General features: G+C 55.7%; 53 protein-coding genes and 7 tRNA genes (2 of these 60 running past the window's edge). 34 read left to right on the top strand and 26 right to left on the bottom strand.

The window, feature by feature from the left end; translation table 11 throughout:
* Positions 1 to 343, bottom strand: the 5' portion of a protein-coding gene (aat, locus tag HZS81_RS01375) for a leucyl/phenylalanyl-tRNA--protein transferase (RefSeq protein WP_179928752.1). It extends 455 nt beyond the left edge of the window; only the first 343 of its 798 coding nucleotides appear in the window; the start codon lies at positions 341 to 343; its stop codon lies off the left edge, out of view.
* Between the two features lie 154 nt (positions 344 to 497).
* Here aat and HZS81_RS01370 point away from each other — a divergent pair, with 154 nt between their 5' ends.
* Both HZS81_RS01370 and lolA read left to right on the top strand, forming a co-directional pair.
* Positions 498 to 3,563: a DNA translocase FtsK gene (locus HZS81_RS01370; RefSeq protein WP_179928751.1), complete on the top strand. Its 3,066-nt coding sequence runs from the start codon at positions 498 to 500 to the stop codon at positions 3,561 to 3,563.
* Positions 3,564 to 3,719: 156 nt separating this feature from the next.
* A complete protein-coding gene (lolA, locus tag HZS81_RS01365; protein ID WP_179929019.1) occupies positions 3,720 to 4,400 on the top strand; it encodes an outer membrane lipoprotein periplasmic chaperone LolA in 681 nt (226 codons plus the stop codon).
* Between the two features lie 20 nt (positions 4,401 to 4,420).
* Here the strand turns inward: lolA and HZS81_RS01360 are convergent, their stop codons facing one another.
* Complete coding sequence (locus tag HZS81_RS01360; RefSeq protein WP_179928750.1) at positions 4,421 to 5,758, bottom strand: replication-associated recombination protein A; 1,338 nt, start codon at positions 5,756 to 5,758, stop codon at positions 4,421 to 4,423.
* Between the two features lie 118 nt (positions 5,759 to 5,876).
* Here HZS81_RS01360 and HZS81_RS01355 point away from each other — a divergent pair, with 118 nt between their 5' ends.
* The 5 genes from HZS81_RS01355 to HZS81_RS01335 all read left to right on the top strand — a co-directional run bounded on the left by HZS81_RS01355 (position 5,877) and on the right by HZS81_RS01335 (position 14,645).
* Entirely contained in the window at positions 5,877 to 6,422 is a 546-nt protein-coding gene (locus tag HZS81_RS01355; protein WP_179928749.1) for a hemerythrin domain-containing protein, read from the top strand.
* An 89-nt stretch (positions 6,423 to 6,511) separates the two neighbouring features.
* Positions 6,512 to 7,333 carry a glutamate racemase gene (murI, locus tag HZS81_RS01350; protein WP_179928748.1) on the top strand — a complete coding sequence of 274 codons (822 nt, stop codon included), beginning with the start codon at positions 6,512 to 6,514 and terminating at the stop codon, positions 7,331 to 7,333.
* A gap of 63 nt (positions 7,334 to 7,396) precedes the next feature.
* Positions 7,397 to 8,500, top strand: coding sequence for a tRNA (uridine(54)-C5)-methyltransferase TrmA (gene trmA / locus HZS81_RS01345; RefSeq protein WP_179928747.1), 1,104 nt, complete (start codon positions 7,397 to 7,399; stop codon positions 8,498 to 8,500).
* Between the two features lie 192 nt (positions 8,501 to 8,692).
* Entirely contained in the window at positions 8,693 to 13,516 is a 4,824-nt protein-coding gene (locus HZS81_RS01340; RefSeq protein WP_179928746.1) for an NAD-glutamate dehydrogenase, read from the top strand.
* 94 nt (positions 13,517 to 13,610) lie between these two features.
* Complete coding sequence (locus tag HZS81_RS01335; RefSeq protein WP_179928745.1) at positions 13,611 to 14,645, top strand: quinone-dependent dihydroorotate dehydrogenase; 1,035 nt, start codon at positions 13,611 to 13,613, stop codon at positions 14,643 to 14,645.
* Between the two features lie 47 nt (positions 14,646 to 14,692).
* On the opposite strand, the gene rmf is transcribed toward HZS81_RS01335, so the two are convergent.
* Positions 14,693 to 14,902, bottom strand: a complete 210-nt coding sequence (rmf, locus tag HZS81_RS01330) for a ribosome modulation factor (RefSeq protein WP_179928744.1) — start codon at positions 14,900 to 14,902, stop codon at positions 14,693 to 14,695.
* 309 nt (positions 14,903 to 15,211) lie between these two features.
* Here rmf and rlmKL point away from each other — a divergent pair, with 309 nt between their 5' ends.
* A complete protein-coding gene (rlmKL, locus tag HZS81_RS01325) occupies positions 15,212 to 17,404 on the top strand; it encodes a bifunctional 23S rRNA (guanine(2069)-N(7))-methyltransferase RlmK/23S rRNA (guanine(2445)-N(2))-methyltransferase RlmL (RefSeq protein WP_179928743.1) in 2,193 nt (730 codons plus the stop codon).
* The gene (locus HZS81_RS01320; RefSeq protein ID WP_179928742.1) at positions 17,401 to 17,739 is read left to right on the top strand and encodes a glutaredoxin family protein; all 339 of its coding nucleotides are present in this window, start codon (positions 17,401 to 17,403) and stop codon (positions 17,737 to 17,739) included. Before rlmKL ends, HZS81_RS01320 begins: the two co-directional genes overlap by 4 nt.
* A gap of 19 nt (positions 17,740 to 17,758) precedes the next feature.
* Here HZS81_RS01320 and HZS81_RS01315 read toward each other — a convergent pair whose 3' ends face one another.
* Positions 17,759 to 18,040, bottom strand: a complete 282-nt coding sequence (locus HZS81_RS01315; protein WP_179928741.1) for a hypothetical protein — start codon at positions 18,038 to 18,040, stop codon at positions 17,759 to 17,761.
* A gap of 119 nt (positions 18,041 to 18,159) precedes the next feature.
* On the opposite strand from HZS81_RS01315, the gene pdxB reads away from it, so the two are divergent.
* Positions 18,160 to 19,317 (top strand): 4-phosphoerythronate dehydrogenase PdxB, encoded by a 1,158-nt coding sequence (pdxB, locus tag HZS81_RS01310; protein ID WP_179928740.1) that lies wholly within the window; start codon positions 18,160 to 18,162, stop codon positions 19,315 to 19,317.
* 42 nt (positions 19,318 to 19,359) lie between these two features.
* Here the strand turns inward: pdxB and htpX are convergent, their stop codons facing one another.
* From htpX to msrB, 4 genes are all read right to left on the bottom strand, one after another.
* A complete protein-coding gene (gene htpX, locus HZS81_RS01305) occupies positions 19,360 to 20,265 on the bottom strand; it encodes a protease HtpX (RefSeq protein WP_179928739.1) in 906 nt (301 codons plus the stop codon).
* 140 nt (positions 20,266 to 20,405) lie between these two features.
* Entirely contained in the window at positions 20,406 to 21,653 is a 1,248-nt protein-coding gene (locus tag HZS81_RS01300; protein WP_179928738.1) for a pyridoxal phosphate-dependent aminotransferase, read from the bottom strand.
* Positions 21,654 to 21,695: 42 nt separating this feature from the next.
* Positions 21,696 to 22,664 (bottom strand): ribosome biogenesis GTPase YlqF, encoded by a 969-nt coding sequence (gene ylqF / locus HZS81_RS01295; RefSeq protein ID WP_179928737.1) that lies wholly within the window; start codon positions 22,662 to 22,664, stop codon positions 21,696 to 21,698.
* 103 nt (positions 22,665 to 22,767) lie between these two features.
* Entirely contained in the window at positions 22,768 to 23,166 is a 399-nt protein-coding gene (gene msrB / locus HZS81_RS01290; protein ID WP_179928736.1) for a peptide-methionine (R)-S-oxide reductase MsrB, read from the bottom strand.
* Positions 23,167 to 23,386: 220 nt separating this feature from the next.
* Here msrB and HZS81_RS01285 point away from each other — a divergent pair.
* The 14 genes from HZS81_RS01285 to HZS81_RS01220 all read left to right on the top strand — a co-directional run bounded on the left by HZS81_RS01285 (position 23,387) and on the right by HZS81_RS01220 (position 29,543).
* Positions 23,387 to 23,462 (top strand) — tRNA-Glu (locus tag HZS81_RS01285).
* Between the two features lie 24 nt (positions 23,463 to 23,486).
* Positions 23,487 to 23,561 (top strand) — tRNA-Gly (locus HZS81_RS01280).
* Positions 23,562 to 23,567: 6 nt separating this feature from the next.
* Positions 23,568 to 23,643, top strand: a tRNA-Glu gene (locus HZS81_RS01275).
* Positions 23,644 to 23,669: 26 nt separating this feature from the next.
* Positions 23,670 to 23,744: transfer RNA gene (locus HZS81_RS01270), tRNA-Gly, on the top strand.
* Positions 23,745 to 23,760: 16 nt separating this feature from the next.
* Positions 23,761 to 23,836: transfer RNA gene (locus tag HZS81_RS01265), tRNA-Glu, on the top strand.
* A gap of 21 nt (positions 23,837 to 23,857) precedes the next feature.
* A tRNA-Gly gene (locus tag HZS81_RS01260) sits at positions 23,858 to 23,932 on the top strand.
* Positions 23,933 to 24,106: 174 nt separating this feature from the next.
* A complete protein-coding gene (locus HZS81_RS01255; protein ID WP_179928735.1) occupies positions 24,107 to 25,069 on the top strand; it encodes an ABC transporter ATP-binding protein in 963 nt (320 codons plus the stop codon).
* Positions 25,066 to 25,839 carry an ABC transporter permease gene (locus HZS81_RS01250; protein ID WP_179928734.1) on the top strand — a complete coding sequence of 258 codons (774 nt, stop codon included), beginning with the start codon at positions 25,066 to 25,068 and terminating at the stop codon, positions 25,837 to 25,839. Before HZS81_RS01255 ends, HZS81_RS01250 begins: the two co-directional genes overlap by 4 nt.
* A complete protein-coding gene (gene queF / locus HZS81_RS01245) occupies positions 25,836 to 26,672 on the top strand; it encodes an NADPH-dependent 7-cyano-7-deazaguanine reductase QueF (protein WP_179928733.1) in 837 nt (278 codons plus the stop codon). Before HZS81_RS01250 ends, queF begins: the two co-directional genes overlap by 4 nt.
* Before the next feature lie 47 nt (positions 26,673 to 26,719).
* Positions 26,720 to 27,280, top strand: a complete 561-nt coding sequence (locus HZS81_RS01240) for a nitroreductase family protein (protein ID WP_179928732.1) — start codon at positions 26,720 to 26,722, stop codon at positions 27,278 to 27,280.
* A 28-nt stretch (positions 27,281 to 27,308) separates the two neighbouring features.
* Positions 27,309 to 27,815 (top strand): YiiD C-terminal domain-containing protein, encoded by a 507-nt coding sequence (locus HZS81_RS01235; RefSeq protein ID WP_179928731.1) that lies wholly within the window; start codon positions 27,309 to 27,311, stop codon positions 27,813 to 27,815.
* Between the two features lie 85 nt (positions 27,816 to 27,900).
* Positions 27,901 to 27,988 (top strand) — tRNA-Ser (locus tag HZS81_RS01230).
* Between the two features lie 588 nt (positions 27,989 to 28,576).
* Positions 28,577 to 28,768: a hypothetical protein gene (locus HZS81_RS01225; RefSeq protein ID WP_179928730.1), complete on the top strand. Its 192-nt coding sequence runs from the start codon at positions 28,577 to 28,579 to the stop codon at positions 28,766 to 28,768.
* Positions 28,769 to 29,024: 256 nt separating this feature from the next.
* Entirely contained in the window at positions 29,025 to 29,543 is a 519-nt protein-coding gene (locus HZS81_RS01220; protein WP_179928729.1) for a PRC-barrel domain-containing protein, read from the top strand.
* A 31-nt stretch (positions 29,544 to 29,574) separates the two neighbouring features.
* Here the strand turns inward: HZS81_RS01220 and HZS81_RS01215 are convergent, their stop codons facing one another.
* Together HZS81_RS01215 and HZS81_RS01210 are read right to left on the bottom strand one after the other, a co-directional pair.
* Positions 29,575 to 30,750 carry a toxic anion resistance protein gene (locus HZS81_RS01215; protein ID WP_179928728.1) on the bottom strand — a complete coding sequence of 392 codons (1,176 nt, stop codon included), beginning with the start codon at positions 30,748 to 30,750 and terminating at the stop codon, positions 29,575 to 29,577.
* 89 nt (positions 30,751 to 30,839) lie between these two features.
* Positions 30,840 to 31,781, bottom strand: a complete 942-nt coding sequence (locus HZS81_RS01210) for a cobyrinic acid a,c-diamide synthase (RefSeq protein WP_179928727.1) — start codon at positions 31,779 to 31,781, stop codon at positions 30,840 to 30,842.
* 625 nt (positions 31,782 to 32,406) lie between these two features.
* Between HZS81_RS01210 and HZS81_RS01205 the strand changes: the two genes are divergently transcribed.
* The gene (locus HZS81_RS01205; protein WP_179928726.1) at positions 32,407 to 32,712 is read left to right on the top strand and encodes a hypothetical protein; all 306 of its coding nucleotides are present in this window, start codon (positions 32,407 to 32,409) and stop codon (positions 32,710 to 32,712) included.
* 19 nt (positions 32,713 to 32,731) lie between these two features.
* Here HZS81_RS01205 and HZS81_RS01200 read toward each other — a convergent pair whose 3' ends face one another.
* Genes HZS81_RS01200 through HZS81_RS01190 form a run of 3 tightly spaced genes read right to left on the bottom strand, consistent with a single transcriptional unit; the run spans position 32,732 to position 35,921 of the window.
* Complete coding sequence (locus HZS81_RS01200) at positions 32,732 to 34,135, bottom strand: ATP-binding protein (protein ID WP_179928725.1); 1,404 nt, start codon at positions 34,133 to 34,135, stop codon at positions 32,732 to 32,734.
* Positions 34,132 to 34,812, bottom strand: a complete 681-nt coding sequence (locus tag HZS81_RS01195) for a response regulator (protein WP_179928724.1) — start codon at positions 34,810 to 34,812, stop codon at positions 34,132 to 34,134. The genes HZS81_RS01200 and HZS81_RS01195 overlap by 4 nt, the downstream gene beginning before the upstream one ends.
* On the bottom strand, positions 34,794 to 35,921 hold the full coding sequence (locus tag HZS81_RS01190) for a glycosyltransferase family 9 protein (protein WP_179928723.1): 1,128 nt from the start codon (positions 35,919 to 35,921) through the stop codon (positions 34,794 to 34,796). Before HZS81_RS01190 ends, HZS81_RS01195 begins: the two co-directional genes overlap by 19 nt.
* Positions 35,922 to 36,179: 258 nt before the next feature.
* Here HZS81_RS01190 and HZS81_RS01185 point away from each other — a divergent pair, with 258 nt between their 5' ends.
* Positions 36,180 to 36,869: a VIT1/CCC1 transporter family protein gene (locus tag HZS81_RS01185; protein ID WP_179928722.1), complete on the top strand. Its 690-nt coding sequence runs from the start codon at positions 36,180 to 36,182 to the stop codon at positions 36,867 to 36,869.
* Positions 36,870 to 36,880: 11 nt separating this feature from the next.
* Here the strand turns inward: HZS81_RS01185 and HZS81_RS01180 are convergent, their stop codons facing one another.
* Together HZS81_RS01180 and HZS81_RS01175 are read right to left on the bottom strand one after the other, a co-directional pair.
* Positions 36,881 to 38,209: a sensor histidine kinase gene (locus HZS81_RS01180; RefSeq protein ID WP_179928721.1), complete on the bottom strand. Its 1,329-nt coding sequence runs from the start codon at positions 38,207 to 38,209 to the stop codon at positions 36,881 to 36,883.
* Positions 38,199 to 38,864 carry a response regulator gene (locus HZS81_RS01175; protein WP_179928720.1) on the bottom strand — a complete coding sequence of 222 codons (666 nt, stop codon included), beginning with the start codon at positions 38,862 to 38,864 and terminating at the stop codon, positions 38,199 to 38,201. The genes HZS81_RS01180 and HZS81_RS01175 overlap by 11 nt, the downstream gene beginning before the upstream one ends.
* A gap of 212 nt (positions 38,865 to 39,076) precedes the next feature.
* On the opposite strand from HZS81_RS01175, the gene HZS81_RS01170 reads away from it, so the two are divergent.
* From HZS81_RS01170 to HZS81_RS01160, 3 genes are read left to right on the top strand one after another with little or no spacing between them, the layout of a single operon-like run.
* Entirely contained in the window at positions 39,077 to 39,478 is a 402-nt protein-coding gene (locus HZS81_RS01170; RefSeq protein ID WP_179928719.1) for a PepSY domain-containing protein, read from the top strand.
* 28 nt (positions 39,479 to 39,506) lie between these two features.
* Positions 39,507 to 39,989 carry a DUF2271 domain-containing protein gene (locus tag HZS81_RS01165; protein WP_179928718.1) on the top strand — a complete coding sequence of 161 codons (483 nt, stop codon included), beginning with the start codon at positions 39,507 to 39,509 and terminating at the stop codon, positions 39,987 to 39,989.
* A gap of 24 nt (positions 39,990 to 40,013) precedes the next feature.
* Positions 40,014 to 42,236, top strand: coding sequence for a PepSY domain-containing protein (locus tag HZS81_RS01160; RefSeq protein WP_179928717.1), 2,223 nt, complete (start codon positions 40,014 to 40,016; stop codon positions 42,234 to 42,236).
* Positions 42,237 to 42,376: 140 nt separating this feature from the next.
* On the opposite strand, the gene HZS81_RS01155 is transcribed toward HZS81_RS01160, so the two are convergent.
* Complete coding sequence (locus HZS81_RS01155; protein ID WP_179928716.1) at positions 42,377 to 42,853, bottom strand: MerR family transcriptional regulator; 477 nt, start codon at positions 42,851 to 42,853, stop codon at positions 42,377 to 42,379.
* An 86-nt stretch (positions 42,854 to 42,939) separates the two neighbouring features.
* Between HZS81_RS01155 and HZS81_RS01150 the strand changes: the two genes are divergently transcribed.
* From HZS81_RS01150 to HZS81_RS01130, 5 genes are all read left to right on the top strand, one after another.
* Positions 42,940 to 45,090, top strand: coding sequence for a heavy metal translocating P-type ATPase (locus tag HZS81_RS01150; protein ID WP_179928715.1), 2,151 nt, complete (start codon positions 42,940 to 42,942; stop codon positions 45,088 to 45,090).
* Positions 45,091 to 45,294: 204 nt separating this feature from the next.
* Positions 45,295 to 46,287, top strand: coding sequence for a L,D-transpeptidase family protein (locus tag HZS81_RS01145; RefSeq protein WP_241697334.1), 993 nt, complete (start codon positions 45,295 to 45,297; stop codon positions 46,285 to 46,287).
* A gap of 233 nt (positions 46,288 to 46,520) precedes the next feature.
* Positions 46,521 to 47,306, top strand: coding sequence for a cytochrome c oxidase assembly protein (locus HZS81_RS01140; protein WP_338401800.1), 786 nt, complete (start codon positions 46,521 to 46,523; stop codon positions 47,304 to 47,306).
* The gene (locus tag HZS81_RS01135) at positions 47,284 to 47,748 is read left to right on the top strand and encodes a copper chaperone PCu(A)C (RefSeq protein WP_179928714.1); all 465 of its coding nucleotides are present in this window, start codon (positions 47,284 to 47,286) and stop codon (positions 47,746 to 47,748) included. Before HZS81_RS01140 ends, HZS81_RS01135 begins: the two co-directional genes overlap by 23 nt.
* An 11-nt stretch (positions 47,749 to 47,759) precedes the next feature.
* A complete protein-coding gene (locus HZS81_RS01130) occupies positions 47,760 to 48,338 on the top strand; it encodes an SCO family protein (protein WP_179928713.1) in 579 nt (192 codons plus the stop codon).
* A 27-nt stretch (positions 48,339 to 48,365) separates the two neighbouring features.
* Here HZS81_RS01130 and HZS81_RS01125 read toward each other — a convergent pair whose 3' ends face one another.
* The 10 genes from HZS81_RS01125 to HZS81_RS01080 form a co-directional block, all read right to left on the bottom strand.
* Positions 48,366 to 48,902 (bottom strand): cytochrome b/b6 domain-containing protein, encoded by a 537-nt coding sequence (locus tag HZS81_RS01125; RefSeq protein ID WP_179928712.1) that lies wholly within the window; start codon positions 48,900 to 48,902, stop codon positions 48,366 to 48,368.
* A gap of 13 nt (positions 48,903 to 48,915) precedes the next feature.
* Positions 48,916 to 49,197: a PepSY domain-containing protein gene (locus HZS81_RS01120; protein WP_179928711.1), complete on the bottom strand. Its 282-nt coding sequence runs from the start codon at positions 49,195 to 49,197 to the stop codon at positions 48,916 to 48,918.
* A 144-nt stretch (positions 49,198 to 49,341) separates the two neighbouring features.
* A complete protein-coding gene (locus tag HZS81_RS01115; RefSeq protein WP_194249242.1) occupies positions 49,342 to 50,199 on the bottom strand; it encodes a copper resistance D family protein in 858 nt (285 codons plus the stop codon).
* A 51-nt stretch (positions 50,200 to 50,250) separates the two neighbouring features.
* Positions 50,251 to 50,622, bottom strand: a complete 372-nt coding sequence (locus HZS81_RS01110) for a copper resistance CopC family protein (RefSeq protein WP_179928709.1) — start codon at positions 50,620 to 50,622, stop codon at positions 50,251 to 50,253.
* A gap of 43 nt (positions 50,623 to 50,665) precedes the next feature.
* The gene (locus tag HZS81_RS01105; protein ID WP_179928708.1) at positions 50,666 to 52,981 is read right to left on the bottom strand and encodes a heavy metal translocating P-type ATPase; all 2,316 of its coding nucleotides are present in this window, start codon (positions 52,979 to 52,981) and stop codon (positions 50,666 to 50,668) included.
* Positions 52,974 to 53,432 (bottom strand): ATPase, encoded by a 459-nt coding sequence (locus HZS81_RS01100; protein ID WP_179928707.1) that lies wholly within the window; start codon positions 53,430 to 53,432, stop codon positions 52,974 to 52,976. Before HZS81_RS01100 ends, HZS81_RS01105 begins: the two co-directional genes overlap by 8 nt.
* Before the next feature lie 27 nt (positions 53,433 to 53,459).
* A complete protein-coding gene (locus HZS81_RS01095; protein ID WP_179928706.1) occupies positions 53,460 to 54,800 on the bottom strand; it encodes an APC family permease in 1,341 nt (446 codons plus the stop codon).
* A 71-nt stretch (positions 54,801 to 54,871) separates the two neighbouring features.
* Complete coding sequence (locus HZS81_RS01090; protein WP_179928705.1) at positions 54,872 to 55,216, bottom strand: cation transporter; 345 nt, start codon at positions 55,214 to 55,216, stop codon at positions 54,872 to 54,874.
* A gap of 31 nt (positions 55,217 to 55,247) precedes the next feature.
* Positions 55,248 to 55,451: a DUF2933 domain-containing protein gene (locus HZS81_RS01085; protein ID WP_179928704.1), complete on the bottom strand. Its 204-nt coding sequence runs from the start codon at positions 55,449 to 55,451 to the stop codon at positions 55,248 to 55,250.
* 216 nt (positions 55,452 to 55,667) lie between these two features.
* Positions 55,668 to 56,153, bottom strand: partial view of a copper resistance protein B gene (locus tag HZS81_RS01080; RefSeq protein WP_179928703.1) — the 3' portion only. 285 nt of this gene lie beyond the right edge of the window; only the last 486 of its 771 coding nucleotides appear in the window; the start codon falls outside the window, past its right edge; its stop codon occupies positions 55,668 to 55,670.

Raw genomic sequence — 56,153 nt, 5'->3', positions numbered from 1 at the left:
GGGTAATCCATGTGCCGCTCTCATGGCGTCTAGGGGCGGCGCAGGCGTTAATTACCGTGTCAAACTGTTGGTCAAGCGTGACGCGAAAGCCACCATGGCGCAGGCGTTTGGTTAAACTACGACGCTGCTTAAACGCTTCAGGAAAAAGCACCATGCGCGGATTGGGGCTCCACCATAAAATAGGGTCGCCATCGCTATACCACGGGAAAATGCCTTGGCGGTAAGCGCTCACCAACCACGTAGGCGAGAGCTCGCCGCCCGCTGCTAGTAGGCCATCTGGCTCATCAAGGGCCATGCCGGTGTCAGGAAAGTGAGGGAAAGAAGCAGAAAGCCAAGGTAGCATGCGATGTTCCCATTACGAGACGATGCGAGAGAAGTCTGTGACGGCAGAAGGATGCTCGGTATGATGCAATCTCGCAAGTCAGGTACGCCGTGTTGTTTACATACTGTCTTTGAAAATTATATTTATTGTGAGTCGGTGCGAAAGGGAGAGACGCTTGAAAGTAAATAAAGCGGCCAGCAAGCGAGAAACGCAGCAAACACGCAAAACGGCCTCAGGTCGTGTTAGCCAAGCCAAAGATAAAGCACGTCGCGTTGGCCTACGCTTGCAAGGGGCGGTGCGCGAAGGTGTTGTGATCATGCTGCTTGCACTGTGCGTGTTTTTGCTTTTAGCACTGTTGAGTTACCACCCAGGTGATCCGGGTTGGTCATACCGCGGCCCGGAAGCCGTGATCGCTAACTGGATGGGGCAAGTGGGGGCGTGGCTTGCGGATGTTCTTTACTCGTTGCTGGGCGCCAGCGCGCTGTGGTGGCCGGGTATGCTGGGATTTGCCGCCTGGTGGTTAATACATTCGCGCCAGGTGCGTTTTGAGCTTGATGCGATAGCGATTGCCGTGCGCGCCGGCGGTCTGGTGTTACTGATATTTGGCACCACCATGTTAGGTGCGCTGCACTTTTATCACCCAGACAGTATTTTGCCGTATGCTTCTGGCGGCATTTTAGGTGAGGGATTGGTTGGCGCGCTGCGGCCTCTTGTCAGTAGCCAAGGCGTCGGGCTTGTCGCCGCGGCTCTTATTCTAAGTGGTTTCCCGCTCTTTAGTGGTATGTCGTGGCTGCAGGTGGCTGACGAAGTAGGGCGCGGTGCGCGAAAGGTTGGGCACTGGGGAAGAGCAGGGCTTACGCGATTGCGCGCTAGTTTTCAGCGTGCGCCGCGTAAAAAAGCTGAAGCGCCGCCCTCGCAAGAAAGCGACGCACCTAATGTAAGGCCGACACCTAAACCCTCACCCACACCAACCGCGGCACCAAAACGCCAAGAGCCGGGTCTTTCTTTTGACGATGAGCGGAATCCTAGCCCTCAAACAGTAGATATTCAAAAGGCTAACGCAACGCCAGCGGTTGAAGAGACGAAAATTCCCTGGGATGCGGCCACGCATTTCACCCGTAAAGCGAAAACTGCCACAGCGGCTGACGAAGGCGATAGAGCTTCAGCGGCGCCAGAAGTAGCGCTAGACGGTGTGCGTAAAGAGCCAACACTGTCGCCGGAACCGGAACCGGAACCGGAACCGGAACCGGAACCGGAACCGGAACCGGAACCGGAACCGGAACCGGAACCGGAACCGGAACCTATTCCCCCGCAAGAACCGGCGCCGGTTAGGCTTGCAGAGCCAGAGCCAGAGCCAGAGCCAGAGCCAGAGCCAGAGCCAGAGCCAGAGCCAGAGCCAGAGCCAGAGCCAGAGCCAGAGCCAGAGCCAGAGCCAGAGCCAGAGCCAGAGCCAGAGCCAGCGTCTACGGCATCTACGCCGCCACGTACAGGGCAGCGCGTGCCCGAAGTGGTGCCCGAGCCCTTGTGGGAAGAAGATGAGTGGGAAGATGACGATGAGCCCGAGTCGCTGCCACCTCGCTTTGCGACACCTGAACCAACGCCTGAACCAAGGCTTGAACCTGCTGTGGAGCGTGAATCAGCACCGGCACCACAGGGCAGCAACGAAACGCCTGCCCTTTGGACCGTAGAGCATCTGCAGAGTCAGCGCCCGGTGCTTGATAACATGCCAGAGCCAGAAGGTGATCTACCCAGCTTGCGGCTATTAACCTTGCCCGAGCCGCATCAGCCTAACTATAGCGATCAGCAGTTGGCGGACATGGCTGAACTGCTGGAAGTTCGGCTGCGTGAGTATGGCGTGAAAGCAGAGGTGGTCGACACATGGCCGGGGCCGGTGATTACACGTTTTGAAATAAAGCCAGCTGCTGGGGTGAAAGTTTCTAAAATCAGCAACCTGGCGAAGGATTTAGCGCGTTCGTTAATGGTGAAGAGCGTGCGCGTGGTGGAGGTGATTCCGGGGCGCCCAACGGTGGGTATCGAGATTCCCAATCCGCACCGGGCAATGATTCGCTTGCGCGAAGTGATCGACTCTGACCGTTACCAACAAGAAACCTCACCGCTAACCATGGCGCTAGGCCAAGACATTGGCGGTGGCCCGGTTGTGGCGAATCTTGGCAAGATGCCGCACCTTCTGGTGGCCGGTACTACCGGCTCGGGTAAATCGGTAGGCGTGAACGCAATGCTGATTTCCATGCTGCTAAAAGCCACGCCCGACAAGCTTAGGCTTATTATGGTCGACCCAAAAATGCTGGAGCTTTCGGTCTACGATGGGATTCCGCACCTGCTCGCACCCGTGGTCACCGATATGAAAGAGGCCGCCAATAGCCTGCGCTGGTGCGTGGCCGAGATGGAGCGGCGCTACAAGCTGATGGCAGCGATGGGAGTGCGCAATATCGCTGGCTTTAACGCCCGTTTGGATGAAGCCGAGCGCGCCGGTGCCCAGGTGGCGGATCCTCTATGGGAGCCGCAACCTTGGGAAATGCACCAAACACCCCCGGTGCTTGAGAAGCTTCCTTACATTGTGGTGGTAATCGACGAGTTTGCCGACATGTTCATGATCGTGGGCAAAAAGGTCGAAGAACTGATAGCCCGCCTAGCCCAAAAGGCCCGTGCAGCAGGGATTCACTTAATCCTGGCTACACAGCGCCCGTCGGTTGACGTGGTGACCGGCCTGATCAAGGCCAACATCCCGTCGCGGATGGCGTTTCAAGTGTCGTCACGTATTGACTCGCGTACGATTCTGGATCAAGGCGGCGCGGAAAGCCTGCTCGGTCACGGCGATATGCTCTATTTGCCAGCAGGGTCCGGTCCACCCAACCGTATTCACGGTGCTTTTGTCGATGACGACGAAGTTCATCGCGTGGTTGAGGATTGGAAACAACGCGGCGAGCCTGAATACATTGAAGAGATTTTAACCGGCGGCGTCTCGGCGGATGCACTGGCGGGCCTTGAAGCGGAAGGGGCGGATGGCGACGATGCTGAACAAGACGCGCTCTATGACGAAGCGGTGCAATTTGTAACGCAAACGCGTAAAGCCTCGATATCCGCCGTGCAGCGGCGCTTTAAAATTGGCTACAACCGCGCGGCAAGGCTGGTTGATGCGATGGAAAGTGCGGGCGTGGTCTCCTCTATGGGAACCAACGGTGCCCGCGAAGTGTTAGCGCCACCGCCGGTGGGGCATTAATCGTGTTGATCACTCATAAACGTGCAAACACCAAGGAAGCGCCGTTTAAGAGGAAACCTACTGACGAATCAAGCGTCTGATAGCACAACATGTATTGAGCCCGACAAGCGTTTGCTAGACGGGCGGCTAAGGGAGAACACCATGTTTAACAATGGCATGCGCGACAATGACGTTTATTCTGACCAAGTAACGGCTTCGAAGCCGACAAATACTTTCTCCCTGGCGCTCGCCGCCAGTGCGTTAGGCTTGGTTATGGCGCCAGCCGTTTGGGCCGATGAAGCAACCGAGCGCTTAACCGAGCGTCTCAATCCCTTGGAAAGCTATCACGCCACCTTCGAGCAGCGCATTTTGGATAGTGGTGGAGAACGGCTGCAAGAAGCTCATGGTGAAATGTGGCTCTCTCGACCTGGGCTTTTACGCTGGGAAGTGGAAGCCCCCTACGCGCAGACGGTGGTGTCTGATGGAGAAGACGTGTACCTGTACGACCCGGATCTTGAGCAAGTGACCGTACAAGGGGTCGATGACCGCGTTACCCACACCCCCGCGATGCTGCTATCAGGCAACGTCGAGGATTTAGCCGAGAGCTATGACGTCTTCTATGAAGAAGAGAGCGACGAGGAAGTGTTTACCCTGGTCCCGCTCTCGGCTGAGACCCTATTTGAAGAGTTAAGTCTGACCTTTAACGGCGAAACGCTCACTGAGCTTTGGATGACCGATAGTACCGGGCAGCGTACCGCGATTGCGTTTAGTGACATTCGCCAAAACGACGCCATCGATGAACAACGCTTCGTCTTTGACATCCCGGATAACGTCGATGTGATTCGTGAAGGACGTTAAAGGCGTCGAAACGCACATCGCTATTGCTCATTTTCTTGATCGGCTTCATGGTCGCGGTGTTCGCGCCAGGCCATGATGTCAGCAAAACGCTTCTCCTGGCCGAATTGGCTGGGCTGATAAAACCTCTCGTGTGCAAGACCTTCCGGCCAGCAATCGTGTGCGCTACCGGCGGGGTAACCATCGTCTTCATTATGCGCGTAGCGATAGCCACTGCCGTGGCCTAGGCTCTCCATTAGCTTGGTAGGCGCGTTGCGCAGGTAGGTAGGTACCTCAACCTGCGGTTGCTGGCGAACGAAACGCTGTGCTGCATTCCACGCCTGATCAATGCGGTTACTTTTGGGCGCGACGGCCAAGTGAATGGCTGCTTGGGCCAGCGCCCGTTGGCCTTCATAATCGCCTAAACGCAAATAAGCGTCCCAGGCGGCGATCACTAGCGGCAGCGCGCGCGGGTCGGCGTTACCCACGTCTTCTGACGCGATAGCCGTCAGCCGGCGCACCACGTCTAACGGGTCGCCGCCGCCTTGAATAAAGCGGGCCATATACAAAAGCGCGGCATCCGGGCGCGAAGAGCGCACCGATTTGTGAATCGCTGAGAGCAGGTCGTAATACGTATCCCCTTGCTTATCAAACGCGCTGGCCTGATGCCCGATGACGTCATCGAGTGCGCTGCGATGAAGCACTTCACGGCCGTTTTCCTGTTGGGTAAAGTCGCACGCCGTTTCTAATAAACCCAGCGCACGCCTTGCATCACCGGCGCTTGCGTGGGCAAGCACCGCGAGCACGCCCTCATCGACCTCAATCCCGCGCTGGCCCAGTCCGCGCTCGCGGTCATTAAGCGTTTGATGCAAGACCGCGATCAGTTCGTCTTCGCTTAGCGGCTTTAACACGTAAACCCGCGCGCGGGAGAGAAGTGCCGAGTTGACTTCAAACGAAGGGTTTTCGGTGGTTGCGCCAATCAGGGTTAAAAGCCCCGACTCGACGTGAGGCAAGAGCGCATCCTGCTGGCTTTTGTTGAGCCGGTGAATTTCATCCAAAAAGAGAATCACAGCGGTAGGGGCTAGCTGACGAGCGCGCTCAACCACCGCGCGAATCTCTTTTACCCCGGCCATCACGGCGCTGAGCGTTTCTAGGTGTGCGTTTGAGGCGTTCGCCAGAATTTCAGCCAGCGTTGTTTTGCCCACGCCGGGCGGGCCCCAGAGCATCATTGAGCGAACCACGCCGGACTCTGCCATGCGGCGTAAGGGCTTGCCTGGGCCCACAAGCGCTTGTTGCCCAACATAATCGTCAAGGGAAGTGGGGCGCATGCGAAACGCCAGTGGGGCGTCATCGGCGGGGGTAGAAGATGAAAACAGATCCATGCAGACTCCGTTGAACGATACAGCGTGCGTTGCTGTCGGTGGTAATAATCGCTGCGTCAAGCTACTGTTAGGCGAAAGCGATTACTTGGGCGTATGCGATAACAAAGGAGAAGGCACAATGTTACATCAACTGCGTCTAGATCATGCCAATATGGCGCGAATGCTGCACGTCCTGAAGCTCAAGCAAAAAACTTTAGAGAAGGGCGAGCGGCCTAACTTTCAGTTGATGCGTGAGGTAGTGGACCACATCCTCTCCTATATGGACGGCTTTGCGGCACCGCTTGAACGTGAGTTCGTCGAGTGTTTGCAACAGAAAGCGCCGGACCACGTGGGTACGGTGAAAGACATGCTCAACGAATATCGCGAATTAAAACCGCGGCTGGCAAAGCTCTCTACGGATATCGATATGGTCTTAATGGACAGTATCGTTCCAATGGATCGCTTTGCCGACGATTTGAAGCACTATCTGGAAGCGCACCGAGCCTACTTACGCCGAGAACGCGAGGTTTTGTTTCCGTTAGTAGAAGAGCATTTTAGTGAAGAAGATCTAGCGCTGTTGCGTCAAGCTCTACCCGTTGGCGCTGAGCAGGAGCTTGAACGCCTTCAGCAGGCCTACCCAGAGCTTTACGCGGAGTTGCGAGGTGCCAAAATCCCGTCGCTCTAGCGCTCTCACGCAGCATCCATAATCAACACCATCTCAGGGCGTGATACACTCACTGCCCTTTTTTAGGTTTTTAAGGGCAACCGCACAACATGGCTGGCCCCGTATTAATTTTTGACTCTGGCATGGGTGGGCTTTCTGTCGCGCGTGCGCTGCGCGAGCATTACCCCCAAGCCGCTTTTTGCTATGCCTGCGACAACGCGTGGTTACCCTACGGCGTGCGCGAAGATAGCACGTTAACAGCACGCATCGTTCGCGTTTGCCGCGCCGTTGTCAGCACCTGCCAGCCAAGCGTGCTGGTGGTGGCGTGCAATACGGCAAGCACCTTAGCGCTTGAACAGCTGCGCGCTGAACTGACCATTCCTGTCGTGGGTACCGTGCCGGCGATCAAGCCGGCAGCCGCCGTGAGTCAATCGCGCCATATTGGCCTATTGGCCACCACGGCAACGGTTCGGCGCCCTTATACCCAGCAGCTGATTGATAATTTTGCTCAAGATTGCCGTATTACCCGCGTGGCAGCGGATGCGCTGGTGATTGAGGCGGAAGCGTTGATTGGCGGCGCCAAACCTAACGCTAAACGCCTAGCAGCCGCGCTGGCACCGTTATGGCAGGCGGTGCACGCCGATGTGCCGCTGGACACGGTAGTGCTTGGCTGCACGCACTTTCCACTACTTAAACCCTGGCTTGAAGCCAGCGCGCCGGTGCCGCTCAATTGGGTAGATTCGGGGGATGCGATTGCTCGCCGCGTGGGGCAGGTGACAAATACGCTTGTATCGAACCACCACGATGGTCGCTGCTTTACCACCGCGCCCACCGCCTCACTACAGGCAGGGCTCGCGGCGTACGGTTTTTTTGCCCCACACTGCCTATCCCTTGATGATGTGTTCTCTGGTGATTTGCCTCTTGAGAACTAACGCTGTATCGCATTAGCCCCGCAACGATTTCTTAAACCTAGACGCTGATAACAGGAGCCCACTTTGGCGATTCCCGTGGTTGACCCCCAACGCTACGACGAGCAGCTTGCCAGCAAACGTGACGAACTGGAGCGTCTCTTCTCTGCGTTTTCTCTTCCGCCGTTGGAGGTATTTACCTCACCGCCTAGCCACTATCGCCAGCGCTGCGAATTTCGCATTTGGCATGAGGGCGACGATCTCTTCTACGCCATGTTTGAGGTTGACCCAGCAAACCCCAAGAACAAGCAGGTGGTGCGCTTAGACCAGTATCTGGTGGCCGGCGAGGCGATCAATGCCTTAATGCCAAAGCTGAAAGCTGCCTTTTTGGCAAGTCATGCGTTACGTCATCGGTTGTTTCAGGTTGAGTTCTTGACCACGCTCGCAGGGGAAGCGCTCGTGACGTTGATTTACCACCGCCCGTTGAACGATGCCTGGGAAAGCGAGGCGCGGGCGTTAGAACGCGAGCTTGGCATTATGATTATCGGCCGCTCACGCAAGGAGCGTCGAGTGCTTACCCGCGACCACGTGTGGGAGCAGCTGCACGTTGATGGCCATACCTTCCATTACCAGCAGGTCGAAAACAGCTTCACCCAACCCAACGCTGTGGTGTGCCAAAAGATGCTGGGCTGGGCGCGTGATGTCACCGCAGGCAGCCAATCCCGCGATTTGGTTGAGCTTTACTGTGGCAATGGCAACTTCACGGTGGCGCTTGCGGAAAACTTTCACCGTGTGCTCGCCACCGAAATTTCGCGCACTTCCGTGGCGAGTGCCAAGGTTAACTTTGAAGCCAATCACGTGAGCAATGCCCAGGTCGCGCGAATGTCCGCCGAGGAGTTTTCCCAAGCGTTAAATGGCGAGAAGGGCGGCCGGCGCGTAGCCGAAATGGCTCTCGAGACCTTTGATTTCTCAACGGTGTTGGTAGACCCGCCACGGGCCGGTTTGGATGAGGCCAGTTGCCGTCAGATTAGCGACTATGAGCGGATCGTCTATATTTCCTGTAATCCCAAGACGCTAGCTGAAAACTTGACCATACTGAATCAAACACACCGCATTGAGCGTTTCGCTCTGTTTGACCAGTTCCCGTTTACCGACCACTGTGAATGTGGCGTGATGTTGCAACGTCGATAGCGCTATATCAGTGCTACACGATATCAGTACCACGTGATGCATAAGCGGCATGAGCCATGAGCAAGACGGCAAATGGCTGGGGTCATGGGCATTGCTAGCGTAAGCTGGAGCGAAAGTCAGTGCTACGATGGCCTAACAGCCTATTGTGCTTCGTTTTTTGGCCGATGACGGCCTTGGTAGTCGAGGTGATGGATGCATTACATTGCAATTGAAGAGAGTCGGCAAGATCTACTCAAACAGCTACAAGAACGGCTACAAGCGCGCTTAGAACCTGAGAGAGCCGCCGTCATTGATGCGTTTGCACGGCAGTTTTATGCCACGGTGCCGGTGGAAGACTTGATTGATCGGCGCTTGGACGATCTTTATGGCGCGACGCTCTCGATTTGGCAGTTTTTGCAGCATCACGATCCCAATCAGCCGAAAGTCAGAGTCTTTAATCCGGATTTTGAAGAGCACGGCTGGCAATCGACGCACACGTTCGTCGCTGTGTTGCATGAAGACATGCCGTTTTTGGTCGACTCGGTACGCATTGAACTCAACCGTCGGGGCTTGACCGTACACGCGATTCAAAACGCCGTAATAGCGGTAGACCGTGATAGTGATCATCAGCTTCAACGCGTTACCGCGCCGCGCGATGAAAATGCGCCAACGTCGCGTGAATCGCTGATTGTGATAGAAGTCGACCGCCACACCGATCAGCAGGCGCTGACAGACATCGAGGTCAATCTGCTAGATGTACTGCGCGATGTGCGCACCTCTGTGGTTGACTACGAGCTCATGTGCGAGCGCACCCGCGAAACGATTCAAGAGTTGGAAAAGGCTTGCCCGCCGCAAATTGACCCGGACGACCATGAAGAGGCCATCGCATTTCTTGAGTGGCTGGTAAAAGACAATTTCACCTTTCTCGGTTATGACGAATACATTTTGCAAGAGGGTGAACTCAAGCGCGATTCTGACAGCGTTCTCGGGGTCTTCCGTCTTGATCAGCCGCGCTATAGCGAGCGAATTCGCTCCGAAGAAGGGATAGACGAAGATGGCGGTTACGTGCTCGTGCCGCAGCTTTTGTCCTTCGCCAAAAGTGCTCACCATTCCCGCGTTCATCGGCCGACGTATCCTGATTACATCACCGTGGACCGTTATGATGACGATGGCAATGTCATCGGCGAGCGGCGCTTTTTTGGCCTGTTTACGGCCACCGTCTATAACGAATCGCCGCGCAATATTCCGCTACTGCGGCGCAAGCTGAAAGCCGTGATGGACATTGCCGGGTTTAACCCCCAGGGGCATAACGGCAAGCAGCTGCTGCAAGTGCTAGAGGTGTATCCCCGCGACGACCTGTTTCAAATTGACACGGAATCGCTGGCAAGCACAGCCCTTGGAATTCTTAACATTCGTGAGCGCCGCCAGGTACGGCTGTTTGTGCGCTCCGATGTCAGTGGTAAGTTTTTCTCCTGCCTGATCTTTGTGCCGCGCGATGTTTTCTCGACGGATTTACGCCAGCGGATTCAGAAACTGCTCTGCGATGAGATGGATGCTCACTTTGGCGACTTTAATACCTACTTGTCTGAGTCGGTACTGGCACGTATTCAGCTGATTCTACGCTTTAATGGTGACCAACCAGGGCAGTTTGATATCAAACGCCTGGAAGACAAAATTGCGCTTCTCGCACGTAGCTGGCGCGATGAGCTGCACTCAGCCATGGTGGAAGGCTTTGGCGAAGAGCAGGCTAACCGGTTAATGGACCGCTTTTGCGAGGCATACTCCGCTAGCTACCGCGAAGATTTCAGCGCCCGAACGGCGGTGTTTGACGTCCAGCATCTGCTGGCGCTGGATAACGGTAATGATCTTGCCCTGTCGCTGTATCGCCCGCTTGAAGAGCAGGGAGGCGGTGTTAACTTAAAGTTATTCCATCGCGCCTCGCAGATTCCGCTCTCCGACGTGTTGCCGATGATGGAGAACTTAGGCCTACGTGTAATCGGAGAGCGTCCGTATGAAATCAACGCGCCCGAGCAGCGTTATTGGATTCACGATTTCGAGCTTGAGCACAGCGGGATCGATGTCAGTCTGAGCGATATGCGTGAGACGTTTACCGAAGCGTTTCAGCGCATTTGGGCGGGTGAAGCGGATAACGACGCCTTTAACCGGCTGATTATCGGCGCCAACCTTGACTGGCGTGAAGTCGCGATGCTGCGCGGTTATGCTCGTTACCTTAAGCAGATCCGCTTTGGTATGTCGCAGAACTACATCGCCTCGACCTTGGCAAATCACGCCGGTATTACCTGCGAGCTGGTCGAGCTCTTCCGCTTGCGCTTTGATCCCGAGCGCACCGAGCGGGATAAAAGCGACTGCCTCGCGCGCATCAACGCGCAGTTAGACGATGTATCGAGCTTAAATGACGATCAGCTTTTGCGCCGTTTTATGGAGCTGATTCAGGCTACGCTACGCACCAACTATTATCAGCTCAACGAGAATGGACGCTTCAAAGACTATATCTCTTACAAGCTGGAGCCTTCGAAGGTCACCGGCATGCCCAAGCCGCGCCCAGCGTTTGAGATTTTCGTCTGTTCTCCCCGTGTGGAAGGGGTTCACTTACGCGGCGGCAAAGTGGCGCGGGGTGGCCTGCGCTGGTCAGATCGCATGGAGGATTTCCGTACCGAAGTCCTGGGGTTGGTTAAAGCGCAGCAGGTAAAAAACGCCGTTATCGTGCCGGTCGGCGCCAAGGGCGGCTTCGTTTGCAAACGCATGCCGGAAAATGCTGACCGTGAAACCCTGCAAAAAGAAGGGATCGCCTGCTACAAGACCTTTATCCGCGCGCTACTAGATGTGACCGATAATCTTGACGGGGGCGATGTTATACCGCCGAAAAATGTTGTCCGTCACGATGACGACGATGCCTATTTGGTGGTGGCGGCCGATAAAGGCACCGCGACGTTCTCGGATATCGCTAATGAAATATCCTTGGAGTATGGCCACTGGCTAGGCGATGCATTCGCTTCCGGCGGTGCCAATGGTTATGACCATAAGAAGATGGGCATTACCGCGCGCGGCGCCTGGGAGTCGGTTAAGCGCCATTTCCGTAACCTCGGCCTGGATACTCAGCGAGAGGAATTCACGGTCGTGGGTATTGGCGATATGGGCGGCGATGTCTTCGGCAACGGGATGTTGCTGTCGGACAAGATCCAGCTGGTAGGGGCATTCAACCACCTGCATATCTTTGTTGACCCTACGCCGGATGCCGAGGCCACGTTTGCCGAGCGCAAGCGCCTCTTTGATATGCCGCGGTCCAGCTGGGAAGATTATGATCAATCCTTGATATCTGAAGGCGGCGGTATTTTCAGCCGTGGCGCCAAATCCATTGATATAACCCCGCAAATGCAGAAAGCCTTTGGCATCACGCAATCGCGGCTGGCGCCTAATGAGCTGATCCATGCGATGCTGCAAGCCAAGGTTGATTTGATCTGGAACGGGGGTATCGGCACCTACGTGAAAGGCTCGGATGAAACCGACGCTGACGTGGGCGATAAAGCGAACGATTCACTGCGTATTAACGGTAACGAGCTTAATTGCCGTGTGATCGGTGAGGGCGGCAACCTTGGCTTTACCCAGCGTGGACGTATGGAAGCCGCAGCCAAGGGGGTGTGTGCCTATACCGACTTTATCGATAACGCCGGCGGTGTGAACTGCTCAGATCATGAAGTCAATATCAAGATATTGATCGATGAAGTGGTCAAACGCGGGGATATGACCGAAAAACAGCGTAACCAACTGCTCGCTGAGATGACCGAGGAAGTAGCGGACTTGGTGATTCTGGATAACTATCGCCAGACCCAGGCGCTGGATCTTTCCGCGCTAATTTCACAGCAAGGGATCGGGCCGTATCGGCGCTTTATCACCGAGCTTGAGTCTGCCGGGCAGATTGATCGTGAGCTTGAATTTTTACCCGCGGATGACGTGCTTAAAGAGCGCACGGGCAGCAACCAAGGCATGAGGTTGCCAGAGCTTTCGGTGTTGATCTCTTACGCCAAAAGCACGTTGAAGGGCGATTTGATTACCTCTGATGTGCCCGATGACCCGTATATTCACCGTCATTTGGAGCGTCTCTTCCCGAATGTGTTGGTGGAACGCTACAAGCAGGAAATGTACGACCATCGCTTGAAGCGCGAAATCGTTGCCACCCAGGTAGCCAATGATTTGGTCGACCACATGGGTATCGTGTTTGTGCGCCGCTTGATCGACTCCACGGGCGCAGGGCGTGCGGATATTGCCCGCGCCTATATCGTCGCGCGCGATAGCTTTAACTTGCCGTCGCTATGGGCAGAGATCGAAGCGTTGGATAATCAGGTCTCAAGCAAGGTGCAGTACAGCATGATGCAGGACCTGATGCGTATGATTCGCCGTGCGACACGCTGGTTCTTGCGCCAGCATCTGGGGCTTTCGACCCAGGATACGGTGGAGTATTTCGCGCCGCGTTTAGCGCAGCTACAAGAGGGCATTGGTGAGCTATTAAGTGGTGAAGAGCTGGATACTTGGCGCGGGCGCCGTGATGGGCTACTGGAAGCAGGCGTGACTGATGCGCTGGCGTCAAGCGTAGCGGCAGCGCCGAGTCTGTATGCTGGCTTAGGTATTATCCAAGCAGCGCGCCTTACCAACGAAAAACCCCAGCGCGTGGCGGAAGTGTTTTACGAGATTGGCAGCTGCCTGGAACTGCCGTGGATGATTCAACAGGTCACCCGGCTTGACGTGCGTGACGCCTGGCAGGCGCAGGCGCGGGAAACCTTCCGTGATGATATCGACCGCCAGCAACTGGCACTCACGACCAGCGTGTTGAAGCTAGACGCGGGAAGCCGTACCCCTGAGGAACGGGTGGCGCAGTGGCTTGAACAGCACGACAAACTGCATGGCCGCTGGTGCCGCTTGATTGAGGAGGTACGTAGCGGTAGCGAAAGTGGCTTTGCGCTGTTTGCCGTGGCTGTGCGCGAGCTGGTCGACCTTGCTGAGAGCGACAGCGAAGCCTAACAGCCGACACAGTCAGCAATACGTGAAGGTGTGGTGTGCGCTATAATCGCACACCGCACCTTTTTATTGTCTGGATATTTTGCCCGGAGCCCGAATGTACGATCTTGCCCGCTCGTTGCTGTTTCGCCTTGATCCTGAAACCTCCCACGGTATGGCGCTTAGCGCCCTGGAGGTGCTTCACCGCGTTGGTGGCGTTAAGCATCTGGCAGGGCCGCGAGTAGATGACCCGGTGACGCTGATGGGGCTTGTGTTTCCCAATCGTGTTGGGCTCGCGGCTGGGCTGGATAAAAATGCGGAGCATCTTGATGCACTGGGAGCGCTGGGCTTTGGCTTTATCGAAGTGGGCACCGTGACACCCAAACCCCAGCCGGGCAATCCAAAACCGCGGCTTTTTCGCCTCGCTAACCACGAGGCAATCATCAACCGCTTCGGGTTCAACAACCAAGGGGTGGCACACTTAGTTGAACAAGTGAAAAAGCGCCATTTCGATGGCATCCTCGGCATCAATATCGGCAAAAATCTCACTACCGCCGTTGAAAATGCCCTGGATGACTATCTTGTTTGTCTGGAGGCTGTCCACCCGCTGGCGGATTACATCACCATCAATATCTCCTCACCTAACACACCGGGGCTTCGTACGCTGCAGTTTGGTGAGCAGCTCGATGCGTTGTTAGGGCCGATTCGTGAAAGGGCTTTCGCGCTGGATACAGAACGTGGCCGCAAGGTGCCATTGCTGGTAAAAATCGCCCCGGATATGGACACAGACGAGGTGGCGTTGGTGGCCAAAAGCATTGAGCACAATCACTTTGACGGTGTCATTGCGACCAATACCACCGTGGCACGTGATGCCGTTCAGCACGACCCGCAGGCGCACGAGGCAGGGGGGCTTTCCGGTAGGCCTGTTTTTGAAGTGTCCAATCGCATCATCCGGCTGTTGCGCGAATATTTGCCAGCAATGCCGATTATCGGCGTCGGCGGCATCGACAGTGGCGAGACCGCGCAGGCGAAAATAGACGCGGGGGCAGATGTGGTGCAGCTTTATTCCGGGTTGATTTATCGCGGGCCTAAGCTAGTGGGCGAGTGCGCCGAAGCCCTTAAAACGCAAGTAGCAAAAAGCCCGCTGAGTTAAGCGGGCTATGCCAAGCTAATAAAGGGAATGAGAACAGGTAAACAACGCTATGTCATGACCGTGGGGTTTTTGTGAATGCCTGATACGCCCGTCATACTGTCCCATTGGTCACCGCGGCCTTCACGCCAACCGCTCATCCAGTACTCGCGTAAATTAATATTTTCACTGGGGCAAACGTCTCGGGAGCGACCGGAAACACCTGCTTTGTAGCCGTGAACATAAGCCCGCTGGAAGCGGTCACGTTTTTGTCGTTTCATTGGCTAACCTCGTTATATGAAAGCCTTTGAGGGGAAATGGCCTGTTTTTTATGGGTGAAGACAAAACCATTTCATCATCGCTTGGCGTAACATAGCCGTGATAGCGGCGTTGCAAAAAAAATGTCGAGCACTCACGTGCTGAACGTGCCGCTGACTGACAGAGAATCCTTGTCGTCGCGCAAGCGTTTTGTGTAGCTACACCTTTATTGTTAGCCCATGATGGGGTGACTTGTCGACCCTCAAATTGTCATAAGACGTAAACTTTTTTGCCATATATAGGAATATCGCGCATTTAGCGCTGCCGCCACTATGACTGATCCAAGCCAAAGCAACGAATTAGACCTGCTGGTTACTTGCCCAAAAGGGATCGAGGGCCTGCTGGCTGATGAGCTAGCGAGCCTAGGTGCCACGCCTGGCAAAACCACTGTGGCCGGGGTTTTCGCCAGTGCCAGCCACGCGACGGCATATCGGCTATGTCTCTGGTCACGGTTGGCCAACCGCGTTATCGCGGTCATTTCACGCGAGCCGCTGGTGGATACGGCAGAGCGGCTGCGCGTTGTCTCAACGCGAGTGCCCTGGGCACGCCATATTGCCTCGGGAAAAACAATTGCTGTCGATTTCCATGGCCGCAGTGAACACATACGCCATACCCGTTTCGGCGCGCAAACGGTTAAAGATGGCGTGGTGGATGCGCTCTTGCTGGCGGGGCAGGCGCGCCCGAATGTCGATACCAAAACCCCCGATGTGCGCCTATATGCCCACCTGCACCGGGAGAACCTAACGCTGGGTATCGACCTTGCCGGTGAAAGCCTGCACAGGCGTGGCTACCGCCGCGATGTGGGGCATGCGCCGCTCAAAGAAAACCTAGCGGCAGCGTTGCTGGTGCGTGCCGGTTGGCCCGAGCGCGCGAAAGCGGGCGAGCCGCTGATCGATCCGCTTTGCGGCGCGGGGACGCTACTGATTGAAGCGGCGCTGATCGCCGCCGATCAAGCACCAAACCTGCACCGTGAGCGGTTTGGTTTTCACGGCTGGGCGCTTTTTGATCGCGCCGCATGGCAAGAGCTAACGCGTGAAGCCCAGGCGCGCGCAAGCATCGGGCGCAAACGCTGTAAAAATCAGCTATTCGGCTTTGACCAAAGCCCCGCAGCACTCTCGGCGGCTAAAGCCAACGCTATGCGCGCCGGCGTTCCTGCGTTGATTACACTCACCGGCCAGAGCCTAGCAACGCTTGAAAGGCCCGCTGCGCTGGAGGGGGAACACGCCCCGAAAGGCCTACTGATCACTAACCCGCCTTATGGCGAGCGGCTCGGCGAGCTGCCGGAGCTAGTCACCCTTTACGCCACGCTGGGCGAGAAAGTGAAAGCGGCGTTCCCCGGTTGGACGCTAGCGCTTTTCACCGGCAACCCGGATTTAGGCCATCGGCTGGGCTTGCGTGCCCACAAGCAGTACGCGCTGAAAAACGGACCGCTGGATGCCAAGTTATTGCTCATGGACATTGCCGATGCGGCTGGCCCCGAACTACACGACGAGACCCATCACCCATCGCCGCGCGTATCTGAAAACGCAGAGATGTTTGCCAACCGGCTAAAAAAGAACCAGAAACGCTTAAAAAAATGGCTTAAACAAAGCGGTGAAACCTGCTATCGCCTCTATGACGCGGATATGCCGGAGTTCGCGCTGGCCATCGATGTATATGGTGATCGTGTCCACGTGCAGGAATACGCGCCGCCGCGCACGGTGAATGCCGCTCAAGCCCAAAAGCGCCTGTTTGATGCCTTGGAAGTGCTGCCTGACGCCTTGAAGGTGGATTCGAGTCATGTCTATGTGAAACGCCGCGAGCGTCAAACTGGCAGCGCCCAATATCAGAAACGCGACGCCAGCGGCGAGCGTTTTAAGGTGCAAGAAGGGTCGGCGTGGCTGTGGGTGAATCTGCGCGATTATTTGGATACCGGACTGTTTCTCGACCACCGGCCGGTGCGCCGAATGCTTAGGGAAATGGCCGAGGGTAAGCGTTTTTTGAACCTGTTCTGCTACACGGCCACCGCGACGGTGCACGCTGCCTTGGGCGGTGCGAGTGATAGCGTCAGCGTGGATATGTCCAATACCTACCTCAAGTGGGCTCAGGATAACTTCGCGCTTAATCAGCTCGACCCATCTCGCCACCGCGTGATGCGTGACGACTGTTTTCATTGGCTGGAAACGGCAAGCACAACGTTTGATGTGATTTTTATGGACCCGCCGACGTTTTCCAACTCAAAGAAAATGAGCGAGACGCTGGATATTCAGCGTGACCATTCGCAGTTGGTGAACTTGGCGATGGCGCGTTTAGCCCCGGGGGGCACGTTGGTATTCTCCAATAATCAGCGTCGCTTTGTCCTTGATGACGCCCTGGTAGAGCGCTTTGACGTTGAGGATATTTCCGCGCGCTCTTTCGACCCGGATTTCCAGCGCCGTACCAACCTGCACCATGTCTTTTTGCTGCGCCACAAGGAGGCGTCGTGATCAAACTTTGGCTTTATACCACCTTAGGCTGCCATCTATGTGCGCAGCTAGAGGCGCTGTTACATACGCTCGCCAATGACGAGGTGGTGTTGCGCCATATCGAAATCAGCGCGGACGATGATCTTATGGCGCGCTACGGCGTGCGCATCCCAGTGCTAGCCGATGCCGAAGGCGTTGAACTGGACCGAGGGTTAGACCCTAAGTGTTTGGGCGAATGGCTCAGAGTACGCGGTTGGTTGGATGAAGCGGCACTGAAAGCGCTGCTGGCGCCGCCATCAGCGCCCAAGCCGGCAAAACCCGCGTTTGAGCGCAACGGGCGGCGTTACCTGGGCTGAGAGTGACCCTGGAAGGCGGTTAAATAACGTCGAGCAGTGATAGCTGACGCATCGCTTCTTGGCCTTCGGGGGTATCGTCGGTAACGTCCAACACCTTGAGAAAACCACGCGAGTTCTGGATAGTGGCTTCGTCATCAAGCCACATCTGGGCTTGGTCACGCGTATCCGCCAGCTGGTGCTTTAAGCCACCAAACTGGGTGCCAATTTGCCCCCAGGCGCGGCTAAAAATCCAGTCGCCAAACATATCTTGATGGATATGCACCAGCACGTAGTCATGGTCGGTTTCCCAACGTACGATCACTCAGTTACCTCGCTGTTTCAAACACGTTAACTCAAACAAACTTTTCAAATATGCTAGTTAAAACGGATGGTTGCCCGTCAATGATGGCCTCTATTCTAAATCGCCAGAGACAAAACGCCATGAAACTTGTCGTCGATGCCAATATTCCCGCCGCTGATGCCTGTTTTGGCGCTTTCGGTGAGGTGATAAAACGCCCCGGGCGTGAGATCAGCGCCGAGCACCTACGTGATGTGGATGCGCTGATCATCCGCTCTGTTACCCCGGTTAACGCATCGCTGTTGGCTGAAAGCTCAGTGCGTTTTGTGGGTACCTGCACCATCGGCACCGACCATGTGGATAGCGCATATCTTGCCCAGCAAGGCATTAGGTTCGCCAATGCCCCAGGATGCAACGCGGAGGCCGTGGTGGATTATGTGCTAGCTAGCCTATTAACGCTTGCTGAGCGACAGGGTTGGCGGCTTTTAGATCGCTGTGTGGGCATTGTGGGCGTGGGCAATGTTGGCAGCCGACTGCAAGCCCGTTTGCAGGCGCTGGGAGTAAAAGTGTTGGCCTGTGACCCGCCGCGTGCCGAGCGTGAAGGGGTGAGTGAGGGGGAGACCGGTTTTGCCTCCCTTGAAACGCTGATTGAACACTGCGATGTGCTCTGCCTGCATACGCCACTGGTGAGCGCTGGCCCGCACGCCACCCGGCATTTGCTGAATGCTGAGCGTATCAACGAACTTTCTCCCGGTACGGTGGTGGTTAACGCCGGGCGCGGTGACTGTATCGACGGCTTGGCGCTACGCAGCCGCTTGGCAGGGCAGAACGACCTAACCGCCGTGCTGGATGTGTGGGAGAACGAGCCCGCCATTGACACTGCCCTTCACGACCTGGCGACGCTTGCCACTCCACACATTGCCGGTTATAGCCTGGATGGCAAACTGCGCGGCAGTTTGATGATTCATCAGGCGTTGGCCTCCCATGTGGGCGAGGCGAGTGCGCTCACGCTTGACGGTATTTGCCCGCCGCCGGCGCTGGCATCGTTCACGCTGCAGCAGGCATTGCCATGCGAAGACGCGCTGCGGCTCTGTGCCCGCGCGGTGTATGACGTCCGTCGTGATCACGAAAGCCTTACGCGGGAGGCGCACGCATTAGGGCTGGCGCAAGGCTTTGATACGTGCCGCGCGAATTATCCGCGGCGGCGCGAGTTTTCGACGTTGACCGTGTGTTTGGGTGATGAAGCTCAGCCGCTAGCGCCCGTGCTAAGCGCTGCGGGGTTTAACGTGGTATTGGCATAAAACGCCCACCGGGTGGTGGGCGTGTGAATAACAGGGCGCTATTTACTGACGATAAGCGGCTTCTTTAAGGGCGCGAATGCGGTCATCCAGTGGTGGGTGGCTGGCGAAAAGGCGCTCCATGAGCGAACGGGTTTGGCCTTTGGTAATCGCCATTGCGCGCAGGGTGTCGGGCATTTGGTCCGGTAGCTCGGTTTCGGCCTTCAATCGGGCGAGGGCGTTGACCATAGCGCCGGTGCCAGCAAGGCGTGCGCCGGCCTCGTCAGCGCGGTATTCGCGAAAGCGCGAGAACCACGCCACAATGGTAGAGGCGATAATGCCAAAAACGATTTCCGCGACGATGACCACGGCAAAATAACCCATAAAGCCAAGGCCACCCTCGCCATCCGAACGGCTTTTCAGGAAGTTATCCACCAAGTGCGCCACCACGCGCGCGAAGAACATGACGAAGGTATTGACTACCCCCTGAATCAGCGCCAGCGTCACCATATCGCCATTGGCAACATGGCCGATCTCGTGGGCCAGCACAGCGCGCACTTCTTCGGGTTGCATGCGGTTTAAAAGGCCCGCTGACACGGCCACCAGGGCATCGTCTTTGTTCCAGCCGGTGGCAAAGGCGTTAGATTGCTGCGCAGGGAAAATACCTACTTCCGGTGTTTTTATGCCCGCCTCGCGAGCCAGTTCCGCGACGGTATCCACCAGCCACTGCTCGGTTTGGTTAGACGGGTTCTCAATAATCACCGTACCGGTAGAGCGCTTGGCCATCCACTTTGAGATGAATAGCGATATCATTGAACCGGCCATGCCGCACACAAAGCAGAAAATCAGCAGGCTGGTAAAATTAATGCCCTGGCTACTGAGGTAGCTCTCCACGCCGAACAAACGCAGCGTGATACTGGCCACCAACAGCACCGCCAGGTTAGTGGCTAAAAACAGCACAATTCGCATCATGTGGCGAGATCTCCATTAAGCCTAAGTAATGACAAGTCAGTCATGATCAGTAAAAGCACAGGTTAGCACTGGTAAACGTAAGCTTAGATACGTCCACCTGCGCTGGGTTTCAAGGTAGCAGTATGTTTATTGCCGCAAGATTATTGCCGGTAGCGCGATAAAAAGTTGGCAAACCGGTCGAGGGCATCACCTAGCTGATCGGCCCAGGGCAGCGTCACGATTCGCACGTGATCCGGTTCAGGCCAGTTAAAGGCAGTGCCTTGAACCAGCAGGATTTTTTCTTGTAATAGCAAATCCAGCACCATTTTTTGGTCGTCCTGGATATTAAATATCTTAGGGTCGAGCTTGGGGAACGCATAAAGTGCGCCTTTGGGCTTGACGCAGCTGACACCGGGAATGGCATTTAGCTTTTCATGGGTAATGTCGCGTTGGGCCAGCAGACGCCCACCGGGGAGAATCAGATCGTTGATCGACTGATAGCCGCCGAGCGCGGTTTGGATGGCGTGTTGAGCGGGCACGTTGGCACAAAGGCGCATCGAGGCCAGCATGGTCAGCCCCTGGATATACCCACTGGCGCGTTGCTTGGCAATCGACCCGGAAATGGTCATCCAGCCAGAGCGAAACCCGGCACAACGATAGCTTTTGGAGAGCCCGTTCATGGTGATGACCAGCTGATCGTCATCGGCGAGCGCCCCGGTGGCGGTATGCTCGACGCCGTCGTAGAGAATCTTGTCGTAGATCTCATCGGAGAACACCACCAAATTGTGTTCACGGGCGATATCGAGCACCTCGCGCACGACTTCCGGTGGGTAGACAGCCCCGGTGGGGTTGTTGGGGTTGATCAGCACAATAGCACGGGTGTGACTTGTCACCTTGGCGCGAATGTCCGCTATGTCCGGTGCCCAATCGGCTTGCTCATCGCATAAATAATGCACACCGTGGCCGCCGGATAGGTTCGCCGCTGCCGTCCAAAGCGGGTAATCCGGGGCGGGGATCAATACCTCATCGCCATCGTTCAAAAGCGCCTGCATGGCCATCACAATCAGCTCGGAAACACCGTTGCCGATGTAGATATCCTCAATGCCGACGCCGGGGATTTCTTTGCGCTGGCACTCTTGCATGATTGCCTTGCGTGCTGAATAAAGCCCCTTGGAATCACAGTAGCCTTGGGCTGTCGGCAGGTTGCGCATCACGTCTTGCAGAATCTCTTCCGGCGCTTCAAAGCCAAACGGAGCGGGGTTGCCGATGTTGAGCTTTAAAATACGCTGGCCTTCCTCTTCCAGGCGTTTAGCGTGGTCGAGCACCGGGCCGCGAATGTCGTAGCAGACGCTATCGAGCTTGTGTGATTTGTTAAGCTGAGGGGCCTCGTGAGGCTGAGGGGTGTCCATGTTGTCGTTCCCAGTATGTGGTCGTTCCAAACGCTGCCGGCATTAAGACTCCTGCGAGGCATCCGGCTCGTTTGCCTCTGCGGGGGTGCTATCTTCGGCAGACGGTGGAATGTCGTGAGGCGTTTCTAGCGTAATTCGGCCCAGTTTGCCATCACGCAGTTCATGCAGCAGCACTTCCGCGCCACGGTGAAGGTCAACTTCGCCGCCAGGGCGTAACCCACCGCGCTTGCTGGCAATGTCTTTTAAAATGGCGTGGCCGTCAAAGCCCGCCAACGCTAAGAAATCTGGGCGTTCTGGGCCATCGGCCTCAACGGTTGGGGGCGTTTCCGGCGCTGTGTAGTTTGGTAGTGCTTTTAATTTATAACGCGCCGTCAGCGCATCCGGGTAGCGCTTCGCCAGCTCGGCGCTGGTAATGATCCCCACGTCGATATATTCAATTGCCGTATCACGAATCGCGCCGCTGGCGGCCAAGCGATAGGCGCTGGCCTGGTCTTCGATCTTGGGCCATAGCACGCCGGGCGTATCAATGAGCGCCACGCGGCCATCGATACGTACTTTTTGCTGGCGCTTGGTGACGGCGGGTTCGTTGCCGGTTTTGGCAATTTTGCGCTTGGCCAGCCCATTAATCAGCGTTGACTTACCGACGTTGGGAATGCCCATCACCATCACACGGACATCGCGGTCAGCGCGCACCTCACCGGCAAGCGCATGGCAAAGCTTGGGGATATGTTTAAGCTCACGGGCGTTAGTGGTGGTAATCGCAAGGGCTCGTGTATGGGGCTGGGCGTCAAAAAACGCGACCCAGTCGGCCGTGCGTTCAGGGTCAGCTAAATCCGCGCGCGAGAGAATTTTGAGCACTGGTTTGTGGCGCGTCAGCTCGGCAAGCATTGGGTTGGCGCTGGAGTAGGGCAGGCGCGCATCGAGCACTTCGATTACCACATCGATTTCAGGCAGCGCGTCTTTAATCTGGCGGCGCGCTTTGTTCATATGACCGGGAAACCAGCCGAGCATGGGGCTCTCCTGCGCAATGCGTTGTCAGTAATGCGGTGTCAGCATAAAAAACGGGCGACCATTCTAGCAGATGGCGCCCGCTTTGACGGATTAACCGATAGCGTTATTCGTCGGCGTGAAATTCGATTGCCACCGAGTTAATGCAGTAGCGAAGCCCCGTGGTGTCCTGGGGCCCATCGGGAAACACATGCCCGAGGTGGGCGTCGCAATGCGCGCATAGGACTTCCGTGCGTACCATGCCGTGACTTTCGTCGGTGTGCTCTTCCACGCGATGGCTGCCTAGCGGGCGATCAAAACTTGGCCAGCCGCAACCCGCATCAAATTTGTGCTCATTCTCAAATAGGGGCGTATGGCAACACACGCAGTGGTAAATGCCTTGGGCATCGCTCACTTTGCAGTCGCCGGTAAAGGGGCGTTCGGTGCCTTTTTCGCGGGTGACACGGTACTGCTCTGAGGTGAGCTGGTCGCGCCACTGTTCAGGGGTTTTTTCTACTTTGGCCATATATGCCTCCTTATCATAACGGCAAGCGATTAGCGCGTTCGCCATGCCGGTGAAGGTGGTGCTTCTAAATATTGAGTGCTGTCAGCCAGCTTGAATTTCAAGATACGTGTTATGCATCTCAGCATGTGTGATCTTAAACGGGGACGCCAGTAAAGATTGAGGCTTGACAGTTTTTCATCCGCTGATTACTATACGCGCCACCTCGACGAGGCAATGCAGTGTCCCATTCGTCTAGTGGTCCAGGACACCGCCCTTTCACGGCGGTAACAGGGGTTCGAACCCCCTATGGGACGCCACTTAAATCGTTCAGGTATCGGAGTGCGGGAATAGCTCAGCGGTAGAGCATCGCCTTGCCAAGGCGAGGGTCGGGAGTTCGAATCTCCTTTCCCGCTCCAACGTGTGTCCCATTCGTCTAGTGGTCCAGGACACCGCCCTTTCACGGCGGTAACAGGGGTTCGAACCCCCTATGGGACGCCAATCCGATGGCGAGACAACTGAATTAAGCGGGAATAGCTCAGCGGTAGAGCATCGCCTTGCCAAGGCGAGGGTCGGGAGTTCGAATCTCCTTTCCCGCTCCAGTTCAGTATCCAATACGTCCCATTCGTCTAGTGGCCTAGGACACCGCCCTTTCACGGCGGTAACAGGGGTTCGAACCCCCTATGGGACGCCAACTCGCTTCATTTCTTGCGCTGCGGGAATAGCTCAGCGGTAGAGCATCGCCTTGCCAAGGCGAGGGTCGGGAGTTCGAATCTCCTTTCCCGCTCCAAGCGCCCTCCCAAATTATTGTTTTCTGATGTTATCGCGATTTTTATCTCGGTAGGCCAAGAGCCTAGCGGGTATTGTGCATGGGTGCGGCATGGCCTTGAAAACAGGCGAGCTGCCCTTATATCACTTCCTTATAAAATGCTTTATTTTTCTTTTCTGCTGACAGGACATGTTCATGGCCGAACCGGCATTGTCGATCCGTGGGCTGACCAAAGTCTACGGCAATGGTTTTCACGCGCTTAAAGGCATCGATTTAGACGTCCAGCAGGGCGATTTTTTTGCTTTGTTGGGCCCCAACGGTGCGGGAAAATCGACCACGTTAGGTGTTGTTTGCTCGCTGGTACAAAAAAGCGCCGGCAAGGTAACGATCTTCGGTATCGATATTGATCAAGATTTTGCCAAGGCGAAGTACCAGTTGGGCGTGGTGCCGCAGGAGTTTAACTTCAACCAGTTCGAGAAAGTGATCGACATCGTGCTGGCGCAGGCAGGGTACTACGGCATGACGCGCCGCGAGGCGCTGCCCCGGGCAGAAAAGCTGCTTTCCGATTTAGGCCTTTGGGATAAGCGCAACGGTAGTGCGCGCATGCTCTCCGGCGGGATGAAGCGCCGTTTAATGATTGCGCGCGCTCTCATGCATCGGCCCAAGCTCTTGATTCTCGATGAGCCCACCGCCGGCGTCGATATCGAGTTGCGCCGCAGCATGTGGGAGTACATGCGTCGCATTAATCGCGATGAAGGAACGACCATTATTCTCACCACGCACTACCTGGAAGAAGCGGAGAGCCTGTGTCGCAATATCGCGATCATTAACAATGGTGACATTATCCGCAACACCAACGTGCGCGACCTGCTTGCTGAGCTTAATACCGAAACCTTCCTGCTTGATCTTGCCCACCCGCTAGAAGAGGCGCCGGTGGTGGAGGGGTTCGAGGTCAGTTTGACCGAGCCATCACAGCTCTCGCTGGTGATTCACCGCGGTCAGCAGATGAACGATGTTTTCGCGGCATTGAGCGAGCAAGGTATCAAAGTGGTCTCGATGCGTAACCGCGCCAATCGGCTGGAAGAGATGTTTGTGTCGATGGTTAATAGCGGCCAAAACGCCATTGATCAAACGCAACGCCAGGAGGCGCACGCATGAATGCTACGCAAACGCTGATTGCGCTGTGGACGCTCGTGGTGAAAGAGATCAAGCGCTTTACCCGCATCTGGCCGCAAACGCTTTTACCGCCGTCCATTACGATGGCCATGTACTTTATTATTTTTGGCAACTTGATTGGCTCACGCATCGGAGTGATGGATGGGTTTAGTTACATGGACTTCATCGTCCCAGGGCTGATTATGATGGCGGTAATCACTAATAGTTACTCCAACGTCGCGTCATCTTTCTTCTCTAACAAGTTCCAGCGCTCGATTGAAGAGATGATGGTCTCGCCCATGCCTAACTGGGTGATCCTCTCAGGCTTTGTGCTAGGGGGGATGGCGCGTGGCTTGGGGGTCGGGCTAATCGTAACGGTGGTATCGCTGTTCTTTACCCGTTTGAGCATGGAGCATCCCTTATTGACCGTGTTGGTCGTCGTGCTGACGTCGGCGCTGTTTTCCGTTGGCGGTTTCATCAACGCATTGCTGGCGAATAAGTTCGATGACATTTCGATTGTGCCGACGTTTATCCTGACGCCGCTGACGTACCTGGGCGGGGTTTTCTACTCGATCTCGATGCTGCCGGATTTCTGGCAGGGCGTATCGATGCTCAATCCTATTCTCTACATGGTGAATGTCTTCCGCTATGGTTTCTTGGGTGTGTCGGATATCCCCATCGGCTGGGCATTGATGGCCATCTTGGGCTTCATCGTGGTGCTCTTTACCGTGGCGCTTAAAATGCTGGAGCGTGGAAAAGGGATTCGCACATGACGCACCATCGCCCTGAAACCCTAAAGAACGCACCACTTGGACGTGAATCGGCTTACCCGGAAAATTACGACGCCGGGCTGTTGTATCCGATAGCACGTGCGACCAACCGTGCGCCGTTGGGCATTGATGATACCCGCTTGCCCTTTATTGGCGCCGATGAGTGGCATGCGTTTGAAATGTCCTGGCTTAATGCTCGCGGTAAGCCGGTGGTGGCCGTGGCACGTTTCACGTTACCCGCTGAATCCCCCCATCTGATTGAATCCAAATCCTGGAAGCTCTATCTCAATAGCTTCAACCAGACGCGCTTTGCCAGCCGAGGCGACGTCGTTCAAACGCTGACACGTGATCTTTCGCGCGCGGCGGGGGAGAGCGTTGGCGTTGAGCTGCTTGGCGTTGACGACGACGAACTCATGCCGCAACGCTTGCCCGGAAAATGCCTGGATGAGCTTGATATCAGCGTGGATGACTACACGCCTAGCGCGTCGCTGTTATCGGTTGGCGAAGACAGCGTTGAAGAGACGCTCTACTCGCATCTGCTCAAATCCAATTGCCCGGTAACCGGCCAGCCCGATTGGGGCAGTGTGCTGATTCGCTATAAAGGCCCACAAATCAATCACGAAGGGCTGTTGCGCTATTTGATTAGCTACCGTCAGCATCAAGACTTTCATGAGCACTGCGTTGAGCATATCTTTACTGACCTCATGCACCACGCAAAACCCGTTGCGTTACTGGTGCTGGCACGTTATGTGCGCCGCGGTGGGCTGGATATCAGCCCCTGGCGGGCAACGCCTGGCTTAGCGCCGCCGCACCCGCTGCGTCTGGCAAGGCAGTAAGTCACTGCGCTACAGTAAGCCACTAACATAACGGATTGGAGCCAATAATGGACGCACTCACGCTACTGCATCAACGCAGTTCCATGGGCAAATTGATGGCCCCAGCCCCATCGTCCGAGCAGCTAAAGGCGATCTACGAAGCGGCGTTGCGCGCCCCGGATCACAACGAGCTGCGCCCTTGGCGTTTTATCGAATTTAGCGGGGAAGGGCGCGAGCGTTTGGGCGAGCTGTTTGCTGAAGCGGAGTTTCAAGAAGACCCGCACGCCTCGGATACCACGCTAGACGCAGCACGCAAAAAACCACTCCGTGCGCCCATGCTTATTGCCGTGGTGGCCAAGGTAACGCCCGATGTACCCAAAGTGCCCAAAATCGAGCAGGTGATTTCGGCGGGCTGCGCAGCACACGGCATTCTACTTGCCGCCCATGCGCTAGGCTTTGGTGCTATGTGGCGCAGCGGCAAATACGCCTTCGACCCGGTGGTGCGCAAAGGGCTGCGTTTGGAAGATGACGACGAGGTGGTGGCGTTCATTTACCTAGGCACGCTTGGCGGGCGCCATAAGCCGGTGCCAGAGCACAACGTAGACGACTTTCTCGAACGCTGGGAATAATGCCCAGGGCTACAAGGCAGGGATTGGCATGACAACAGCTCGGCAACCAGGGATTCCTCATCCACGCCTACCGCTGCCGGACGGGCCGGAAGACCTGGCGGTTTTTCAGCAGTGGTTAGGAGAAGCCATCCCGATGGTAAATGCCCTCGGCATTAAGGGGATGACGCAACAAAATGACGCACTGACGTGGGAGCTTGCGTTAACGCCAAGCCTGAATGATAAGGGCACCGGCTTTGGTGGCGCGCTAACCGCGCAAACCACCCTACAGGGGTGGTGTTGGGTGACTCTCTGGCTGCGCGCGCAAGGCATTTCACGTGATGTGGTGGTCGCCGAGGCCAATCAACGCTTCCTTGCCCCGGTGACCGATGACTACCGCCTTGTCTGCACGCCAAGCCAACCCCAAGGCCCGGCAAAACTCGCCGCCAAACTGGATGAACGCGGCAAAGGGCGTATTGCTCTGACACAGCAACTTTATTGCGGCCAAACCCTTTGCTTAGAAGCTAACGGCAGCTATGTGGCACTCCCTAAAGCGTGAAAAGGCTTGCTATTTCGACACTTAGGCAATAGTATATGCGCCGTTCTGTTGTTAAAGGCACTGCCTTTCAACAGAGTGAAAAGACGGAGGGGTGTCCGAGTGGTCGAAGGAGCGCGCCTGGAAAGCGCGTAAGCCGAAAGGCTTCGAGGGTTCGAATCCCTCCCCCTCCGCCAGAAAATTTTAGAAGGGGAATCAAGCAATTAGCTTGATTCCCCTTTTTTCATTTTGGTGCTTTGGGAACGTTCCTGGGAACAATCCTGGAAATAGCTATAGCCCAAGCTTTCGATGAGCGCCTGGATGCTTTTGGTCTTCACCCTCCTGAAATAACTCCATTCCGTGGCTTTTTCTGCCTGCCACTAGAATCTGTTGATAGCCCACCATAGTCGTGTATTTGCTTATGTAAAAATGATAAGAGCTTTCGAGTCCGCTACTGTCTTCATCAGCGTTTTGAGCAAGCAGCTAGCGCACGAGATGCGCGTCCATCCCGTCGTCTGCGTCTAGTGTGTGGTAGCGCACTGATAATTTTTTTGCTTTTCTCCAAGATGATAGGACATTTCCGCTATATGGGAATTGCTCTCTAGGCCCTAAAGGGTCCGACAGATCGTCGTCATAAGGAGGAGAAACAGCGATGAGTAAGCTAACTAAATTACACCTTTCTGCTGCCTGCTTGCGTTGCATGTCGATGAGCGCCCTGACGTAACGTTGCCCACGCCCACAGCGAATCTATACAGTCGTAACACCCCCTATTACGAGGAACCAACATGCAACTCATTGATCAGCTGAGTGATGCCCAGGCAAAGGCGTATGCCAAGCATTGCCTTGAGACAAAAAATACCGAAGAGCTACGCGCTGCGACGAATGAAACTCCCGATCCAGAATTGCTTAGCGAATGGGGGCTGACGGAAGGCCAGTATGCTGAAGCCGTCACCGCGGCGTTAGCAGAACTCGGATAGTACCGGGAATAGTAGACGTCATTCACTAAGCCATAACGTTTACAGTTCATGATCAAGCTCTTCTGCCGAAATGATCAGAGCTCAGCGCCTGGTACGAATGTCGGGGGCCACTTCAGTGTGTGTCCAGAGTGTGTGGTAACGCACCGAAAAAATTCTCGCTTTTCGCCAACATGATAGGGCATTCCCGCTTTTCGGGAATTGCTCTCTAGACCCTGAAGGGCCCGGAAGTTCGTCGTCATTAAGAGGAGAAATAGCGATGACAAAGCTAACAAAATTAATTCTTTCTGCAGCCATTACCCCGGCATTTGCTTTCTGCACGGCCGCCATTGCGGAGAACCAAAACGACATGCAGAGCGAGCAGTCTAAAGATGCCACTCAGCAGTCTGATGGCTCGCCAACTACCATCGATTATGACGAGTATCGTGTCGGTGAGAAGAAGATAATCTTGCCGAAAGTCAGTGAGCAGCCCGCAGGCAAGTCGACGTCCAACGGTAAGCCTTCAAGTGCCTTTTTCGCCGCCGATGTCATCGGTAATCATGTTAATCACCGCAATTCAGATGAAAACATCGGCGAGATCAAAGACCTGATCATCGGCACAGATGGCCGTGTCGTCGGCGTCGTGGTATTGACCAGTGGCTTTCTGGTAGATGGCGGACAGGAAGCGGGACTGGCTTGGGATCAAATAAATCACAGCATGGAAGATGGCGAATCCGTGTTCTACACAGAAATTGACGAGGAAGCGCTGCGTAAAACGTTGAAGTACGTGCGCGATTGACGCAATCCATCGTCTGCGGAGGCGCGCCGTTTTACGGTTGCGACTCGTTCCCTTCTCGAAGGCGCTCGATGGACGCATTGCCCTGCTTAGACAAGGTCGCTAAGCGGTCAATCTGTTCGTCCAGCCGAGGCAGAGCCTCCTGACGATAGCTTGAAAGATCATCGATTGCGCCCATCACCTCGCCGAAGGCCTCCTCAAGTACTTGCATGTCGAGCATCGCTCCGGATGCCCGCTTCTGGATGTCCACGCCTTGCTGGCGCAGGGCTTTCGCGGTTCCGCCAATCATCTGCGACGTAGTGGTGTTGAGGGCTTCAATGCGATCCAGCACTAGGCGCTGATTGGCCATCGCCATGGCCACGGTGACTGCGACGGTGAGGGCCGAGACGGTAACGTTAATGGCCCTGTCCACCCCGCGCATCAATTCCCGGTTATTGCGGATGATAACTTCCAGCGCCAGCACGCCTTGTTGGCTCACCGCTAATTGTTGTTGGAGGTCGACGATGCGCTGGCGTAGCGGAAAGAGCAGCTCCTCCTCCAGGAATTGACGCCGCGGATCCTCGCCATCGCGAGCGGCGATCTCGTCTTGCAGGCGGTGATCGATCAAACGGCCCAGTGCAATCTGGCGGTTCAGCTCGCTAAGGATTTTATTTAGGGCTTGTTGGTCGTCGTTGAGGGTGAGGTTGTCACGATGCAGCATGTCGCGACCGCTTTCTAAGTCCTCAATGATCGCGTCCAGGGCCTGTTGGGCATTCTCGAATTTACGAAAGTAGCGCTGCAGGCGGCTATCAAGGCCGGGAATGATCGCCAGAATGCGATCCAGCGCGCTCGGCGCCAAGCGATGGCGAGCGGGATCGAGGCCTTCCATGCGGCCACGCAGATCGGTCAGCGCTTTGGCGACCGGCCCGCCTTCGTCGCCCTGGTGGGCCAACTGGCGCAGCGGTGTCTGCAACATGGCACTGCGATGGGCGGCCTGTTGCTGCAATTCAAGCCCCATCTCATCCACGGCACGGCGCTGGCAAACTACTGACTCCTTGTCACCCGCGGCAAAGATATCCTCGACAAAGCGGTCGGCCATCGCCTTTAGCTCAGGGTCGCTGTCTCGGTCATCGGGCTCGACCGAATCGGTCTGGTTAGCCCCCAACTGACTGGCAATCTCGTCCACCGGCGGCAGGGAGAGGCGATGTTTGTCATCGGATTGCTGAGCCATGGACATCTCCTGAGCTATTAAAAAAACGGATTAAATAAAATTTAGTGAAACCACGCACTACTATCGGCACATTACCACTGGCCGCCGAATTAATCTTTGCGCGCATAACGATCCGCGCCTTCGACGAAGCGGCGCAGATCCTCCAGCGCCTTTTCGGTGGTGACAGACGCTTGTGGGCGAGCCGTCTCGATGCGTGCCATGGAAACAGCGGTATCGTCGAGCACGGTCAGGGCGGATTCGATACGAGCGGCGAGTTCATTCAGCCGGTTTTCGGTTTCCGCCAGCAAATCCAGGCGCCGCTTCAGGGCGGCTCGCTCCTCACCACTCAACCGTTTGCCCTCTCGGGCCAAGCGGTCTCGCACGTAGTTGCCGTCCACACTCACCACCCCTCGCGCTTGGGACGCCATGGTCGTCAGCGTATCCACCGCACCGAAACAAACCTGAGTGACCAGACCACGCGAGCGCTCGAAAGCCAACTCGCCAGTGTGGAAACGGCCACTCAGCACATCCATCACATGGCGATGGCGGCTATAAAGGCGGTCTGCAAGGATCGCTAGGTCGGGGCGATGAGCGTCGAGCAGGTTCTGCTTGGCGTGACACATGGCCAATACCAGCTCATCGGCGCCCTCGGGTGGCCTTGCTGGATCGAGCACCGACACCCCTGCCTCATGGGCTCTACGCTCTTCTTGAGCGCGGCGCTTGCGTGCCTCGGCGTCTCTTTGGGCATTTTGGCGACGCTCTCGGCGGCGGGCCAGCCAGCCGCGCAGCGTTCGCTCGACGGGCAGCGCAACCGGAATGGCGACAATGCCCGCCAGCCAGCCAAGCAGGCTAGGGCTGAAACCTCCCCACAGAGAAGTTAGCCACATCAACATGCTGATGAAGGGAATCACCAGGCAATAGCGGGCGATTACCTGCAATCGGCCGGGAGTCGCCCCAGGAAGTGCCAGGGCAGGATTGTAGAGGCCGACCAGTAGCCAGGGCAGGCAGGTCATAAAGAGGCCATAGGAAAGTCCCTGCAGGAATCCCAACATTGATACGGCTATCCTTCATTTATGGAACGCAAACGCCGTGCGTAGAGTAACTGAGATGGGGCGTTAAGCACCAGTTAGGTTCAAGGCCGACGCGACGTTAGTCGTCCTATGGCATTTTACCCCGCGAAAATGGCACACCAACTCTTTATGATTTTTTCGTTTTTATTCTTAACGAGAGTTTATAAGAGATTTTTATGCGCCACGTTTCTTTCGCTTCGCTGCCACTGGTTACGCTGATTTCGCTTACTGCAATGCCGGCTTATGCTCAAGCCAGTTAAGCTGGGTTCGCGGCAATAAAGTAGACGCCGAGGCCGCTTGGCAATGGAACGGTGGCACGCTGCGTGCTGGTGCAAAAAAACTGCTCGACAAAACCTACAGCGATTTTCTTAATCGTAACCGCAGCGCCAGTGATCCCTTCTTAGCCAGCGATACGTCAAGCGAAGCTCTACCCCTTAATGAACCCGGTCGTAGTCTCTGATTAGGGGTTGACTACGTGTTTTAGTGGATCGCCTTGCTCGGTCATCATGGGGCATGTTTTTACTCGGGGGGAAAGATTTAATCGTTTCTTAAGATATTGTCACGATGATGGGGCGAGTATCCGTGACATCATATCGAGGAGAACGTCATGCCCCTTGCCCATTCTTTCAGTGCGCCTTTTCAGCCCGCCTTTTGTCATTACCGCACGCTCTTGCTGGTAGCGTTGGGAGTTATATGGTTGTTCGTTAATAGCCTTACTGTGCCCTGGTCAACGCTGGATTTTCCGTTGGGCTTGGTTGCCTTGATGGCAGGTACAATATGGTTTTTGATTCCGCATAGTGATGTGTATCTGGAAAGTGATGATGTCGATGATGTTTGCTTAAAAGAGGTGTTATTTAGCGTGACCATTGCCACGGTGTTAACCATGGTGGGGTTACATTTGATGGATTTTTAACTTAGCTACCCGATATCGCTTAGGGTGTTTTGGTTGACGCGACCTTAGGGCTCTGAGAAGGAAGCGTCACCTCGACACTTAACCCACCCGTTGCTCTGTTACGCATTTCGAGCGTGCCGTGATGGCGGTGGATAATGCGTTCGACGATGGAGAGCCCCAAGCCGGCGCCGCCGTTATCACTATCTCGATAAAAGCGGGCCATGACCTGCTCACGCTTATCAGGCGAAATGCCGGGGCCTTCATCAGCCACGATGAGGGTGGTGTGGTCAGTGTGTTTAGCAAGGCTGACGGTAATCGTGCCGCCGACGGGGGAGTGTTGCAGCGCGTTGCTAACCAGGTTTTGCAATAGTGTTTCGATGGCGCCTGGTTCAGCCGTTATCCACCAAGACGCCTCAGGGTTGGCATCAAGCTGTAATGTTTGGTGGTGCTGTGACGCTAGTGGCGAGAGCTTAGCAAGCGTTTCCTGCGCTTCTCGGAATAGATGTAACGGTTGAAAGACGATGCTGTCTTCATTGCCTGGCTCTAGGCGGGCGAGGGTGAGCAGTTGCGAGACCAGGCGGGTGGTACGCAGGACCCCGGCTCGCATTTCCACCAGTGCCGCTTCCCGGTCCTCCGGCGTGTTCTGTTTTTCTAATGCGTTCTGTGCATGCAGATCCATCACGGTCAAGGGGGTGCGTAATTCATGCGCCGCATCGGCAATGAAGCGCTTTTCCCGCTGGCGAAGTTCGCGAATACGCAGCATCAGCCGATTCAGCGCCGATACCATCGTATCCAGCTCGCGCGGCAGAGGCGCGACGTCCAGAGGCTGTAGAGCGTCGGGGTTGCGATTGGTAATTTGCTCAGTGAGACGTAGCAGGGGAGCTAACCCCCACCCGATGGCGTACCAGAGCATCAGCGCTAAAATGGGCAAACCGATCAGGTCAGGTATCAACGAACGAAAGGCAAAGGTTTGGATGAGCTCGCCACGCACATCGGCCCGCTCAGCCACGAGGATGCGCCGGCCGGGCTGTGTTGACATCAAGCTATATACCCGCCAACTGTCGCCGTCGACCTGATGGTCGCTATAGCCCGGTGTCTCAGCAAAGGGGCGGCTAGGCGCATTGAAGGAGCTTAGTAGGAGCGATTCCCCCTCCCAGAGCTGAAAGGCGAATTTACCTTCATAACGATGACCGGGAATGGCGTCATTCGCGACGGCAGCACGCTGCAATGCCGTTTCCAAGCGCTGAAGCAGCGCATCGTTATCGTTAATATGGGGTGTCGCCAATAGCCCCTCAAGTAAGCGGGCGTTTTGCGCTAAGTGTGCATCATAAAGCTCTTCGATTTCGTGCGTCGCGGATACATAGCTGATGACACCAATCAGCATCATGCTGACTGTAAGAACCAGCAACGTTACGCTGAGCGTGCGGCGGCGGATGGAACTCATGGCGTTGAAGTCGGTATGTCAGCGTCTAGCACGTAGCCGATACCCCGCACGGTGCGGATAAGGTTAGCGAAAAACTTCTTGCGCAGGTGATGGATATGCACCTCGATGGCATTGCTCTCAACCTCATCTTCCCAGCCGTATACCAGTTGGGTGAGGGTCTCACGGGTGAAAACACGCCCTGGGTGGCTCATCATCTCGTATAAAAGTGTAAATTCGCGGCGAGATAGCGTTATCGCTTGCTCTTGGTAAGTAACATGCAGCGTATCGGGGGAGAGCTCGATACCACGACACGTTAGGACGCTGATGCCTTTCCCGGCACTGCGTCGCAGCAAGGCACGCAGACGTGCCTTGAGTTCGGCCACTTCAAACGGCTTGATGAGATAGTCATCGGCGCCGGCGTCCAAGCCCGTGATGCGATCTTCGATGGCGTCGCGTGCTGTGAGGATAAGCACGGGAACGTGATTGTGGCGGCGACGTGCCGCGCGCAATACCTCAATGCCATCGACGCCGGGCAACCCAAGATCCAGAATGACAGCATCAAGCGGTTCGCGGCTCTCCAAGGTGGCTAATGCCTGGTGGCCATCGCTTAAATGATCCACCGTGTACCGCTCTGACTTCAACGCCAAGCGAATGCCAGATGCCAAACTCACGTCATCTTCTACGAGTAAGAGTCGCATGGCGAAACACCATCTCCTGTAGCACAAGGCGATACGGGCGCAGAGCACGTCGTTTGAGTGATCGTATCAACGACCTCTGCCGGGGTAGGCGATAACAATACCTGATCGGCATGACCCCGTGGGGCAAACTTTTGTGAACCTGCGACGTTCAGTACCGCCGTCACGGGTACATCTAGCGCGACAGCCATGTGCATGGGCCCCGTATCCGGCGTGATTATGCGCGGAAGCTGCCCCAGCGTTGCAGCAAAGGTGCGTAGCGGCATGCTAGGGGCGATATGGCCGTGGCGGCCGACATGGTGTTGAAGCGCCGGCTGCAGCGCGGCCTCTTCCGGACCGATGAGCAGAATAAAGCGAATACCGCGGGCGTTGAGTGCATCGCACAGCGCTTGCCAGAAGGCCAAAGGAAGGCGCTTATTCAAGTGGCCCCCCACGAAGACCCCAACGTCGAAGGGAACGTGAGACAACTGCTTGAGTTGCGTCTGTGCCTGCGCCTGTTCTGTGTCCGAGATCATCATCCACGGGCGTGTTTCGCAGTCAAGCCCGAGAGAGTGCGCGATGGTGGCCGCCATGTCATAGGCATGCGTCTGCCCGAGAGGCAAGGGATAGACAGCATCATAGCGTCCCGCTAGACGCGCATTAGCCCCTAGGGTGCGCCGTGCGCCGGCGGCTTTCAAACAAAGCCAGCCCGTCAAGGACGTGTCGGCTACTTGAATGGCCAGGTCATAGCGTCGCTGGCGTAGCGTTCGCCACAGCGCAAGCAGTTTCCACGGGCGAACCAGCATGTCGCGGCTGAGCGCATGACAGTGCGTCAGTGGCATTCCTTTAAACAGTGACACGGTCGTATCGGTGGCTAAATAATCAATCTCAATATCAGGACGCGCCCGCGCAAAGGCGTCAATTAACCGCGCGCTGATCAGGGCATTACCAATGCGGAAATTGGGACGAACCAACAGCACGCGCGTAACACCATCCAAGGTAGCTGGGAACGCATGGGTGGGGTCAAAGGAGCTGGCGAGTCGGCGATAGAGCCAGGCTTTAGCACTTTTTTCCAGTGTTTTGCCCAAGCGTCGCATGGCGGTGTGACGGCGTAAGCGGGTGAGTACAGTCATGAAAGGGCCACTCGTGTAAAACTAGAGAGTGGCCACTATCCAGGTGCTTTCTTAACAAGCCCTTAAGGTTACCTATTTACCCTCCTGTCGACGCAGTAACAGAACGGTTATCGTCGATATGAATGATGGACCAAGCAAGGATGGTTTCGTTGGCAGGTGATGATTAACAAATCATGATGGCTCGTCACGGTCGAGACTTGCGTTTTGGAATAAAAGGCATTGATTTTCCGACATTTTAAAAAAACGAGGAGGTGTAATGTGAGCCATCACGAAATTCACAGGTCTAATCGTGTCGGGTGGTTGCGTGCCTCTGTGCTTGGAGCAAATGATGGCATCGTCTCTACTGCGAGTCTTATTATCGGCGTGGCAGCTGCCTCGACATCACATGAGAGCATTCTTTTAGCGGGTGTTGCCGGGCTGGTGGCAGGCGCCATGTCGATGGCGGCAGGGGAATATGTCTCCGTCAGTTCTCAATCAGATACGGAAAAAGCCGACTTGGTATTGGAAAGAAAATCCCTGGAAGAAGATTTCGGGTTTGAGCAACGAGAGCTTGCCGAGATATACCAACAAAGAGGGGTTGAGCCACGGCTGGCACAACAGGTCGCGGAACAGCTGATGGAACACGATGCGCTTGGCGCGCATGCCCGCGATGAAATCGGCATTTCTGTCGACGGTGACGCCCGGCCAATTCAGGCCGCTTTTTCGTCAGCGGGCTCTTTTGTCGTTGGAGCAGCGCTACCGTTAGGCATGGCATGGTTAGCCCCGGTCAATCTGCTCATTGTGATTGTTGCACTGTCGTCTCTGGTTTTTCTGGTGCTTCTGGGTAGCGTGGCGGCGCGCGCAGGTGGCGCATCCATTATTTCCGGCGCCATCAGGGTTACCTTTTGGGGGGCCTTAGCCATGGCTCTGACGGCAGGCGTCGGGCGGGTTTTCGGCGTCGTTGCATAAAGATGGTTTCATTATCGAGCGACTGCCACATTGAGTACCGCTTCAAAGCCATTTTGCCTGCCGGTTGCGGGAGAGTGCAGGTGCAGGCAAATGTTGGCGCCTGCGGCGATGGCTTCGGCAATGGCCAGACCGAGACCAGAGCCATCCGCATTGGTTTTTGAGCGAGCAAATCGATTGCGCAACTGGACAAGCTGATCCGCCGGCACGACTTTACCGCCATTGCATATCCGTAAGGTACCGTCAGCGCTCAGGTTGATCTCCACCGGCTCTTGGCTGGCACCGTGTTTTATCGCATTCTCAATCAGGTTACGTACTAGAATGGCAAAGGCGTCAGGGTCGAGGAAGGAGTTCACTTCGCCTTCGGGCAGGGTCAGGACAATTCGTCCTGGGATCCGATGTTCAAAATCCGTCACTATCATCGCCAGTATGGGCGCTAGGTTGTGCGGACGTTGCGCAATTGCACCACCTCCTTCGGCTTTGGCCAGTTCCAGCAATTTCTCGGAGAGTGTCGATAAACTGCGAAGCGCTACCTCCACCTCGGCAACATTGCACTTTAGCGCATCGCTGTGGATCTGGTGTTTCAAGCGTTGCACCTTGGCAAGGGCTGTTGCCAAGGGGGTGCGTAATTCATGGGCGCTGTTGGCCGTAAAGCTGCGCTCTGTTTCAAGCGCACGGTGCAATCGTTCCAGCAAGCGGTTGACGGCAACAGCAATCGGCTCAAACTCTGTAGGTAACTGATTCCCCTCCACGGGGCTAAGGTCTCCCGCCCCTCGGGATTCTATCGAGCGCTGGAATTCGACTACCTGCCGCAGGGAACGCCGGACAATCCACCAGACACCCAAGAGACTGATCGGAATCAGAAAAATTAAAGGCGTCAGCAATGCCAGACCCGCCTCCAGAGCGGCTTCGTGCCGATGGTTTAACGGCTCGGCTACCTCAATGTAAAGAGTGTCACTGACAGCAGAAGCGCCATATATTCTATGCGTCGATGTATTTGAAAACCCTTCCTGCGGCAAGGCGCCAAAAACGCTGATGTCAGCATCGTGAGATTGAAGCAAAAGGTTGCCTTGGCCATCTCTGACCAGATAGGTGAGGTACTCGTCGTGTTCTTTAAGGGCAGGGGCCGTTAGGTTACCGGTGCCATTTTCGCGGTTCAGAATGTCGGTAACGGCCAGCGGCAAAATGCGTTGGGCGGTTTCTTCAAGGGCGCTGTCGAAGACTTCGTTCATTTCGTGTTGAGCGACAAGCCCGGAAGCCGCTACACCGAACAGCCAGAGAAGCGTAACGCCCAGGGTGAGACCAATGCCTAGGCGTCTTTGTAAGCTGTTTTTATTGGTCATGTGTTTCCAGTCGATAGCCCATGCCTCTCACGGTAACAATAGCATCGCGCCCCAGTTTTTTTCGTAAGCGGCTGACATAAACCTCGATGGTATTACTTTCTATTTCTGCCCCAAAGGCGTAGAGGCGATCCTCCAGCTGTGAGCGCGACAGCAATATGCCGGGCCGCTGTATGAACCCTTCGAAAATCGCCCACTCGCGGGCAGTAAGCTCAACCGTCTGGCCGTGGCGACGAATGCGGTGGTCATTCAGATCCACCTCCAGGTTCCCAACACGGATGACCGGGTTCGGGTTACCCCGGTAACGACGGGCAACCGCCGCCACCCGAGCCGAAAGTTCGGAAAGATCAAAGGGCTTTATCAAGTAATCATCGGCACCGGCGTTAAGGCCTTCTATCCGGTCGGAGACCTGGTCTCTAGCCGTCAAAATAATGACGGGAGCAGTATTCCCGGCGGCCCTTAGATTACGTAAAAACGTCAGTCCATGGCCATCCGGCAGCATCAGGTCGAGCAGGACCAGGTCGTAGGCGGTGGTCTGCACGCTGGCCTCGGCAAAGCTTAGGCTTTGAACCCAGTCTATCGCGTGGCCGTCATCAGCGATCTGATCGCGCACTGCTTCGCCAAGGCCGGTTGTATCCTCAACCAGTAGTACCCGCATTATGCGTCTCTCCTCTCACTTTCATCCCTTCTTGTGAAAAAGATACTACCGCAAGTACCTGACAGTCGTCTGAACAACACGGCCATGGTGGTTCTTTCATCTGCGGTGGTGTCATCCAGCACTTCACTTTCCTGCGGATTATCTGCTGCGTTCAGGCCGCTGTCAGGTAGGGCGCATAACGTATGGGGTGTGAACTTAACAGGAGATATCCAATGAAGACTAACACCGTGATTTTAAGCCTCGCCTTAGCTTTTATGAGCACGCCGCTACTGGCAGATGATGACTGTGATGATCCCATGGACACTTGGCAGCCTCGGGAAAACCTGCGTCAGAAACTTAAAGCCGAAGGTTGGACGATATACCGCATCAAGGTGGATGACGGCTGTTATGAGGTTAAGGGCGAAGCCCCGGCGGGCTTTCGCGCCGAGGCGTCCTACTCTCCTGCATCACTCATGTTAATGGAGCTGGAGCGGGAAGATGACGACGACGACGATGAAGATGATGATCATTACCGCCATGACAGCAACAAACGTGACGGTATGCAGGGCAGTGTTCAGCCGGCAGCGCCGACTAATGGGATCGTCAGTGGTCGACCCAGCGTCACGGTCGAATAACCGGTGCACCTTTATCAGGAGAACCCATATGAAAAAGACCTTGTTGGCGATGGGTCTAGCCTTCGGGCTGACCACTGCACTGACCATGCCTGCTTTTGCCCAGGCACGTGAAGTGACTTTCACGACCGAGCTGAGAAATTACGCTGGCGATGGTGCGTACCTGGCGCTTTACCTAGCGGATGCGAACGGCAGGTACCAGGGAACGCTCTGGGTTGCCGGGGGAAAGTCCAAGTACTACAAACACTTGAGCGGCTGGGCGCGGGGCAGTGGGCTGAATGCGGCCGAGTATGATGGCTTGACCGGCGCGAGTTTGGCCAGTGGTCGTACCATGAAAATCACTCTGAATCTGGATGATGCGCTGATCGATAGCGGTTATGAGATTCGCATTGATACCGCTGTTGAAGATATGCGTGATCATCGGGCGGATATCGCCGTGCCGCTAACCAGTGAGGGCTCCGGACAGCCACAAGCAGGGCGTGGCTACATTCAATCGTTTCAATACGACCTATAACAGGTTTTAGCAGGAGCTAACGTTATGTTGCGACAGCTGCATGGGCTGCCAGGTTTGCTGGCGGCGTTGATGCTCGCAGTGCTTGCTATCACGGGGGCCATTCTTGCGTTAGCACCTGTGATGGACCGCGCCGCCGCAGTGATACCTGCCGATGGCGAGGTGAGCGTGGCCGAGCTGGCAGGACGGGTGGTGAACCATTATCCGGGAACCGAACAGATCGTGCGCGGCGCTTCCGGGGAGGTGATCGTTTATTACTACCGCGATGGCCAGCCTGGGGCAGATTTGGTCAATCCGATGACGGGGGATCGTGTTGCACCCTATGAGCCCTCACCTTTTTTCATCTGGGTCAAGGATCTGCATCGCTCGTTTTTGCTTGATGATGCCGGACGAATGCTGGCTGGAACCATAGCGGCGGTGATGGTGCTGCTGTGTATCTCGGGGATTCTGCTGCTGGTCCGGCGTAGCGGTGGCTGGAAGGCATTATTAAAGCCATTTACCGGTTCCGGAGGTAAACGGATTCACGCTGAACTGGCGCGATTCGCCGTTCTCGGTTTGCTGTTGTCGGCATTGACCGGCAGCTATATGTCGGCGCAGCGTTTTGGTTTGTTGCCCGAGCCTGTCGAAACGGGGCCAGCCTTTCCGGCTGAGGTTTCGGGCGGGCAACCCGTGCCAGTGGCAACGCTGAGCGCTTTAATGAGTGTTGAACTCGGTGACCTCCGGGAACTGGTGTTTCCTTATCCTGATGACCCTCAGGATGTCTATTCTTTAACGACCCGTGAAGGCACTGGGTTTGTCGATCAGGCGACCGGGGAGCTGCTGAAGTATCAGCCTCGCTCTGAAGGCAGCGCGTTGAAGCAATGGGTGGTCAGTCTGCATACCGGTGAGGGCCTGTGGTGGCTGGGCCTGATTCTTGGTGCGGCGGCGCTTACCGTGCCGGTGCTTGCAGTTACGGGCATTTGCATCTGGTGGCAGCGGCGTCGGTCGCCAGGACTGAGGCCGAACAATGCCGATGTCGCTCAGGCGGATACCATTATTCTCGTCGGCTCTGAAGGTAACACCACGTGGGGCTTTGCCCGTGAGCTTCACGCGACCCTGAACAAGGCCGGTTTTCAAGTGCATTGCAGCGAAATGAACGCCTTAGCTGATCAGTATCCGCAGGCTTCCACGCTGCTTGTACTAACGTCGACCTATGGCGACGGCGATGCACCGGCGTCAGCTCAACGGTTTATGGCGAGACTCGAAGGTTTCGAGGGCGAGAAAACGCTGAAATATGCGGTCTTGGGTTTCGGCGACCGGCAGTTTCCAAATTTTTGTCAGTTTGCTTTGTACGTGGATGCTGCGCTGGATAAAAAAGGGTTGGCGCGCTTGCATCCCATTGAACGGATTAATCGATGCAATGCTTCGCAATTCAGTGAGTGGGGCGAGAGACTCAGCGAGCACATGGGCGTTCCATTTATGCTGACCTATGATCCATTGCCACCAGCGACGGTAACGCTGGAATTGGTAGAGCGTGCGGATTACGGACTGGCTGTTCAGGCGCCGACCAGTATCCTGCGTTTCAAAGTGGCAGGCGCGAGACAGGGCTGGTGGTCGAGGTTTCTCTCGCGAAAAGGAGCGTTCCCGTTATTTGAAGCCGGCGATCTGCTTGGCGTTATGCCTCCTAATGGGGAGGCTGCACGGTTCTATTCGCTGGCATCTTCCGCTTCAGACGGCATACTGGAGATATGCGTCCGTAAGCAAACCGATGGCTTGTGCTCCGGTTATCTTTACGGGCTTAAGCCGGGGGACTGTATCAATGGCTTTATTCGCCATAACCCCGAATTCCGGCCAGCGGTGGGGAGCCATCCGATTATCCTGATCGGGGCCGGTGCTGGCATTGGCCCGCTGGCGGGGTTTATTCGTCGAAATACGGCACGCAATCCGATGTACCTGTATTGGGGTGGGCGTAATGCGCAATCGGATTTTCTGTATCAACCCGAGCTAGGAAGCTACCTCAATGATCATCGGCTGACAGGGCTCAATACAGCGTTTTCTCAATCGGATGAACACGCATATGTTCAGGACAAACTCAGGCAGGACCAGGTAGCAGTTCGGCGCATGGTCGACGCTGGCGCGCAGATTCTGGTTTGTGGCGGACGAGACATGGCGGTAGGGGTCAGGCAGGCTATTGAAGATATTCTCAAGCCCTTATCTACCGATGTTGAATCGCTAAGGGCCGAGGGGAGATACCTCGAAGATGTCTATTAAAGGTCATGCTTTTTCGAAAACTGAAGACGGCAAAAAAGACCGAATGGTTGATGACAGGAAGCTAAGAATTTTTATGGAGGTAGAACACGATAAGGTAGCTATCAGCTCAAAGCCGATTCGCCCCACTGGTGGTCCGGATCTCAGTCAACGCTGGGGACACCTTGGGCGAGGCGAGACCCTCCATGAGCGTTCTCACTGATACATAGCTGGTGATCACTTATTACCTCAATGATTCGGCAGTTCTCCACCTTGCCTCCGGCACATTGGGTGATCATCCGCTGAAGCTCGTCACGTAGAGCGGAGAGTCGCTGAAGATGAGACTCTACTTTTTCCAGGTGATGCCTGGCAATGGCGTCGACCTCCTGGCAGGGCATGTCGGGCTGGTCTGACATCGCCAATAACTCTCGCACCGCTTCCACCGAGAAGCCGAAGTCTCGGGCGTGACGGATGAAGGTCAAACGCCGCACGGCGTCTTCCCCGTAGCGGCGTTGCCCGCCCTCGGTACGCAACGCATCGCGCAGCAGTCCAATACGTTCGTAATAGCGCACTGTTTCCGGTTTGCAGTCGGCGCGCCGTGCCAGCTCACCGATGCTGATGATTTGGCGAATCGACGACATGGTAAAACTCCTTCCGAAAGACTTGAAGCTGTAGTTGCTACAAGGTTTAGACTTCAAAACAATAACGTACTGGAAGGAAGGGCGCCATGGAAAAGTCAACGCATACAGCAGCGCCTGCGGTCTTAACGCTGCGGGTAGAAGGCATGGACTGCGGCGGTTGTGAACGCAAGGTAGAGTCCGCGCTGGGACGGTTGGACGGCATCGAGGAGGTGACGGCAAGCTCAGTCACTGGTTCGGTGAAGATTCATTCCCCAGATCATGGGGCCCCGTCGCAAGAGACAATTGAGCGCATCCTGAACGAACTGGGCTACCAAGTGGCCTCTCATAAAGATCACAAAGGGGCATCGGCCTCCTCAACACCCTGGTGGCAAACCACTAAAGGCCGCTTGGTTATAATCACTGGAGGCCTGCTGGCATTGGCGTTTGCCCTTCGCTTTGTATGGCCAGTCTTGGGCAACTGGCCCTTTGTTGCAGCCACCTTGGTAGGCTTGGTGCCCATCGCACAGGGTGCCTGGGGCGCGCTGAAAATGCGCAATCCCTTCACCATTGAAATGCTGATGTGCATCGCTGCTCTTGGCGCATTGGCCATCAATGCCGCCGCTGAAGCGGCGATGGTGGTTTTCCTGTTCGCCGTGGGGGAGCTACTGGAAGGCGTCGCCGCGTCACGGGCGCGACGCAGCATCTCGGCCCTGGCGAACTTAACGCCGTCAACGGCGAGGCTGATAGACAATGGCGATGTTCGTGAGGTCTCGGCGGATTCTCTCAAGCCCGGTCAGCGGGTATTGGTGCGCCCCGGTGACCGCGTCCCCTGTGATGGTCGCATCCTGGCCGGTGAGTCTGACCTAGATGAGTCACCGGTGAACGGTGAATCCGTACCACGCTCGCGTGCGCCTGGTGATGACATTTTTGCCGGGACAGTGAACCTTGATGCCGCCTTGGAGGTGGAGGTAACACGAGGAGCCGAGGACAACACCATTGCACGGGTCATCCGCCTGGTCGAAGAAGCACAGGCTGCCAAGGCACCGGTAGCGCGCTTTATAGACCGTTTTGCTTATTACTACATGCCCACGGTCGTCGTGCTTGCGCTATTAATGGCGGTGGTGCCACCGCTGGTCTCAACCATGGCGTGGTCGGAATCTATCTACCGTGCCCTGGCGCTGCTGTTAATCGCGTGTCCATGCGCCCTCGTGATCTCAACCCCCGCCGCGATTGCGGCGGGGCTCTCGGCGGGTGCTCGACGGGGCCTGCTGATCAAAGGGGGCGCCGTGCTTGAGCAGTTGGGCAAGCTTCGCCTGATCGCTTTGGATAAGACCGGCACGCTCACCGCGGGCACACCCAAGGTCACCGATGTGGAGGACTGGGGCACTGGACATGACGAAAACGAAGTGTTGAGGTTAGCTGCCGCGATGGAGCGTGATTCCAGTCACCCCATCGCCACGGCCATCTTCGCTCATGCGCAGCAGTTGGGCCTTGCTATTCCCCAAGCGGTCGGTAACCGCGCGCTTTCGGGACGCGGCGTCGCTGGCCAAGTGGAGGGGCGCGAGCTGGGCTTGATTACGCCTCGCCACCTTGCAGAACAGATCACGCTTGATGACGCTTTAAGCGCCCGGATCGCCGAGTTGGAACAAGCCGGCAAGAGCCTTGCCGTACTGGTTGAAGGCGAGTGCCCACTGGGCCTGATCGCCGTACGCGATGAACCGCGTGAAGATGCCCGTGAGGGCCTGGCGGCGCTATCACGTTTGGGCGTGCAAGTCGTGATGCTCAGCGGCGATAACGCGCGTACCGTCGCCGCTATCGGGGGCGGCCTAGGCATCGAAGCGCACGGGGAGCTGATGCCCGAGGACAAGGCGCAGCGCGTTCGCGACTGGCAAACCGCAGGCCGTGGCCCTGTTGGCAAGGTGGGTGATGGTATCAACGATGCACCGGCACTGGCTGCGGCAGACGTGGGTATCGCCATGGGCGGCGGTACGGATGTGGCGCTGGAAACCGCGGATGCAGCCCTTCTCAAGAACCGCGTTACCGGTATCGCCGAGCTTATCGATCTGTCGCGTGCCACGCTGCGTAATGTTAAAACCAACGTTGCGCTTGCGCTTGGCCTAAAGGCCATTTTTCTGGTTACCACAGCCCTGGGTATTACCGGCATGTGGATTGCGGTGATGGCCGATACCGGTGCCACCGTACTCGTGACCCTGAATGCCATGCGGCTGCTGGGCTATCAGTTTACGCCTTACCGTTAGTTAGCAGAGTCATTGGGTAGTTGTCGGCGCCGCTGAACCTATTTGGATGTAAACTCGACCTCCATTTGCCAAATGACAACACATCAGATCTAAAGGAAAAGAGCGATGCTCTTATCGATACAAAATGCAGGTGTAGCAGAGAGGCGTCATCGGAGGTCATTAGTCGTTGGTGCGCTTTTGGCCGTAATGGCTGGTTGGCTTCCGATGCCCAATGCCGCCTTAGCTGAGCAAAACTTGTCTGAGCAAAACCTGGCTGATCAGAATGAGGAGAGACCTCAAGGGCGCTATCTGCTACCTGAGGAAGGTAACGTGATCGGCGAGGCTTACACCGTCACTGTAGAAGATAACGATGATACCCTGATTGATATTGCCAGACGTCACAACCTTGGCTATAGAGAGATTGTGCGTGCTAACCCAGATGTCAGCATTTGGGTTCCTGGAGTGGGTACTGAGGTGACCATTCCAGGACGCTTCATTCTGCCTCATGTCGAGCATACCGGGGTGGTAATCAACATCGCCGAGCTACGGCTTTACTACTACCCGGACGTCAATAACGATGAGACACCCCGCGTTGAGACCTATCCTATCGGGATCGGTCGCGAAGGGTTTGATACGCCACTCGGTGTGACCGAAACCACCATGAACATTAAAAACCCCGCGTGGTACCCGCCGGAATCAGTCCAGCGTGAAGCTAAAGCACGCGGTGAAGAGGCCCCCAGCGTGGTGCCTCCAGGCCCTGATAATCCGCTAGGGGATCACGCCATTATTCTAGGTTTCGATGGTTATTTGATTCATGGCACTAACCGGCCGGATGGTATTGGCATGCGCGCAAGCCGCGGCTGTATTCGCATGTTGCCTAAAGATATCGAGTCAATTTTTGGTCGTTTACCCGCAGGTACCCGGGTCAATATCATCAACCAACCTATTAAGATCGGTTGGGATAGTGGTCAGCCGCTGGTTCAGGCCTTCCCTCCTTTAGGTGAAGAAGAGCACAGCATGACCGCGCTGTCAGACGCTATTACTCGCCTTAACCAACGCAATACAGATGGTGTTACCTTCGATTACGCGCAGCTTGGTGACTTACTGGCATCATCCAATGGACTTATCGAACCCCTGAGCCCCAAGCCGGAACCCAGTAACAATGTAGATGATGATAGCAACGGTATTTATGACGAACTGGCACTCCATTCGCCTTGAGCGACATTAATGGCATTAGCAGCATATTCGTCTTGTGCTGGACAGCGCTCTTCCATCCCAAACGTAGAAGAGCGAACATTGTCATCACAACGTTGGAAGCTTCCACTTGCCGCATAGTGCAGCAGCTGGTTAATCTGATACCAGCGTGACAAATCTGAGGGAGAAGGGCTATTGACGTCGCTCTGAGCTACTTACTGCCGTGGGAGTTCTCACTGACGTGGGCCGCAGCCTGTGTGCTGGCCATCGTGCTCTACTTGCGAGGTCTGTGGCAACGTCAAAGGCTCGGCGAGACTACTGGCGTAGCCCGAACGCTAGCCTTCCTGCTAGGGGTTGCGGCGACCTATGGCGTCACCCTGACACATTACGACTATCTTGCTCAGTACATGTTTTTTGTCCATCGTGCCCAACATTTGGTACTGCATCACGCCGCACCCTTCTTGATTGCTTTGTCAGCGCCACTGCCGGTATTGGTCGAAGGTTTGCCAATGCGAATCAGGCACCTCCCTGGGCGGCGCCTATTCACGCGTATGCTCCACCCCGTTTACCGGATTCTTCAGCATCCGTTAATCGCCCCCGTGCTGTTCGTTGGGCTTATCTATTTTTGGCTGGTTCCCGAGATTCACTTCGATGCCATGCTGAGCGCTGACCTTTATCAGGTGATGAACTGGAGCATGGCACTGGACGGGTTACTGTTTTGGTGGCTGATCTTTGATCGTCGCTCGCCGCTACAGGGTGGCCTCGGCTATGGTAAAAGAATCGTCATTCTACTGGCGGTGATCCCACCGCAGATTGTTCTGGGTGCCTATATCGCCTTCAGTGAAGAGGTGATTTTTGATGTCTATGAGGTTTGTGGCCGTGCCTGGCCTCTTGATCCCTTGGATGATCAACGTATTGGCGGTCTGCTGACCTGGGTTCCAGCCACCATGATGAGTGTTCTTGGAGTGCTTATCGTTCTTAGCTTTATGTTCCGCGATGCTCGTAATGAGGATACCGTTCATGCTTCCCACCCCACTCGCTAATATACCGCGCCCAGTGCGCATCTGGTGCTGGACTTTTTTGTTGATTTTGGGGATGCCAAGCGCGCTATTCGCGGCAGATTTGCAGATCAGTGACGCTCGTATGCGACTACTGCCGGGAGATATTCCCGCAGCGGGCTATTTTACCCTCACTAACACCGGTGAAACGGATAACACGCTAATAGGGGCGGATAGCGCTTCCTTTGGTAACGTCACGATACATCAAAGTGTCAGTAAGAACGGTGTTTCAAGTATGCAGCACGTAGACCAATTAACCGTCGCGGCGGGAGAGCAAGTTGAGTTTGCGCCGGGGGGCTATCACTTAATGCTGATGAAGCGAAAGCACCCCATCGCCGTCGGTGACGAAATTGAAGTAACCCTTTTGTTAGGCAACGGGCAGCGGCAAAACGTCAAGTTCCGCGCGGGAGCACCCACAACACAGTAGGAGCGAACAGAATGCGCCAATGTATTATGACGGTATTCGTATCGCTATGGCTGATGGGATGCGGTGAGCAAACGTGGCAGACCAAGGATCTCTCAGGGCTTATGCCACCGTTGGCATTTAATCTTGTCGACGAGAACGGTAATGACGTGACTGCCGATCAATATCTTGGCAGGAGCACACTGCTGTTTTTTGGCTTCACTCACTGCCCTGATATCTGTCCCACCACGCTTGCGCGCCTCGATGCTGCCACCCAGCGTCTGAAAGAGACGGACCGCGATGATATCCAGGTGCTTTTTGTCTCGGTGGATCCCCGGCGCGATGACCCAGCATCACTGCGCGCCTACACGGATGCTTTCGGTCCCCAGTTCATCGGCCTCACAGGTAACAAAGCAGCGCTTGATGAGCTAACACGCCGCTATCGCGTTACTTACGGGTATGGTGAAGAAGATGGCAACGGCAACTACGAGGTATCGCATTCCAGCGCGGTATTCGCCTTCAATGAGCAGGGAAAGGCCCGTGTACTGATCCGCGATAGCGACCCCATGGATGCGGTGGTGGCTGATCTTAAAACACTTGTCGATGATGGTTAGGACTGCCGCCTGAATAGCCCGATTCACTCAGTTCCCTTTCTGGCGGCGATACCCATGCAGCATGCCAGCGATCAGATTATCGCGCTCCTTGAGGCTTTCCACCACAGCACCCAATACATGTAGCGGCACCATGAAAAGAAACGCGTTGGCCATGAATTCGTGAACTTCTTCAACCCAATCCACGCCCCAGAAACGTTCGGTTTCTTCCATCATGTAGCCGGTGAGACCCAGGCTAAGTATCAGCCCAAGCAGCACCAGCATCATGACAGCACCCAACGGCGTATGGGTGATACCAGATTGGCCAGCTTTGCTTTCGCGACCTCGCGGGGTACGGCGAAGGCGGCTCACGGTAGGCCAGAAGCTTCGCCAGCGTGCACTCCAGGGGCCGATAAACCCCCACAGGATACGTACGACGACCAAAGCCACTAGGGCATAGCCGACCCATTGGTGAATATCGCCGCCTTCTTCGCTCAGCCATAGGTTAGCGGCTACACCAGCGACCAACGCCCAGTGCACTATTCTGACCAGCGGGTCCCAGACGCGGATACGGGTATTATCGGCCATGGTAACCTCCTGATCAGTCTTCGACTTCCTGCTTCACGATGCTGGCATCCACGGGGTTGAAATAGATCTCTACCCGGCGTTTCTGCTCATCCCAGCCGTAGATCTCGTAGCAATTGCCGTCAGTGACTTTAAACTCTTTGATTTCGTAACCCATTTCACGGATACGTTCTTTCATATCGGCTTGGCTGATCCATTCGTCACTGGCCGTATCAGTACACTGAGTTTCGGCCAAAGCGGCGGCGCTACCGGTGAGGAGTAACGTGGTCATTGCGATCTTGACGGTGCGAGCTTGCATGGAAGTACCTCGAGTCGGTGATGGAAGTCCGTGCCTGACAGGATTGTCGATGGGCACAAACATCATCTTCAACGAGGTAGCTTAAGGCAGGCTTAACGACATGAGCTGTCTTGAAGGCCATTCGGTAGACGTCCCAAAGGTTATTCACCCATTCGGTGACGTCACCCTTGTCAGCACCGCCGTGATCAGCAGAATAACCGCGACCAACGCCATTTCCAGCGCAATACTGCGCCTTAACCGCCGTGAGGCTGTTGCGTCACCGCGCTTGAAGGCCGGTACAAGTCGCCACTTGTTCGCGGCAGCAAAGAGCAGTAGCGCCGCGACGATCAGTACCTTTCCGATCAAGAATTGGCCATAGGCCGTGGTGAGAAGTGGCGTGAGACTGCCTGTTAGCAACGTGGCCAAAGTGACACCCGCCAATACCAACAAGCCAACTCCGCCCATCGCGATCTGCCCGAAGCGGGTCAGAATGCGGGCGGTATTGGCGCGGTCGTGATGACTTCCCACCAGATGGAACAGCGGCCACAGCGATGCCACCCAGAATGCCGCCGACATCAAGTGAAGGATCAGCAAGCCCGCCAGCACGAGGCGCGGGGTGTTCACGGTATGTCCCACCTGCACGAACGCCAGCATCACCAGTAACACGCCTGTCAGGCTCAGGCTATTGTTTGCCTTCGACAGGGCTAAGACATTGAGCTGAATCGCCTGAACCAGCAGCAAGCCCGTTACCGCCAGTATCAGCCGGGTCCCCGGCGCGCCCTCGAACACGATGCCGAGCAACATCGGGTCGGTTGCGGAAGCCACATTGCCGCCCCCGAGGTAACCGGCTTGCAAAGGCCACTGCAGCAGGACCAGGGCGATCCCCGCCCACGCAGCGAGGATGCCCATGCGGGCGACATTGCGCCGCTCACGATCAGGGAGTAGCGGAAATGCCAGGCGAAATAGCACGGCCCCTGTCGCGACAAGGGCACTGAGGTAGAACCCGGCCGCGGCCAGAATCATGGCAATGGTCCAGACCTCAAGGCCACTTATGGCTGACCACCAAGCCACGGATTAGGGCTCGACCGAGAAGTTGAAACCGTCGGACATCATGTGCCCGTCATCTGACAAGCCACGCCAGCTCACCTGGTAGTCACCCGACGAAAGTGCTTCTTCCGGCTTTACGACGTAGCGCTCGCGGCGTTCACTGTCCGACTGATCATCAAGGCGAACCGAACCGTCAGGGCCTGTCACCTCAAACTGGGTAATACGCATCGAGCCATCGAACTCGACGCCAATCTTCGCCGGGGAGTTCTGTAAGGTGGCCCCGTCTTCAGGCAAGGTATCTACGCCGCCTTCATGCGCTAGCACGGGCATTGCCCCCGCCAGCAGCAGCGCTGCCAAGGTAGTGTGAATGATAGGAAATGTTGTCGTTTTCTTATGCATACTAGGTCCTTAAGTGTTGTCTAACGTTGAGTGATTGGTGCGATTACTTCATCGAAATCATCCTAAGGCGTAAGGCATTGCCAATCACGCTCACAGAGGAGAGCGACATTGCCGCCGCCGCGATAATCGGTGATAGCAGTAGACCCGTGAAGGGGTAGAGGATACCTGCGGCGATGGGCACGCCTGCTGCATTATAAGCAAAGGCAAAAAAGAGGTTCTGGCGTATGTTGCGCATGGTGGCTTTGGAGAGCAGGTGTGCCGTTGCAATGCCATTAAGATCACCGCGTAGTAGGGTAACGCCCGCGCTTTCTATCGCCACATCGGTCCCCGTTCCCATGGCAATACCGACATCCGCCGTTGCGAGGGCGGGCGCGTCGTTTACGCCGTCGCCTGCCATGACAACGATGCGCCCCTCATCGCGGAGTCGCTGAATTACCCGGCCCTTATCCTCAGGAAGTACTTCAGCTTCGATCTCGTCGATACCGAGGCGGCGTGCGACAGCTTCTGCAGAGGTGCGGTTATCCCCTGTTAGCATCACCAAGCGAATGCCATCGGCCTGCAAGGAGCGGATAGCGTTTTGGGTGGTTTCCTTGACCGGGTCGGCAATCGCGAGAAGCCCGGCCAATTGCCCATCAATGCTGGCAAAAATGACCGTCGCACCGTCGCCGCGTAGTCGTTCTGCGTTGGTATCTTGGGCTTTTGTGTCGATGCCTTCGCTTTCCATCAGAAGCCGGTTACCCAAGGCAACGCGTTGCCCGTCAATCTGCCCAATGACACCCTTGCCGTTGGGCGCCTCGAAGTCCGATGCTTCGGTTAATTCAGCCCCCATTTCCTTGGCTTTTTCGACAATGGCATGAGCAAGGGGGTGCTCGCTGCCGCGCTCAAGGCTGGCTGCTAAGCGCAAAAGCTCCAATTCAGCAATGCCTTCAGCGAGAATCAACTCGGTCACTCTTGGTTTGCCTTCGGTAAGCGTGCCGGTTTTGTCGACGACCACGGTGTCGATCTTCTCCAAGCGCTCAAGGGCTTCGGCGTCGCGAATCAATACCCCCGCTTGGGCGCCACGTCCTACTCCCACCATGATTGACATAGGGGTCGCGAGGCCTAGCGCGCACGGGCAAGCGATAATCAGAACACTAACGGCGGCAATGAGGCCAAAGGCCATCGGTGGGGTAGGGCCCCATACCGACCATGCGATGAAAGCGATAACGGCAATGAAAATGACGACGGGAACGAAGATGCTTGCGACTTTGTCGGCAAGTCCCTGAATCGGCGCTCGGCTACGCTGCGCGCTGGCCACCATTTGCACAATCTGTGACAGCATGGTGTCACGGCCCACCTTGTCGGCACGCATGACAAATGAGCCCTGGCCATTGATACTGCCGCCGATAACGCTATCGCCTGTGGCTTTTTTTACCGCCAGAGGCTCGCCGGTGACCATGGATTCGTCAATATTGGAGCGACCTTCCAGCACCTCCCCATCCAGAGGCACCTTGTCACCGGGGCGCACCCGTAGCCGATCTCCCACTTGAACTTGGTCGAGAGAGACATCCTCCTCATTGCCTTGGTCATCAATTCGCCGTGCAGTAGCAGGCGCCAGATCGAGCAAAGCTCGAATCGCCCCCGAGGTTTTTTCGCGCGCGCGCAGCTCTAACACTTGCCCAAGAAGGACCAGAACGACAATCACCGCCGCCGCTTCAAAATACACCGCGACTGAGCCATCAATTTGGCGGAAGGCATCTGGAAAGATGCCGGGCACAAGAGTCGCCAGCAAACTGTAGATCAGCGCGGCGCCGGTGCCGATGGAGATCAGCGTAAACATGTTGAGGCTGCGTCGTATGATGGAACGCCAACCACGGACAAAGAATGGCCAACCCGCCCAAGCGACCACAGGTGTTGCCAGTACCAGCTGAATCCAGTTGGACGTTTGCTGAGAAATGAGTTCACTTACTCCAAACAGATGACCGCCCATTTCCAGCACAAATACGGGTAGGGCGAGCGCCAGGCCGATCCAAAAACGCCGGGTCATGTCGTTAAGCTCTTCTGACGGGCCTGTGTCGGCAGATACCGTCTCAGGCTCCAGCGCCATGCCACAAATCGGGCAGTCGCCCGGGCCTTCTTGGCGAATTTCCGGGTGCATGGGGCAGGTGTACATTGTCCCTGGTGGCGCGGACTCTTGTGGTTTCTCGCTTTCGCTTAGATACGTTTCAGGTTCGGCAACAAACTTGTCGTGACACTTCTCTGAGCAGAAGTACCAGGTTGTTCCTCCATGAGTAGCGCGATGGCGGGTCGCGTGAGGATCAACGTCCATGCCGCAAACTGGATCTTTTGCGTGGGAGGAATCGGTATGGCCTTCAGACATCGTGCATTCTCCCTGTTTGGCGAGCAAGGCGCATGGCTTCGTGCTCTTCGAGGGCCAAGAGAGCGTCTACGAGCTCTTTGGTTTCGGGAATTTCCGCCTTGCCGGCCAGGCTGCGATAAAGCTGGATCGTTTGCTCATGAAAATCGAAAACTTCCTGGCAAATGGCGTCGAAACTTAATGCGGCGTAGGGGGCCTCGCAGGTGCGGTGGGTTTTGATGGGCTGGTGCTCTAAATAGTCATAAACATAGGTTTTCAAAGCTTTTGCATCAGCCGTTTGTTCAAAGCGCGCAACCACACGCTGCATTTCCGCTTCTTGGGCGGCGAGGTAATTGAGCAGCATTTGAGCGCGCTCTTCTTCGTGCTCGTTGGCACAGTGGGCCAAGCAGCTAGCGAGATGTTCGTGTAGCTGACGTGTCCAATCAATCAGGTCACCAAAGGTTCTGACTTCCATGGGGTAGCTCCTAAAGCGCTATTAGCGTTAATGAGAATGGTGCGAATGCTCGCTGTCACCTGATGTGTTGCGTTTGGCGAGGAAAATCCACTCACCCAGCAAAATGATAGCCATTACCCCGCTGGCAACTACAAGGACTAAAGGGTCTGAGGTGGCTTTTACCCAAATAAAGCCGAGTAACACAATGGCATCCAACAATATGGCGATGCTCGGAATGACAGGGTTAGCGTCCACATTGTTTTTTAGATGACGTAGCACGCCCCAGTGAATCGCGATATCCATGATCAGGTAAAAAATAATACCGAGTGCCGCGATACGGCTCAGATCAAAGAAAGCGGTCAGCACCAAACCCAGCACGATGGTGTACACCAGGGTGTGCTTTTGCAGGCTGCCGGGCATGTGAAAGTGGCGATGCGGTACTAGCTTCATTTCCGTCAGCATCGCGAGCATGCGCGAAACGGCGAAGATACTGGCAATAATACCGCCTGCTGTCGCCAGCATGGCGAGAATCACGGTAAACGCCACTGCGGCTTCGCCAAGGGCGGGTCGAGCGGCAGCGGCCAGCGAATAATCTTGTGTTTCAATAATTTCCGGTAAAGAAAGGTTGCTGGCAACGGCAAAGCCGACAAGCGCATAAATCACCACACACAGGGTAATGGAGATCGTGATGGCTTTGCCGACATTGCGCTTGGGGTCCTTGAGCTCCGAGCCGCTGTTGGTAATGGTCGTGAAGCCCTTAAAGGCTAGAATACCCAGGGCCGTTGCGCCTAAAAAACCCGCGATGCTAGGCGTAGGTGCATCGCTGCTTGCGCCCATTTCGAGAGAATCGGCGACATACACACCGACCACACCGAAGACGATAATGCCGCCTATTTTGACGAACCCGAGCACCGAGGCAACGGTCTCAATCAGCTTGTTGGCGGATAAATTAATCAAGAAGGCCGCTAGTATTAAACCAACACCCAATAAAGGTACATAAAAGGAGCGGTCGCCCAAATCAACCAGCTCTAAGGTGTACGAGCCAAAGGTTCTCGCCAGAAAGCTCTGCGCGATCACCATGGAAAAATACATCAAAAGCGCATGGAAGGCGGTGGGCAGCGTTGGGCCGTACGCTTTCTGGAGGTACATACCGATACCCCCCGCCGATGGATAGGTATTGGATATTTTGACGTAAGAATACGCGCTGAACGAGACGATCACCGCAGCGGCCAGGAAGGCGAGAGGAAATAAGTAACCGGTCATTTCGGCCATTTGTCCAGTTAGCGCAAAGATACCGGCACCGATCATGACACCGGTGCCCAGCGCCACAGCACCGATTAACGAAAGGCTGCCCTCTTTGTATTGTGGCGTTCTATCCTGATCAGCCATGGAAAAGCTCCTTGTGTTGAAACGAGTACTACGGCAGCGCTGATCCGCTGAAAACACCTAGGTGTCAGGTTTTAATGACAACTCCAAGGCTCTTTCTTAGCGTTGTCTTTTACGTTCTGGTCGACGAAGCGGTAATACTCCTCCTTAAAGCGATTCCACCGGTTAGCGCTGATCTCGACACCATGGCGTTTAAGGATCTTTTCGACATCATCGATGCACAGGCGCAGCGCATCGTAAGCGAGACAGATATGCCTGTGTTTCTCGTCGTAGGTCACATGATCCATCCCATAAAGCTGATCGATATCCGCTACCGCGTCGTCAATGCGCTGACGGTCATGGGGTTGGATTTTTAAATTTCGCGTTACCAATGTGTTTTCGGAAACGCCTAAGCGATGCTCTTGATGTTTCGGTTTCATGATGATCCTCCCGCATGGTTTTAATAGTGTTTCAGTCCTTATCTGCTTTGTCGCCGTGCCCGCCGTGGTGTTTATGCATGAAAATATGCATCAGGGGGCAGACTGCTAAAAAGAGGAAGGGGAAGGCCTGAAAGAGGTGAAAGCGGTGATCTGTACCCATCAAGTAACCGACCAAAATGACAAACCCGGCCAGCGGCACCCACACCATCAGCATACGGCTAGTTTTTTGACTCATAGGCCCCCTGTAGCACTTCTGGTGTTACCTTCAGCAAGGAGGTAACGGTTGTTTGTTGATGGTCAGACGCCCTCGTTACCCCCAAACTAGCCCGTTAACCTGAATTTAAGCTGAATACACGCGCCGTGTGAGTCAGTGTTGATTAACGTAAGAACCCGTTAGAGGTTACCTAAACGCAAAAACGCCACCCGAAAGTGGCGTTAAATGTAATTCGTTTCAAAACATCAGCTTGACGCCCGCGACCATACCGGTGTCTTCGCTGCTATCGCCGCTGGCACGCGAGAAGTCGGCGGTGTCGCCGTACTCTTTTTTCCAATAGGCCCCCACGTATGGCGCAAAGCGGCGCGTCACTTCATAGCCCAAACGTAGGCCTGCTCGCACCGAGTTAAGGCCTTCGCCGACGCCAAACGCCTCCACCTCACTGGCAGCCACGGCGATTTCGGTGCGCGGTTGCAGGTAGAGTTGCTGGGTCAGGCGCACGTCGTATTCGCCTTCAAAGCTTGCGGCCACGTCACCGTCGTCGCTTACCTGAATTGCGACGTCTGTTTCAATGCCGTAGGGCATGACGCCTTGCAGGCCCACCACGCCATAAGTGCGTTCGGCGTGGTCATCGGAAAAGACACCGCCCTGGTAGCCCATGCCGCCCTGCAGTTCCCAAAAATCGGCAATCAAACGACTATAGAGAAACTCTAAGGATTCGAA

Origin of the sequence: Vreelandella salicampi, assembly GCF_013415105.1 — a bacterium.
Lineage (GTDB): Bacteria > Pseudomonadota > Gammaproteobacteria > Pseudomonadales > Halomonadaceae > Vreelandella > Vreelandella salicampi.
Note: the sequence above shows the minus strand (reverse complement) of the source record. Positions and strands in the feature narration are given on the sequence as shown.

What these genes read in the sequence shown, in the direction of transcription:
- HZS81_RS01235 (WP_179928731.1), top strand. Translation starts at nt 27,309, where the DNA reads ATGACAACAGCTCGGCAACCAGGGATTCCTCATCCACGCCTACCGCTG.
- htpX (WP_179928739.1), bottom strand. Translation starts at nt 20,265, where the DNA reads ATGATGCGAATTGTGCTGTTTTTAGCCACTAACCTGGCGGTGCTGTTG.
- HZS81_RS01255 (WP_179928735.1), top strand. Translation starts at nt 24,107, where the DNA reads ATGGCCGAACCGGCATTGTCGATCCGTGGGCTGACCAAAGTCTACGGC.
- HZS81_RS01160 (WP_179928717.1), top strand. Translation starts at nt 40,014, where the DNA reads ATGTTGCGACAGCTGCATGGGCTGCCAGGTTTGCTGGCGGCGTTGATG.
- queF (WP_179928733.1), top strand. Translation starts at nt 25,836, where the DNA reads ATGACGCACCATCGCCCTGAAACCCTAAAGAACGCACCACTTGGACGT.
- HZS81_RS01150 (WP_179928715.1), top strand. Translation starts at nt 42,940, where the DNA reads ATGGAAAAGTCAACGCATACAGCAGCGCCTGCGGTCTTAACGCTGCGG.
- HZS81_RS01110 (WP_179928709.1), bottom strand. Translation starts at nt 50,622, where the DNA reads ATGCATAAGAAAACGACAACATTTCCTATCATTCACACTACCTTGGCA.
- HZS81_RS01180 (WP_179928721.1), bottom strand. Translation starts at nt 38,209, where the DNA reads ATGACCAATAAAAACAGCTTACAAAGACGCCTAGGCATTGGTCTCACC.
- HZS81_RS01215 (WP_179928728.1), bottom strand. Translation starts at nt 30,750, where the DNA reads ATGGCTCAGCAATCCGATGACAAACATCGCCTCTCCCTGCCGCCGGTG.
- HZS81_RS01225 (WP_179928730.1), top strand. Translation starts at nt 28,577, where the DNA reads ATGCAACTCATTGATCAGCTGAGTGATGCCCAGGCAAAGGCGTATGCC.
- HZS81_RS01335 (WP_179928745.1), top strand. Translation starts at nt 13,611, where the DNA reads ATGTACGATCTTGCCCGCTCGTTGCTGTTTCGCCTTGATCCTGAAACC.
- HZS81_RS01135 (WP_179928714.1), top strand. Translation starts at nt 47,284, where the DNA reads ATGCTTCCCACCCCACTCGCTAATATACCGCGCCCAGTGCGCATCTGG.
- murI (WP_179928748.1), top strand. Translation starts at nt 6,512, where the DNA reads ATGGCTGGCCCCGTATTAATTTTTGACTCTGGCATGGGTGGGCTTTCT.
- HZS81_RS01125 (WP_179928712.1), bottom strand. Translation starts at nt 48,902, where the DNA reads ATGGCCGATAATACCCGTATCCGCGTCTGGGACCCGCTGGTCAGAATA.
- lolA (WP_179929019.1), top strand. Translation starts at nt 3,720, where the DNA reads ATGCGCGACAATGACGTTTATTCTGACCAAGTAACGGCTTCGAAGCCG.
- rlmKL (WP_179928743.1), top strand. Translation starts at nt 15,212, where the DNA reads ATGACTGATCCAAGCCAAAGCAACGAATTAGACCTGCTGGTTACTTGC.
- HZS81_RS01360 (WP_179928750.1), bottom strand. Translation starts at nt 5,758, where the DNA reads ATGGATCTGTTTTCATCTTCTACCCCCGCCGATGACGCCCCACTGGCG.
- HZS81_RS01165 (WP_179928718.1), top strand. Translation starts at nt 39,507, where the DNA reads ATGAAAAAGACCTTGTTGGCGATGGGTCTAGCCTTCGGGCTGACCACT.
- HZS81_RS01120 (WP_179928711.1), bottom strand. Translation starts at nt 49,197, where the DNA reads ATGCAAGCTCGCACCGTCAAGATCGCAATGACCACGTTACTCCTCACC.
- HZS81_RS01210 (WP_179928727.1), bottom strand. Translation starts at nt 31,781, where the DNA reads ATGTTGGGATTCCTGCAGGGACTTTCCTATGGCCTCTTTATGACCTGC.
- HZS81_RS01190 (WP_179928723.1), bottom strand. Translation starts at nt 35,921, where the DNA reads ATGACTGTACTCACCCGCTTACGCCGTCACACCGCCATGCGACGCTTG.
- HZS81_RS01170 (WP_179928719.1), top strand. Translation starts at nt 39,077, where the DNA reads ATGAAGACTAACACCGTGATTTTAAGCCTCGCCTTAGCTTTTATGAGC.
- HZS81_RS01175 (WP_179928720.1), bottom strand. Translation starts at nt 38,864, where the DNA reads ATGCGGGTACTACTGGTTGAGGATACAACCGGCCTTGGCGAAGCAGTG.
- HZS81_RS01355 (WP_179928749.1), top strand. Translation starts at nt 5,877, where the DNA reads ATGTTACATCAACTGCGTCTAGATCATGCCAATATGGCGCGAATGCTG.
- HZS81_RS01240 (WP_179928732.1), top strand. Translation starts at nt 26,720, where the DNA reads ATGGACGCACTCACGCTACTGCATCAACGCAGTTCCATGGGCAAATTG.
- HZS81_RS01200 (WP_179928725.1), bottom strand. Translation starts at nt 34,135, where the DNA reads ATGAGTTCCATCCGCCGCCGCACGCTCAGCGTAACGTTGCTGGTTCTT.
- rmf (WP_179928744.1), bottom strand. Translation starts at nt 14,902, where the DNA reads ATGAAACGACAAAAACGTGACCGCTTCCAGCGGGCTTATGTTCACGGC.
- HZS81_RS01250 (WP_179928734.1), top strand. Translation starts at nt 25,066, where the DNA reads ATGAATGCTACGCAAACGCTGATTGCGCTGTGGACGCTCGTGGTGAAA.
- HZS81_RS01145 (WP_241697334.1), top strand. Translation starts at nt 45,295, where the DNA reads ATGCCCAATGCCGCCTTAGCTGAGCAAAACTTGTCTGAGCAAAACCTG.
- HZS81_RS01220 (WP_179928729.1), top strand. Translation starts at nt 29,025, where the DNA reads ATGACAAAGCTAACAAAATTAATTCTTTCTGCAGCCATTACCCCGGCA.
- HZS81_RS01085 (WP_179928704.1), bottom strand. Translation starts at nt 55,451, where the DNA reads ATGAGTCAAAAAACTAGCCGTATGCTGATGGTGTGGGTGCCGCTGGCC.
- ylqF (WP_179928737.1), bottom strand. Translation starts at nt 22,664, where the DNA reads ATGCTCGGCTGGTTTCCCGGTCATATGAACAAAGCGCGCCGCCAGATT.
- HZS81_RS01300 (WP_179928738.1), bottom strand. Translation starts at nt 21,653, where the DNA reads ATGGACACCCCTCAGCCTCACGAGGCCCCTCAGCTTAACAAATCACAC.
- HZS81_RS01195 (WP_179928724.1), bottom strand. Translation starts at nt 34,812, where the DNA reads ATGCGACTCTTACTCGTAGAAGATGACGTGAGTTTGGCATCTGGCATT.
- HZS81_RS01130 (WP_179928713.1), top strand. Translation starts at nt 47,760, where the DNA reads ATGCGCCAATGTATTATGACGGTATTCGTATCGCTATGGCTGATGGGA.
- HZS81_RS01340 (WP_179928746.1), top strand. Translation starts at nt 8,693, where the DNA reads ATGCATTACATTGCAATTGAAGAGAGTCGGCAAGATCTACTCAAACAG.
- HZS81_RS01095 (WP_179928706.1), bottom strand. Translation starts at nt 54,800, where the DNA reads ATGGCTGATCAGGATAGAACGCCACAATACAAAGAGGGCAGCCTTTCG.
- HZS81_RS01090 (WP_179928705.1), bottom strand. Translation starts at nt 55,216, where the DNA reads ATGAAACCGAAACATCAAGAGCATCGCTTAGGCGTTTCCGAAAACACA.
- HZS81_RS01115 (WP_194249242.1), bottom strand. Translation starts at nt 50,199, where the DNA reads ATGATTCTGGCCGCGGCCGGGTTCTACCTCAGTGCCCTTGTCGCGACA.
- HZS81_RS01205 (WP_179928726.1), top strand. Translation starts at nt 32,407, where the DNA reads ATGCCCCTTGCCCATTCTTTCAGTGCGCCTTTTCAGCCCGCCTTTTGT.
- HZS81_RS01155 (WP_179928716.1), bottom strand. Translation starts at nt 42,853, where the DNA reads ATGTCGTCGATTCGCCAAATCATCAGCATCGGTGAGCTGGCACGGCGC.
- msrB (WP_179928736.1), bottom strand. Translation starts at nt 23,166, where the DNA reads ATGGCCAAAGTAGAAAAAACCCCTGAACAGTGGCGCGACCAGCTCACC.
- HZS81_RS01105 (WP_179928708.1), bottom strand. Translation starts at nt 52,981, where the DNA reads ATGTCTGAAGGCCATACCGATTCCTCCCACGCAAAAGATCCAGTTTGC.
- HZS81_RS01100 (WP_179928707.1), bottom strand. Translation starts at nt 53,432, where the DNA reads ATGGAAGTCAGAACCTTTGGTGACCTGATTGATTGGACACGTCAGCTA.
- pdxB (WP_179928740.1), top strand. Translation starts at nt 18,160, where the DNA reads ATGAAACTTGTCGTCGATGCCAATATTCCCGCCGCTGATGCCTGTTTT.